This window comes from Limnohabitans sp. TS-CS-82, assembly GCF_002943475.1.
In genome coordinates, this window is the sequence record NZ_PTQX01000024.1 from 1 (window position 1) to 55,639 (window position 55,639).

57 protein-coding genes, 3 tRNA genes and 1 pseudogene (1 of these 61 cut by a window edge) are annotated in these 55,639 nt (G+C 54.1%); 27 read left to right on the top strand and 34 right to left on the bottom strand.

Going from position 1 to position 55,639, the window contains the following annotated elements; translation table 11 throughout:
* The coding region (locus tag C5F52_RS28560) for an IS3 family transposase (protein WP_146100193.1) at window positions 1-215 on the top strand (215 nt) is incomplete at its 5' end.
* 219 nt (window positions 216-434) lie between these two features.
* On the opposite strand, the gene C5F52_RS28565 is transcribed toward C5F52_RS28560, so the two are convergent.
* The 3 genes from C5F52_RS28565 to C5F52_RS28575 are packed head-to-tail and all read right to left on the bottom strand — an operon-like array spanning window position 435 to window position 5,795.
* Window positions 435-647 (bottom strand): hypothetical protein, encoded by a 213-nt coding sequence (locus tag C5F52_RS28565; RefSeq protein WP_146100194.1) that lies wholly within the window; start codon window positions 645-647, stop codon window positions 435-437.
* A 19-nt stretch (window positions 648-666) separates the two neighbouring features.
* Window positions 667-3,651, bottom strand: a complete 2,985-nt coding sequence (locus tag C5F52_RS28570; RefSeq protein WP_104801761.1) for a DEAD/DEAH box helicase family protein — start codon at window positions 3,649-3,651, stop codon at window positions 667-669.
* Window positions 3,648-5,795 (bottom strand): site-specific DNA-methyltransferase, encoded by a 2,148-nt coding sequence (locus C5F52_RS28575; RefSeq protein ID WP_201747110.1) that lies wholly within the window; start codon window positions 5,793-5,795, stop codon window positions 3,648-3,650. The genes C5F52_RS28570 and C5F52_RS28575 overlap by 4 nt, the downstream gene beginning before the upstream one ends.
* A gap of 86 nt (window positions 5,796-5,881) precedes the next feature.
* On the opposite strand from C5F52_RS28575, the gene C5F52_RS28580 reads away from it, so the two are divergent.
* Window positions 5,882-6,277: a transcriptional regulator gene (locus C5F52_RS28580; protein WP_104801763.1), complete on the top strand. Its 396-nt coding sequence runs from the start codon at window positions 5,882-5,884 to the stop codon at window positions 6,275-6,277.
* Window positions 6,278-6,553: 276 nt separating this feature from the next.
* Here C5F52_RS28580 and C5F52_RS28585 read toward each other — a convergent pair.
* Window positions 6,554-6,630, bottom strand: a tRNA-Arg gene (locus C5F52_RS28585).
* Window positions 6,631-6,958: 328 nt separating this feature from the next.
* On the opposite strand from C5F52_RS28585, the gene C5F52_RS28590 reads away from it, so the two are divergent.
* A complete protein-coding gene (locus C5F52_RS28590) occupies window positions 6,959-7,999 on the top strand; it encodes a DMT family transporter (RefSeq protein WP_104801764.1) in 1,041 nt (346 codons plus the stop codon).
* 116 nt (window positions 8,000-8,115) lie between these two features.
* On the opposite strand, the gene C5F52_RS29815 is transcribed toward C5F52_RS28590, so the two are convergent.
* Window positions 8,116-8,400, bottom strand: coding sequence for a hypothetical protein (locus C5F52_RS29815; RefSeq protein WP_146100195.1), 285 nt, complete (start codon window positions 8,398-8,400; stop codon window positions 8,116-8,118).
* Between the two features lie 497 nt (window positions 8,401-8,897).
* On the opposite strand from C5F52_RS29815, the gene C5F52_RS28600 reads away from it, so the two are divergent.
* The 6 genes and pseudogenes from C5F52_RS28600 to C5F52_RS28625 all read left to right on the top strand — a co-directional run bounded on the left by C5F52_RS28600 (window position 8,898) and on the right by C5F52_RS28625 (window position 13,645).
* Window positions 8,898-10,316 (top strand): TolC family protein, encoded by a 1,419-nt coding sequence (locus C5F52_RS28600; protein WP_104801766.1) that lies wholly within the window; start codon window positions 8,898-8,900, stop codon window positions 10,314-10,316.
* Window positions 10,317-10,328: 12 nt separating this feature from the next.
* Window positions 10,329-11,741, top strand: coding sequence for a multicopper oxidase family protein (locus tag C5F52_RS28605; RefSeq protein WP_104801767.1), 1,413 nt, complete (start codon window positions 10,329-10,331; stop codon window positions 11,739-11,741).
* 27 nt (window positions 11,742-11,768) lie between these two features.
* Window positions 11,769-12,257: a plastocyanin/azurin family copper-binding protein gene (locus tag C5F52_RS28610; protein ID WP_104801768.1), complete on the top strand. Its 489-nt coding sequence runs from the start codon at window positions 11,769-11,771 to the stop codon at window positions 12,255-12,257.
* 28 nt (window positions 12,258-12,285) lie between these two features.
* Window positions 12,286-12,762 carry a DUF411 domain-containing protein gene (locus tag C5F52_RS28615; RefSeq protein ID WP_104801769.1) on the top strand — a complete coding sequence of 159 codons (477 nt, stop codon included), beginning with the start codon at window positions 12,286-12,288 and terminating at the stop codon, window positions 12,760-12,762.
* A gap of 7 nt (window positions 12,763-12,769) precedes the next feature.
* The gene (locus tag C5F52_RS28620) at window positions 12,770-13,069 is read left to right on the top strand and encodes a copper-binding protein (RefSeq protein ID WP_104801770.1); all 300 of its coding nucleotides are present in this window, start codon (window positions 12,770-12,772) and stop codon (window positions 13,067-13,069) included.
* An 86-nt stretch (window positions 13,070-13,155) separates the two neighbouring features.
* A pseudogene (locus tag C5F52_RS28625) lies at window positions 13,156-13,645 on the top strand (hypothetical protein).
* Window positions 13,646-13,814: 169 nt separating this feature from the next.
* Here the strand turns inward: C5F52_RS28625 and C5F52_RS28630 are convergent.
* A tRNA-Ile gene (locus tag C5F52_RS28630) sits at window positions 13,815-13,891 on the bottom strand.
* A 118-nt stretch (window positions 13,892-14,009) separates the two neighbouring features.
* Between C5F52_RS28630 and C5F52_RS28635 the strand changes: the two genes are divergently transcribed.
* From C5F52_RS28635 to C5F52_RS28645, 3 genes are all read left to right on the top strand, one after another.
* Complete coding sequence (locus C5F52_RS28635; RefSeq protein ID WP_104801771.1) at window positions 14,010-15,803, top strand: kelch motif-containing protein; 1,794 nt, start codon at window positions 14,010-14,012, stop codon at window positions 15,801-15,803.
* Between the two features lie 62 nt (window positions 15,804-15,865).
* Window positions 15,866-16,438, top strand: coding sequence for a hypothetical protein (locus C5F52_RS28640; RefSeq protein ID WP_104801772.1), 573 nt, complete (start codon window positions 15,866-15,868; stop codon window positions 16,436-16,438).
* Between the two features lie 43 nt (window positions 16,439-16,481).
* Window positions 16,482-17,423, top strand: a complete 942-nt coding sequence (locus C5F52_RS28645) for a DMT family transporter (RefSeq protein WP_201747111.1) — start codon at window positions 16,482-16,484, stop codon at window positions 17,421-17,423.
* A 19-nt stretch (window positions 17,424-17,442) separates the two neighbouring features.
* Here C5F52_RS28645 and hrcA read toward each other — a convergent pair whose 3' ends face one another.
* The gene (gene hrcA / locus C5F52_RS28650; protein ID WP_104801819.1) at window positions 17,443-18,444 is read right to left on the bottom strand and encodes a heat-inducible transcriptional repressor HrcA; all 1,002 of its coding nucleotides are present in this window, start codon (window positions 18,442-18,444) and stop codon (window positions 17,443-17,445) included.
* Window positions 18,445-18,483: 39 nt separating this feature from the next.
* On the opposite strand from hrcA, the gene C5F52_RS28655 reads away from it, so the two are divergent.
* From C5F52_RS28655 to rapZ, 3 genes are read left to right on the top strand one after another with little or no spacing between them, the layout of a single operon-like run.
* Window positions 18,484-19,377, top strand: coding sequence for an NAD kinase (locus C5F52_RS28655; RefSeq protein ID WP_104801774.1), 894 nt, complete (start codon window positions 18,484-18,486; stop codon window positions 19,375-19,377).
* Entirely contained in the window at window positions 19,374-21,047 is a 1,674-nt protein-coding gene (gene recN / locus C5F52_RS28660; protein WP_104801775.1) for a DNA repair protein RecN, read from the top strand. Before C5F52_RS28655 ends, recN begins: the two co-directional genes overlap by 4 nt.
* Entirely contained in the window at window positions 21,044-21,922 is an 879-nt protein-coding gene (gene rapZ, locus C5F52_RS28665; RefSeq protein ID WP_104801776.1) for an RNase adapter RapZ, read from the top strand. Before recN ends, rapZ begins: the two co-directional genes overlap by 4 nt.
* Here rapZ and mutY read toward each other — a convergent pair.
* Window positions 21,919-22,965 carry an A/G-specific adenine glycosylase gene (mutY, locus tag C5F52_RS28670; RefSeq protein WP_236658041.1) on the bottom strand — a complete coding sequence of 349 codons (1,047 nt, stop codon included), beginning with the start codon at window positions 22,963-22,965 and terminating at the stop codon, window positions 21,919-21,921. The genes rapZ and mutY overlap by 4 nt on opposite strands.
* Complete coding sequence (gene mutM / locus C5F52_RS28675; RefSeq protein ID WP_104801778.1) at window positions 22,962-23,777, bottom strand: bifunctional DNA-formamidopyrimidine glycosylase/DNA-(apurinic or apyrimidinic site) lyase; 816 nt, start codon at window positions 23,775-23,777, stop codon at window positions 22,962-22,964. The genes mutY and mutM overlap by 4 nt, the downstream gene beginning before the upstream one ends.
* A gap of 40 nt (window positions 23,778-23,817) precedes the next feature.
* On the opposite strand from mutM, the gene C5F52_RS28680 reads away from it, so the two are divergent.
* From C5F52_RS28680 to C5F52_RS28715, 8 genes are all read left to right on the top strand, one after another.
* Window positions 23,818-25,461, top strand: coding sequence for a tetratricopeptide repeat protein (locus C5F52_RS28680; RefSeq protein WP_236658042.1), 1,644 nt, complete (start codon window positions 23,818-23,820; stop codon window positions 25,459-25,461).
* 45 nt (window positions 25,462-25,506) lie between these two features.
* A complete protein-coding gene (locus tag C5F52_RS28685; RefSeq protein WP_161499783.1) occupies window positions 25,507-25,974 on the top strand; it encodes a lipoprotein insertase outer membrane protein LolB in 468 nt (155 codons plus the stop codon).
* A gap of 3 nt (window positions 25,975-25,977) precedes the next feature.
* Entirely contained in the window at window positions 25,978-26,823 is an 846-nt protein-coding gene (gene ispE / locus C5F52_RS28690; protein WP_104801780.1) for a 4-(cytidine 5'-diphospho)-2-C-methyl-D-erythritol kinase, read from the top strand.
* Between the two features lie 32 nt (window positions 26,824-26,855).
* Window positions 26,856-26,932, top strand: a tRNA-Gln gene (locus C5F52_RS28695).
* A 105-nt stretch (window positions 26,933-27,037) separates the two neighbouring features.
* Window positions 27,038-28,015 carry a ribose-phosphate pyrophosphokinase gene (locus tag C5F52_RS28700; protein WP_104801821.1) on the top strand — a complete coding sequence of 326 codons (978 nt, stop codon included), beginning with the start codon at window positions 27,038-27,040 and terminating at the stop codon, window positions 28,013-28,015.
* Window positions 28,016-28,122: 107 nt separating this feature from the next.
* Window positions 28,123-28,743: a 50S ribosomal protein L25/general stress protein Ctc gene (locus tag C5F52_RS28705; protein WP_104801781.1), complete on the top strand. Its 621-nt coding sequence runs from the start codon at window positions 28,123-28,125 to the stop codon at window positions 28,741-28,743.
* 81 nt (window positions 28,744-28,824) lie between these two features.
* Window positions 28,825-29,499 carry an aminoacyl-tRNA hydrolase gene (gene pth, locus C5F52_RS28710; RefSeq protein WP_104801782.1) on the top strand — a complete coding sequence of 225 codons (675 nt, stop codon included), beginning with the start codon at window positions 28,825-28,827 and terminating at the stop codon, window positions 29,497-29,499.
* A gap of 34 nt (window positions 29,500-29,533) precedes the next feature.
* Window positions 29,534-29,959 (top strand): hypothetical protein, encoded by a 426-nt coding sequence (locus tag C5F52_RS28715; protein WP_146100197.1) that lies wholly within the window; start codon window positions 29,534-29,536, stop codon window positions 29,957-29,959.
* 30 nt (window positions 29,960-29,989) lie between these two features.
* Here the strand turns inward: C5F52_RS28715 and C5F52_RS28720 are convergent, their stop codons facing one another.
* The 4 genes from C5F52_RS28720 to rsmD form a co-directional block, all read right to left on the bottom strand.
* Entirely contained in the window at window positions 29,990-30,244 is a 255-nt protein-coding gene (locus tag C5F52_RS28720; protein WP_104801784.1) for a YfhL family 4Fe-4S dicluster ferredoxin, read from the bottom strand.
* 73 nt (window positions 30,245-30,317) lie between these two features.
* Entirely contained in the window at window positions 30,318-31,040 is a 723-nt protein-coding gene (locus tag C5F52_RS28725; RefSeq protein WP_104801785.1) for a histidine phosphatase family protein, read from the bottom strand.
* Window positions 31,037-31,534, bottom strand: coding sequence for a pantetheine-phosphate adenylyltransferase (gene coaD / locus C5F52_RS28730; protein WP_104801786.1), 498 nt, complete (start codon window positions 31,532-31,534; stop codon window positions 31,037-31,039). The genes C5F52_RS28725 and coaD overlap by 4 nt, the downstream gene beginning before the upstream one ends.
* Window positions 31,535-31,569: 35 nt before the next feature.
* Window positions 31,570-32,193 (bottom strand): 16S rRNA (guanine(966)-N(2))-methyltransferase RsmD, encoded by a 624-nt coding sequence (gene rsmD / locus C5F52_RS28735; protein ID WP_104801787.1) that lies wholly within the window; start codon window positions 32,191-32,193, stop codon window positions 31,570-31,572.
* Between the two features lie 30 nt (window positions 32,194-32,223).
* Here rsmD and ftsY point away from each other — a divergent pair, with 30 nt between their 5' ends.
* The gene (gene ftsY / locus C5F52_RS28740) at window positions 32,224-33,318 is read left to right on the top strand and encodes a signal recognition particle-docking protein FtsY (RefSeq protein WP_104801788.1); all 1,095 of its coding nucleotides are present in this window, start codon (window positions 32,224-32,226) and stop codon (window positions 33,316-33,318) included.
* A gap of 36 nt (window positions 33,319-33,354) precedes the next feature.
* On the opposite strand, the gene C5F52_RS29820 is transcribed toward ftsY, so the two are convergent.
* Window positions 33,355-33,570 carry a hypothetical protein gene (locus C5F52_RS29820; protein WP_146100198.1) on the bottom strand — a complete coding sequence of 72 codons (216 nt, stop codon included), beginning with the start codon at window positions 33,568-33,570 and terminating at the stop codon, window positions 33,355-33,357.
* A 162-nt stretch (window positions 33,571-33,732) separates the two neighbouring features.
* On the opposite strand from C5F52_RS29820, the gene rpoH reads away from it, so the two are divergent.
* Window positions 33,733-34,656 (top strand): RNA polymerase sigma factor RpoH, encoded by a 924-nt coding sequence (gene rpoH, locus C5F52_RS28745; RefSeq protein WP_104801789.1) that lies wholly within the window; start codon window positions 33,733-33,735, stop codon window positions 34,654-34,656.
* Window positions 34,657-34,760: 104 nt separating this feature from the next.
* Here the strand turns inward: rpoH and C5F52_RS28750 are convergent, their stop codons facing one another.
* Genes C5F52_RS28750 through C5F52_RS28790 form a run of 9 tightly spaced genes read right to left on the bottom strand, consistent with a single transcriptional unit; the run spans window position 34,761 to window position 45,782 of the window.
* Complete coding sequence (locus C5F52_RS28750) at window positions 34,761-35,942, bottom strand: acyl-CoA dehydrogenase (protein ID WP_104801790.1); 1,182 nt, start codon at window positions 35,940-35,942, stop codon at window positions 34,761-34,763.
* A gap of 40 nt (window positions 35,943-35,982) precedes the next feature.
* A complete protein-coding gene (locus C5F52_RS28755) occupies window positions 35,983-36,978 on the bottom strand; it encodes a tripartite tricarboxylate transporter substrate binding protein (RefSeq protein ID WP_104801791.1) in 996 nt (331 codons plus the stop codon).
* Window positions 36,979-37,001: 23 nt separating this feature from the next.
* Window positions 37,002-38,006, bottom strand: a complete 1,005-nt coding sequence (locus C5F52_RS28760; protein ID WP_369954703.1) for a Bug family tripartite tricarboxylate transporter substrate binding protein — start codon at window positions 38,004-38,006, stop codon at window positions 37,002-37,004.
* 18 nt (window positions 38,007-38,024) lie between these two features.
* Window positions 38,025-39,260 (bottom strand): CaiB/BaiF CoA-transferase family protein, encoded by a 1,236-nt coding sequence (locus tag C5F52_RS28765; RefSeq protein ID WP_104801793.1) that lies wholly within the window; start codon window positions 39,258-39,260, stop codon window positions 38,025-38,027.
* Complete coding sequence (locus tag C5F52_RS28770; protein WP_104801794.1) at window positions 39,257-40,057, bottom strand: oxepin-CoA hydrolase, alternative type; 801 nt, start codon at window positions 40,055-40,057, stop codon at window positions 39,257-39,259. Before C5F52_RS28770 ends, C5F52_RS28765 begins: the two co-directional genes overlap by 4 nt.
* 12 nt (window positions 40,058-40,069) lie before the next feature.
* Window positions 40,070-41,206: an acyl-CoA dehydrogenase family protein gene (locus C5F52_RS28775; RefSeq protein WP_104801795.1), complete on the bottom strand. Its 1,137-nt coding sequence runs from the start codon at window positions 41,204-41,206 to the stop codon at window positions 40,070-40,072.
* Window positions 41,207-41,236: 30 nt separating this feature from the next.
* Window positions 41,237-42,424 (bottom strand): acyl-CoA dehydrogenase family protein, encoded by a 1,188-nt coding sequence (locus C5F52_RS28780; protein ID WP_104801796.1) that lies wholly within the window; start codon window positions 42,422-42,424, stop codon window positions 41,237-41,239.
* A 13-nt stretch (window positions 42,425-42,437) separates the two neighbouring features.
* The gene (locus C5F52_RS28785; RefSeq protein WP_104801797.1) at window positions 42,438-43,625 is read right to left on the bottom strand and encodes an acetyl-CoA C-acyltransferase; all 1,188 of its coding nucleotides are present in this window, start codon (window positions 43,623-43,625) and stop codon (window positions 42,438-42,440) included.
* Window positions 43,626-43,649: 24 nt separating this feature from the next.
* Complete coding sequence (locus C5F52_RS28790) at window positions 43,650-45,782, bottom strand: 3-hydroxyacyl-CoA dehydrogenase NAD-binding domain-containing protein (RefSeq protein WP_104801798.1); 2,133 nt, start codon at window positions 45,780-45,782, stop codon at window positions 43,650-43,652.
* A gap of 88 nt (window positions 45,783-45,870) precedes the next feature.
* Between C5F52_RS28790 and C5F52_RS28795 the strand changes: the two genes are divergently transcribed.
* Window positions 45,871-46,770 (top strand): LysR family transcriptional regulator, encoded by a 900-nt coding sequence (locus C5F52_RS28795; protein ID WP_104801799.1) that lies wholly within the window; start codon window positions 45,871-45,873, stop codon window positions 46,768-46,770.
* A 10-nt stretch (window positions 46,771-46,780) separates the two neighbouring features.
* On the opposite strand, the gene C5F52_RS28800 is transcribed toward C5F52_RS28795, so the two are convergent.
* Genes C5F52_RS28800 through C5F52_RS28820 form a run of 5 tightly spaced genes read right to left on the bottom strand, consistent with a single transcriptional unit; the run spans window position 46,781 to window position 50,856 of the window.
* The gene (locus tag C5F52_RS28800) at window positions 46,781-47,377 is read right to left on the bottom strand and encodes an SCO family protein (protein ID WP_104801800.1); all 597 of its coding nucleotides are present in this window, start codon (window positions 47,375-47,377) and stop codon (window positions 46,781-46,783) included.
* On the bottom strand, window positions 47,377-48,264 hold the full coding sequence (gene cyoE, locus C5F52_RS28805) for a heme o synthase (protein ID WP_104801801.1): 888 nt from the start codon (window positions 48,262-48,264) through the stop codon (window positions 47,377-47,379). Before cyoE ends, C5F52_RS28800 begins: the two co-directional genes overlap by 1 nt.
* A 19-nt stretch (window positions 48,265-48,283) precedes the next feature.
* Window positions 48,284-49,408 (bottom strand): heme A synthase, encoded by a 1,125-nt coding sequence (locus C5F52_RS28810; protein WP_104801802.1) that lies wholly within the window; start codon window positions 49,406-49,408, stop codon window positions 48,284-48,286.
* 13 nt (window positions 49,409-49,421) lie between these two features.
* The gene (locus C5F52_RS28815; protein WP_236658044.1) at window positions 49,422-50,114 is read right to left on the bottom strand and encodes a hypothetical protein; all 693 of its coding nucleotides are present in this window, start codon (window positions 50,112-50,114) and stop codon (window positions 49,422-49,424) included.
* On the bottom strand, window positions 50,092-50,856 hold the full coding sequence (locus tag C5F52_RS28820) for an SURF1 family protein (protein WP_104801803.1): 765 nt from the start codon (window positions 50,854-50,856) through the stop codon (window positions 50,092-50,094). Before C5F52_RS28820 ends, C5F52_RS28815 begins: the two co-directional genes overlap by 23 nt.
* Between C5F52_RS28820 and C5F52_RS28825 the strand changes: the two genes are divergently transcribed.
* On the top strand, window positions 50,855-51,076 hold the full coding sequence (locus C5F52_RS28825; protein ID WP_104801804.1) for a twin transmembrane helix small protein: 222 nt from the start codon (window positions 50,855-50,857) through the stop codon (window positions 51,074-51,076). The genes C5F52_RS28820 and C5F52_RS28825 overlap by 2 nt on opposite strands.
* Before the next feature lie 59 nt (window positions 51,077-51,135).
* Here the strand turns inward: C5F52_RS28825 and C5F52_RS28830 are convergent, their stop codons facing one another.
* The 6 genes in view from C5F52_RS28830 to coxB are tightly spaced (at most 25 nt apart) and all read right to left on the bottom strand, a layout consistent with a single transcriptional unit that may run on beyond the window.
* A complete protein-coding gene (locus C5F52_RS28830; RefSeq protein ID WP_104801805.1) occupies window positions 51,136-52,017 on the bottom strand; it encodes a cytochrome c oxidase subunit 3 in 882 nt (293 codons plus the stop codon).
* 13 nt (window positions 52,018-52,030) lie between these two features.
* On the bottom strand, window positions 52,031-52,225 hold the full coding sequence (locus C5F52_RS28835) for a DUF2970 domain-containing protein (RefSeq protein WP_104801806.1): 195 nt from the start codon (window positions 52,223-52,225) through the stop codon (window positions 52,031-52,033).
* A complete protein-coding gene (locus C5F52_RS28840) occupies window positions 52,222-52,827 on the bottom strand; it encodes a cytochrome c oxidase assembly protein (RefSeq protein ID WP_104801807.1) in 606 nt (201 codons plus the stop codon). The genes C5F52_RS28835 and C5F52_RS28840 overlap by 4 nt, the downstream gene beginning before the upstream one ends.
* Before the next feature lie 4 nt (window positions 52,828-52,831).
* Window positions 52,832-52,942, bottom strand: coding sequence for a cytochrome oxidase small assembly protein (locus tag C5F52_RS30320; protein ID WP_236658045.1), 111 nt, complete (start codon window positions 52,940-52,942; stop codon window positions 52,832-52,834).
* A gap of 2 nt (window positions 52,943-52,944) precedes the next feature.
* The gene (gene ctaD / locus C5F52_RS28845) at window positions 52,945-54,561 is read right to left on the bottom strand and encodes a cytochrome c oxidase subunit I (protein ID WP_104801808.1); all 1,617 of its coding nucleotides are present in this window, start codon (window positions 54,559-54,561) and stop codon (window positions 52,945-52,947) included.
* 25 nt (window positions 54,562-54,586) lie between these two features.
* On the bottom strand, window positions 54,587-55,639 hold the 3' portion of the coding sequence (coxB, locus tag C5F52_RS28850; protein WP_104801809.1) for a cytochrome c oxidase subunit II. Its footprint extends 114 nt past the window's final position; the window shows 1,053 of its 1,167 coding nt (coding positions 115-1,167); the start codon falls outside the window, past its right edge; its stop codon occupies window positions 54,587-54,589.

The following is a 55,639-nucleotide window of genomic DNA, read 5'->3' on the forward strand; positions in this document are numbered from 1 at the left end:
GTATGAGCCGCAAGGGGAACTGCTTTGACAACGCGGTAATTGAAAGCTTCTTCGGCACCCTAAAAGCCGAGTATTTTCATCTTGCACCACCAAATAGCGTTGATGAACTTGAAGCTGGCGTGCATGATTACGTCCGCTACTACAACCATGAGCGCATCAAGCTCAGATTGAAAGGACTCAGCCCGGTGGAGTACCGGCTGAGAAGGACCGCTTAGTTGGCGGAAGCGCAACCGTCCAAGTCTTGGGGGTCAGTTCAAATGCGGGGCGATTCATCCAGAGCAAATGCTTCGCAACAACTGACACATGCTCTGTCGTTTGAAGTCTTCATTTCGTCGGGGATATAGACCGAAACAGATGAATAAGCCGTCCTTCTGTGAACATGCCCACAACTGGGGCATGCAACCAAGTCGTAACCACTAATCCGCGTCATCTGCTTATTTTGTAACTTTCGCAGCAACTAACTCTTGCACTTGCTTGGCAAGTGCTGACACTTCGTGGTTGTTTCCAGCTTGCGCTTCAAGCATCTTGGCGACAGTACCTAACGCCTCCAACAACTCCTCAGAATTAGTCTCTCCAGTTTTCATTTCTTTATCAGCAATTTGCTTCGCAAGTTTTGCCATTGTTGAAACTTGATTTGTTGTCGCCATGAAAATCTCCTGATAAAAATTAAATCAATCGCTCTTGAAGCGAAGCACTTGCGAGAGGACGCAATCTTGCGTAGTCCAACAATTCGGACAAATGCGCACCCTTACCTTGCCATTCGTACAACACGTTTTCGGCCAGCAGCACATAGTGCCAAGGCGGGCCACCGCGCTGTTTTTCGGTTAGGTTATTAATGCGTTCACACCAAGCAAGTGCAGCTTTAAGCTTACGTTGCACATTGGGGTGAATGGTTTGCTCTTGGCCCTTTGTTTCTACAAGATACACCGCATTTTCAGTACGCACTAAAAAGTCGGGCGAGTAAAAAGCAGGAAGTCCATCGTCTTTTACGTAACGCAGACGCGCAAAGGTATGACGGTTTTCGCTGATTTTGCAGAAAGCTTGTATGTGGCTATCAGCTTGTGCCCAGTAAATAAACGCTTTCTCTAAGCCCCCATTGCGCGAGGGCCAGCCTAGGCGTTCATAAATGCATTTGGACACTTCAACCGATGCGCTCTCGCGCACCATCAGTTTGGGCACCTCACTCAGTCGGCGTAAATAAACTTCGGTCTCACCTGTTGTATGCATTTCTTCTGACTCAAGTAGCCCCACCGCAAACACCTTAGTGATGTGGTCTACAACGGGTTGTAGCAGCAGCAAGCGCCAGTTTTCGTCTTCGAGAGGGTTGAACGTGCCTGCAAACAGTTGTGTCCAAACGTAATCGTCAATCCAGCCTGTTAGCTCAGCGGTATTCACTTGTAAATACGGTTTGGCTAAATGCGTGGCAATCTTGTTACCTTTGGGCAAAGGTTCGCTGAGCGCTTGGCTAATGCGACGTGTGAGACGCGACAAATAATCGTTGTAGCCTGATACGTTCATCACCGCACCATCTACGCGGTAGTCGCCAAAAAGTGTGGACGACTGCAAATCTTGAGATACGAAGGTGTCTCCTTTGCCCAGCATGCCTTTGAGCTGTTCAGCCGTCATAGCTGTAAACGATGGCAGTGTGGCAATGTCAATGGCCGTGTGGTCGCGTAGCTCGTCGGATTCTTGCAAGATAAACGGGATACCGAAATCAAACGTTTCAAAGTCTTCACGCAAATTGGCAGCTATCACGTCACCTGTGCTCGAACCATCGTCATCGTCGTCATCATTGCCTGTTGAACCAACCAAGCCTTCGCTAATCAATTCGTCATAGAACGATTGAAACGCAGGGTGTTCAACAATGGTGAGCACATCAAGCAAGCTGGCAGGTTCTTGGCCGTTGTTGATGTGCTCGCGGTTCTCTTGCTTGATTTCAGTGTACTCAGGGTCGCGCCACATCAAGCGCAAGCCTCGGCCAATGGTTTGCTCTAAAAGAATTTGAGCTTGGCTAGAGCGCAGCGGCACGATGACGCAAATGTTGTTGACGTCAAAACCCTCGCGCAGCATCAACACACTCACGATGACACGCGGTGTGGCGTGCTTGTCTACGCTAAACAAGCGTTCGCGCACGGGTGCCCAATCTTTTTCACCCAACTCGGCTTTTTTGCCTGAGTCAATCGTCATAACCTCGTCTGCGTTTAGCCCTTCTTGGTCTTGCAAGAACTCAGCAACCAACGGCGACACCGTGGTGTCTTCACACACGACCAGCATCTTGGGGTAGCGATGTGGGTCTATCTTTAAAAAGTCGGCTTCAAGTTTGCGTAGCTTGACCAAGCCAGCGCGCAACATTACGCGTTGGCCTTCGCTCAAACTTGGATTACCTGATTCATCGCGTTCGGCTTTGAACTCCAGCGGCAGTGCGCCAATTTCTTTGCGGCGGTCCAATACCAACGACTTGACCAAACCTGCGCGCATGGCGCTTTTTAAATCGAAGTCGGTGATGATGTGCGGGAAATAAACCTTGCGCTTGTTCTTGCCTGCGCCCACGTCGTTGTAAGGCGTGGCTGAAAAGTCTACTTGTACAAAACGGCGACCTTTGGTTTCGGCGATGCGCGTCAAGCTCTTTTGCCATTCCACCTCTGTGGTTTCGCCTTCGCGTTTGAACTCGTGGATGTGGTGAGCTTCATCGTTGAACACCATCAATTCGGGCAACTGCGCCAAGAAGTCAAGCACGTTGCCGCGCGCATAGCGGCGGTCTAACACTTCAAGACTGTTACCTGTGGCGCGACCAGGTGTTAAGGGTAATACGCCAGCCACCACCGCCTGCGGGTCGAGTGGTGCGCCCAGTGTTTCAACTTCTTCAATGTCTTCGACTAAATCACCCTCGGCCAACAAGTGCCAATTGGTGATAGCAATCATGCCGTTGCCTGTGGCCTTGAGTCCAATCTCAGTTTTGCTGCACACATTGCCGCGCACAAAGCCAAACACGATGTCGCGATGGGCTTCGGGAATGAACAAATCTGCAAATTGGGCCATATCGGAGGTAGCGAAATCACGCGAGCCTTGACTGCCTGCCACGACCTTTCCGCAAAACGCATCAAGCAAACGCTCGTAAACAATCAAGCCGGGAGCCACGACCATGAACTGGCGTGTAAAACGTGCATCGTCAACCCCCTCGGCAAGAGCTGCCGTTTTGTTGAGCAACTGCCAAATCATCAGCGCTTGCATGACCCATGTTTTGCCTGTGCCTGTGGCCATCTTCAAACAATACTTAGGGTGACCGTGCTTTGGTGCGGAGACCTCTTCCATACGCGTACCAGTTAGCAGCGAATTTGGCGCAGCTTCTTGATACAAGTTCAACAGCGACCATTTTTCAGAACTAGCACCCAACACCTCATGGGCCACGATAGCGTTCAAGATGGCTTGCTTTTGACCTGCATGAAAGTTCAGTCCTCGACCTTCACCACCACGGGCCATCACCATGTCTTCACCAAACCACCACGTTAATAAATCAGCGGTGGTAGGGGTGACCAACTCCAAAATATCAGCAGCGCCTGATTCAAGGCCTAAACATAATTGCTGCGTTTTGGCCGTTAGTCCTGTGGCGAGAGCCAGTTGGTCGTCTGCTTTTTTAGTGGTGGTGCTCATGCAGCCCCCACCGTCGTGACCACTTCTGCTTCAAAGCCAAACACGTCCACCACGCGCACACAAACTTTGCGTGTGGCTTTGGTCGGTGTGGTGACTTCTGCTTTGGTCACCACGCGCAACACGTCTGCATCGTTGGCTGTATTGCCACGGTAGTCTTGCCAAACGGAGCGGAAAACCTTGCCGTCGTAGTCGGGGTCTACGGCCCAATACTCAATCAATGCCAATGGCTCTTTGTTGGCCACTTGTTGCAAGGCTTGGCGGTTGGCATCGTCAAGGTTGATAGCTTCGGGTGAGAGCAACACATAGTTATCAAGCTGAATCGTAAGCAAGTCTTGTGTGTCTTCGGTTTTGACTTTGATGGGTTCGATGGTTAGGTATTGCAGCGAAGAGAAGCGCACTTGGCCGCGCAACTTGTCGATGCCGCCTTTCTTCTTTAAACGGTCCATCAAGTCTGGTGGTATGACCAACACCTCGAGGCGAGAGTCGTTCAACGCGGTGATAGTTTCGCCAATTGATGGCTCAAAATTCCAACCCAATACCACCACTCGGTCCCAACCACCCATTAGGTTGTCCCGCTGAGCTATTGCCTTTTTAAGGGTGGCCATGCCAGTGAGCTTGTTAGGCGAGTCTGCAAGCACCAATGTTTTACTGCCCCGACCTGAACCAGATGCAATGCCTGCAATTTGTCCTAAATTACGCTGGGGATTCGAATCGGCAGGCAAAGGTAATGCTCCGAATAGCGACAAAACGATTTGTGACAAATCACCGATGCGGAAATCACGTCCAAGAGTAGCCTTTGCAGCTTCAACTTGATAGTCGCCAATGGCTTGATATAAAAATGGTTTGGCTTCTTGGTCAATCAAACGCTTTCGCATAATCATGCATGAAGGTTTACCCAAATCAGTTGTAATCCAACGACGATTAAGTTTCTCAGCGACTGCGGCAGTTGTTCCAGAACCACCAAAAAAATCCAAGACTAAGTCATTCTCTTTTGATGAACTTTTGATTATTCGCTCAAGTAACTTTTCTGGCTTTTGAGTTGCATATCCCAGCAGCTCACTCCCGCTTTTTGTCATGAAAATGTCAGCCCATAGGTTTTGCACAGGTCGACCGGGATATTCATCAAGGTACTGCTTTAAGAATGGTGTCCCTTCTTTTGAGTAGTAGATTCTGTTTTCGATTTCTAATTGGTCAATAGTTGACTGCACATAGGTCCAGTGCCTTCCTGCTGGAGGCATCTTTTCAACCCCTCGAAAAGTTCTTACAGGCCCGGCCCCTTTTCCTGTAATCACATTTGGATAGAACTTGCGTCCATCCTTATCGCTCATAGTGAATCGCTCACGCACATATTCATCTGTATAAGGTGTGAATTGCTGTTCGTATTGATATTTTGCAGACTTCGAGTACAAAAACAGCGTGTCTGTAACTACACCAAATTTTTTACCATCGTTGTGTGCACCGAATCGTTGCCAAACGATTTCGTTCACATAGCTACCACGACCAAATACTTCGTCCATCACTAATTTGACATAGTGACTTACATGCCAATCCAAATGAACGTAAATTGAACCAGTATCAGCAAGCAGCTCTCGCATGAGGACTAGCCTTGGCGTAATCATGGCTAGATACGACGCTGTGCCATCACTCCAAGTGTCTGAGTAGGCAAATTGCTCAATCACAGTTGGTTTTTGTTCAATCTCAAGCCCCGGCAGAGTGACCTTTGTTCGATAGTCTGCCTTTGAGTCAAATGGTGGGTCGATATAAATCAAATCAACTTTGCCACGCAAGCTGGGTGTGTTCTCATCCCCAGCCAACAGTGCCGACATGGCCATCAAGTTATCGCCATAAATCAGTCGATTCGTCCAAGTTGTCGACTCAGGCGCTGCGCCAAGGAGTGACTGGGTGTTATCCACCAAGCTGGCTTGCCCGGGTGCAAACACTTCACGTTGACTGGCTTTGTTTTGACTGTTAATCCAGTCCTTGGCTTTTGTATCGCGAGCTGGCAAGACAACCTCACGCGTCTGCAAGCCGATGCGTTGACGACTCTCTATCCCCTCAAGGATTTTCTCGGCTTGCTTACGGCCATTTGCCACTATTTCGGGGAGTTGTTCTAAGAGTGATTTGGCCATGTAGGTCTTCAACAAGTTGTTGATAAAGTTTTCAACAGATTGTTGTAATGATACTCAACAGCTATTTGAGAAAAACATCAACAGGTTTGTAACTTGTTGAAATGAATGAAAAAATTGAATTCACCAAGCGTTTACGAGCCGCCATGACACGTGCTGGCTACGTTGCTAGCCCATCAGTGTTGGAGCATGAGTTCAATTTGCGCTGGCCCGGCAAATCCATCAGCAATCAAGCTGCGTGGGGTTGGTTGAACAATCGCTCAATTCCGATGCAGGACAAGATGCAAGTACTTGCGGAATGGCTCAAGGTTGAACCAGAAGTTCTGCGTTTTGGGGAGTCTGTGCGAAAAGCTGTTCAGTCACACAAACAGCTTTGGCAATCAGGTCTTGGTTTTCAGGAGCGGGAAACTTTGGAAGAGTTCCTTGCCCTTTCCGCACCAAATAGGAAAGTAGTCAGGGAAGTGATTGCCGCCTTCACAAAAGCAGAGCGCGCAGATTGAAACTGTCTGCGTGCTAGCACCCCATACCTAGAGGCTCAAGGGCACCCCCCTATGTTTCGCTGGGCAGGCCACCCCTCCCCCCCCACCCATAGGGAACCACATTGACAACAGCTCACCGTGCCTTGACACTGTGACAAGTCTGATGTGGAAATTGTTGGAGTTTGCAGGAGCTTGTGGGAATCGCGAAACGGCTACTGAACGGCAACCAAGCGAGGTAAGGAATGCCAAAAAGACGAAAGGGTTAGTAGACGCTAATCTACTAACCCTCTAATCATTTGGTGCGGCTGGCAGGAATCGAACCCACGACCCCTTGGTTCGTAGCCAAGTACTCTATCCAGCTGAGCTACAGCCGCTCTGGAAAACCGAAAGTATATCACAGATATTTGGTAGGGCGTGACAGACTTGAACTGTCGACCAAAGGATTATGAGTTTGATGGTCTGTCTTCTGGGTTTCCTAGACTACATAAGGGCTAGCAAAGGATTTGACTTTCTACCACTTCGAACTACTTTGACGAATTTATGCCGTTTTCGGGGGTGTTTCAAACAACTTTGTAGAAAGATGTAGTGCTTGGCATTGGAAATCCAAATGAAATCAAGGACAAAATTCTGGCTTGTGTTCAAAGCGAAAGATGAGCATAGCTCGTCTGCTCTACCAATTTTTATAGTGAAGGCCAGCCAAGAATGAACCGTGATGTTTTTTATGCACTGCTTGCAGCTGCTCTCTTTGGTGCGAGCACGCCGTTTGCAAAAGAGCTAATCGGTGATGATGCTCCGGTCATGTTGGCGGGTTTGCTTTACTTAGGCAGCGGGATAGGCCTTGTGCTAATTCGACTTATCCGCGACAAAGGTTGGACTGTCCCAAATCTTGCGACTTCCGAATGGTCTTGGTTCTCAGGTGCGATCTTATTTGGTGGTGTTCTGGGACCTGTCGCTTTGCTATTTGGCTTAGAACAAACGACTGGATCAACAGCCTCGCTACTACTCAACTTAGAGGCAGTGCTGACGGCACTAATTGCTTGGGTAGTTTTCCGTGAGAGTGCAGACAAGCGCATCGTGCTTGGCATGGTAGCTATCGTTCTCGGAGGAGGAGCATTGTCTTTTCAAACAATCGGCGAAATCGGCTTCAACTGGTCGGGGCCAATGCTGATTGCAGCAGCATGCCTTTGTTGGGCGATTGACAACAACCTTACCCGCAAAGTGTCGGCCTCAGATGCATTGTTCATTGCTGGAGTTAAGGGACTAATCGCAGGCTCGGTCAATTGCGCACTCGCATTGCTGATAGGCCTATCTTTGCCCACTGGCATCGCTACCATTTCGACCATGACACTTGGTCTGATTGGCTACGGTTTGAGTCTTGTGCTGTTTGTATTGGCGCTTCGTGGATTGGGAGCGGCTCGGACAGGCGCGTACTTCTCAACAGCTCCATTCATAGGGGCAACAATATCAGTTCTTTGGTTCGGTGAGCCAACAGGTGGCTTATTCTGGCTAGCAACTTTATTGATGGCAACTGGGGTCTGGATACACCTTACAGAACTCCATGAGCATGCGCATCATCACGAGGCGCTGGATCATGAGCACAAACATGCGCACGATGAACACCATCAGCACATTCACAGCTTTGCGTGGGATGGCCATGAACCACATGTTCACAGACATGTCCACGCGGAAGTGACGCACAAGCACCCCCATTACCCAGACATTCACCATCAGCACACACACTGAGGAATGCTTAGTCACTTAGTCACTTAGTCGGGCACTTCTTACATTTGAATCCTCCTAGGGGCTTTGTCTCAATATAGAAACCATGCTAATATTGAATCGTGAAAACCGTGAGATTTTTAGTGATGTGTCTGCTTGCTCTTGCAATTCCATTGCAAGGGATGGCTTCGGTCACTCAAATGTTTTGTCATGGTGGCGGTGCGGCTTCTTCGGTCGTTCAAACAGCGGCTGATCACTCGCATCATCAAGCCGCTGATCATCATCACGACCAGACCCAGCCTTCGGATCATCAAGTATCCAAAGCTGAGACTGCTAAGAGCTTGAATCACAAATGCAGCACTTGCGCCCAATGCTGCTTTGGCACAGCTTTGTTGCCAGCGCCGATCAACTTGGTTTTCAGCCAAGAAGTCAGCACCTTTGTCGCGACCAGCGCCGTGCTCTTGGGTGAGTTTTCTCCCCACAACTTAGAGCGACCTCCGCGTTCCTTCCTCGCCTGAGCAATTTAGCAACCTTGCGGTTGCGCGAATTGCAGCTCGTTCTCGTGATTGATCGACATCACGAGAGTCGATTGCTTCATGGTTAACGAGGAATCTATGTATCCCAAATCTCCAAAGCCGCCACAGCTGACTGCAGCTGTATTGCTTGCCTGCCTTCATTGGAGCAGTGCTTGGGCGCAGAATGACATCAAACTCGAAGTTCGGACTCCGGAGAAATCCGTTGAGTTGATCTACCAGTCTTCTTTTGAAAATTACCAGCGCTACTCTGCGTCCACTGTCCAATCTTGGAAGCAGAGCAATGACACTGTGAAAGACATTGGCGGGTGGCGTGCGTATGCCAAAGAGATCACGCAAGACACAGACGCTAAGCCGTCCACTCCGGCGCATATTCATGGAGGTCACCAATGAACCTCAAATTCAAATCAATGGTGCTAACGGCAGTCGCTCTTGGGTTGTCCGGCTGTGCCAGCTACAACTTAGATCAAGGTATAGACAGAGCCAATCGTGAAGCCAGTGGCTTTACCCAAAACGAGTTGAACCTTGCAAAAACCAAGGAAGAACGTGACAAGCGTCTTGCTGCTACGAATCAACTTTTAGCCAAGCCCGTTGGACAAAAAGAAACCGTCCAGTTGCTGCTGGCCAACAGCCCTGCGTTCCAAGCCTTGCTGGCTCAAAACTGGGCCGAAGCAGCAAGTGCGGCGCAGTCGGGGCGAATCTCCAACCCCACCTTCGCTTTTGAAAGCGTGGTGACGGGCAGTGAGACTGAGCTGAATCGCTTCTTCTCGTTTGGCTTGTTGGACCTGATCACCTTGCCTCAACGTTCGGCGATAGCTAACCATCGCGTTGAACAAGCTCAAATTCGCATTACAGCGGAGGTGGTGGATCAAGTCACCCGCGTGCGTCAAGCATGGGTGCGTGCGGTTGCGGCAGAGCAGTCGTACAAGTATGCAGGCCAAGTGTTAGCCAGCGCAGAAGCGAGTGCGGAGTTGGCCCGGCGGATGGAGTCTGTAGGTAACTTCAACAAACTCACGCGAGCAAGACACCAAGCGTTTTATGCAGATGCTGCCACCCAATTGGCAACAGCCAAACAAACGGCTGTGTCACGCCAAGAGGAGCTGGTGAGGCTCTTGGGTTTGGATGAGGTGCAAGCCAAACAGCTCGTGCTTCCTGAGAGATTGCCTAATCTTCCAAAACAACCCATGTCACCTGAGGACGTAGCCAAACAAGTCAGCCAAGAACGCTTGGATGTCCAGCAAGCGAAAGCGGCGTTCAACGCAGCGGCCAAAGCGCAGGGCTTGAACAGGGTGACGAGTTTGACGGACATCGAGCTGTCTGTGCGACGTGGCAGCGTATCAGACAGCAGCACATCGTCCTACAGCTCAAGACGTGGTTATGAGGTTGGCGTGAAGTTACCCATTTTTGATTGGGGCGATCTGCAACGCGATGCCATGAACGCTCAAACCTTGGCCGCAGCCAATCAACTGGAAGCCACGATTCGTTCTGCTGGGTCGTCCCTACGTGAGAACTATGCGGCTTACCGCACAGCCTATGACATCTCTAGGCATTACAAAGATGAAGTTATTCCGCTTCGTAAGGTGATTTCAGAAGAGAACGTGCTGCGCTACAACGGCATGATCATTGGCGTTTTTGAGTTGCTGGCTGATTCGCGTGACCAAATTGGCACCGTCATTTCGGCCATCGCCGCAGAGCAACAGTTTTGGTTGGCTGATGCCGCCTTGCAAGCGACATTGATTGGTCGCCCAACTGCTATCGGTGTAGCTGCCATCAGCAGCACATCAAGTAATACGGCTGCTGGCCATTGATCGGGGATCGACATGACATCAAGACGAGATTTTTTCAAAGCAGCAGGCATTGCGGGAGGCGCTGTCTCGGCAGCAGCTGTGGGTCGTTTCGCATTGGCTGGATTGCCAGAGCCTGTGATTCAGTCCAAGCCTGACACCATGCCGCCTTTGGTCCCCAACACCGGACGCCCCTACAACCCCGTGGTCACACTCAATGGCTGGACTCTGCCTTGGCGCATGAACCAAGGGGTCAAAGAGTTCCATTTGGTCGCCGAGCCTGTGGTGCGTGAGATGGCACCCGGCTTCAAAGCGCATCTTTGGGGCTACAACGGGCAAAGCCCCGGCCCAACCATCGAGGTGGTCGAAGGCGATCGCGTGCGTATTTTTGTGACCAACAAATTGCCAGAACACACCAGCGTGCATTGGCATGGTCAGCGTTTGCCCAATGGCATGGATGGTGTATCGGGCTTGACGCAACGGTCGATCAAACCGGGACAAACCTTTGTCTACGAGTTTGTGGCACGACGTCCGGGCAGTTTCATGTACCACCCACATGCCGATGAAATGACGCAGATGGCGATGGGCATGATGGGCCTGTGGATCACGCACCCTAAAGAAAAGCACCCCCTCATCGACGAGGTGAATCGCGACTTCTGTTTCTTGTTGAACGCCTTTGACATTGACCCGGGCAGTTACACGCCCAAAACAATGACGATGCTGGACTTCAACCTGTGGAGTTGGAACAGCCGCATCTTTCCGGGCATTGATTCGTTGAATGTCAGGCTCAATGACAAGGTGCGCATTCGCGTGGGTAACTTGACCATGACCAATCACCCGATTCACTTGCATGGCCACGAGTTCACGGTCACGGGAACGGACGGTGGCCCCATTCCAAAAACAGCTCGTTGGCCAGAAGTCACGACCGATGTGGCAGTGGGGCAAATGCGGCAGATTGAGTTTGTGGCTGATGAAGAAGGTGACTGGGCATTTCATTGCCACAAGAGCCATCACACCATGAATGCCATGGGTCATGCTGTGCCTACCATGATTGGTGTGGACCATCGAGGTATTGGTAAGAAGATCAACAGCTTGATTCCCGATTACATGGTGATGGGTGAGCGCGGGATGGCCGATATGTCTGAAATGGAAATGCCCATCCCTGAAAACACGATCCCGATGATGACGGGTGACGGGCCTTTCGGGTCTGTCGAAATGGGCGGCATGTTCAGTGTCCTGAAGGTCCGCAAAGACCAGAAACCGGGTGACTACGAAACCCTCGGTTGGTACAAACATCCGGCAGGAACGGTGGCTCAGCCCTACAGAGGTGCTGTGGCGAAACCCGCTCGCAGCAGTTCAGCAGGTGGGCAATCCATGCCAAGGTCTCAAAAGCCGCCCAGAGATTTTGAAGTGCAGATTCGCAAACCTACAGCACATGGTGAGCATTGACTCGACAACTCGAAACGGAGAATTCAAATGAAACGAACAAAAAGCCAAATCATGATCTTGTTAGCGGCACTTTTTCTATCTGGTACGGCTATAGCGGGCGGCGATCATCCCGCTGGTCACGGCCATGTAGAGCATGAGAGCGCGATCGGTAAGTCTGGTTCGTCAGGAAGCGTCAATCGGACGATCACTGTCAGCATGACTGACAACATGCGCTTTACTCCTTCCAATATTTCAGTCAAGCAGAGAGAAACCTTGCGGTTCATCATCAAAAACAATGGTCAAGTCAAGCACGAATTGAGTTTGGGCACTCAAAAGGAATTACTTGAACATTTGGAGTTGATGAAGAAGTTTCCCGACATGGAGCATGACGAACCAAACAAAGTCACCCTTGTCCCCGGGCAGCAGGGTGAAATTATTTGGCAGTTCACCAAAGCGGGCATCGTCAATTTCGCCTGCTTGATGCCCGGCCACTACGAAGCCGGAATGAAAGGCACGATCAAAGTTGGCAAAAAGTAATTTTTTACAGAGAAAAGGAGCACAAGCTATGACCTCCCAAATTACCCCGCTGAATCTCACGAGGCGCTCAGTATTGTTGAGTCTGGTTGCGCTGAACGGCTCTTCAATTGCCGTCGCAGCAAGCCCGATTACTGTCCAAATCTGGAAGGACCCTAACTGCGGTTGCTGCAAAGACTGGATTGCGCATATGGAAAAAAACAACTTCGCAACGAAAGTCATGGACCAAGGCAACAGCGCCGCGCGTGCTCGGTTGGGGATGCCTCAAAAGTTTGCTTCCTGCCACACCGCACTCATCGAAGGCTATGTGATTGAGGGGCATGTGCCAGCCATAGATATTCAGCGACTGCTGAAAGAAAAGCCACAGGCTTTGGGTCTAGCTGTTTCCGGGATGCCGATCGGATCACCCGGTATGGATGGCCCAGCCTATGGCGGTAAGCATGACGCCTACCAAGTCTTATTGATCCAAAAAGACGGGTCATCCAAAGTTTTTCACTCTTACGCATGAGGTTTACATGAACACACTCAAAAAGACGCTCGCTTTATTCACGCTTGCAATGGGTATGGCTCTGCCGTTGAGCGGATTTGCTCAATCCCTGACGGATGGAGAAGTCAAGAAGGTAGACCTTGAGGCAGGCAAAGTCACGATCAAGCATGGCGAGATCAAACACTTGGAAATGCCAAGCATGACCATGGTTTTCACAGCCAAAGACAAACGTTTGTTGACCAGCATCAAGCCGGGCGAAAAAATTAAGTTTATGGTTGTAAGCGAAGGCGGCAAGATGATCGTGACTGACATCCAGCCAGCCGATTAAAAACACGTTGTATCGGCGTGCAGTGCTGCTCCAGCAACCTACGGGTTTGCGCAAGTAGCTGTTTTCAAACCTGTAAGGGAAAAATCATGACAAACATTCGCAACTCACTCATTGGACTATATGTCGCGGCAGCTTCGATGGGTTCTTTTGCCCAAAACGCCGATGAACATAAAGATCACCATCCAGCGGGAACAACTGCGTCCGCTGCGACGACCAAAAAGACGCCTGTCAAATCCGTGAATGAAGACAAGATGGCCTCGATGGATAAGCAAATGAAAGCTATGCAGGCGATGCACAAAAAAATGGCATCTGCCAAAACTCCAGAGGAGCGCCAAGCACTGATGGGTGAGCACATGAAGATGATGCAAGACGGCATGGGCATGATGAAGCAAATGGGTGGTATGTCCAGCATGGGGGGGCATGCAAGGTGGCAAGGACATGAGCGGCAACATGGCTGATCGTCAGCAGATGATGGAAAAACGCATGGAGATGATGGAGTCCATGATGCAAATGATGATGGAAGTGAGCGAACAGGTGTTATCTGCACCAACGCAAAAAGTGCGTGTAGCGTTGTAAAAAGCAATTTCATGCAGCTCCGTACAACATAGCGAATGCTGGGAGAAGTCGCCAAAAGTTGCGACCGTGCTCTCCCCCTCCCCCAAAGATTTTGTAGAAGAGTTTCTACAAGAGCGCCTCAGAAACAAGAAAGCCCGGCATGAAAGCCGGGCTAAGTCCTTGATTTGATTGGTAGGGCGTCACGGACTTGAACCGTGGACCAAAGGATTATGAGTCCTCTGCTCTAACCAACTGAGCTAACGCCCCAACCGAAGCGGCAATTGTAGTTTGACCGGGCTGAGCGTTATTCAAGTATTCAGATCTCAAGTCGAAACATCTGTGACGGTGCTAATTCCAGCGCCCTGACTGTTTTTGACTCACGCCCATGACCTTCGAGATCCTCAGCTCTCTTAAGAGCCACATCATTCGCTGGCCACGCCATTTGCTGATGGCTGGCGGCCTTTGCTTGCTCGTCGCGTGTGGTGGCGGGGGCGGTGGCGGCTCGTCCAACACTGCTGCCACGACTTCAGCGCCAGGAGTCACATTCAGCCAAGTGAATGCCAATGCAACGGTCTATTCAGGCAACAAGATTCAATTAACCCCTAGCTATAACTATGGCTCAGGAGTGATCACATGGACCGACGGCAACGGTCAAGCACAAACACGCCAAGTGGTTAATCCAGGTACGCCAATTGACGACTACCCAACGGCTACGACCACTTACACACTCACAGTGAAGTACCAGGATCCAAGCTCCGTGCGTCCTAGCGAGCTAACCATCACAAAAAACGTAACCGTCACACTGACAGCCATTGACATCGTGACACCAACGCTCGCACTGGCTAGCAGTGCACCATCTGTGATTTCAGGCAATACGGTCACGATCACACCAACCGTGACTTACGACAGCAACAAGCTCAGTATTTCAAATTGCGTCATCACCAACAGCGTCACCACCATCACCACGGCCGCCTCTACCACCTGCCCAACGCTGACACCAACAATTACCGCCAACACAACCTTCACGATGCAGGTGCAGTATGTGGACATTCGCGAAACACCTCACCGCACATTCCCAACGCTGCAAACAACAACCATCGTCAGTATTTCCACAGACCCATTACCTTTGACAGCTGGTGGTGCACTGACGACGGGTCGAACAGAACAAATTGCAATTCTTCTACCGACAAACAAAGTGCTTGTCGCTGGTGGCACAAACAACGGCACGACGCCACTGAAAACGGCAGAGCTGTATGACCCCAGTACCAATACATGGACGACCACTGGCAGCATGGCGGTGGCTAGACGTGGTCACACAGCGACCTTGCTGTTAGATGGCAAGATATTGGTGGCCGGGGGCTTCGACGGTGCAGTTGAATCTGTCACAACCGAAATCTACGATCCAGCAACGGGCATTTGGACAGCATCTGGTCCTATGACGCGCGGTCGAAAGTACCACACAGCATCGCGCTTGAGCGATGGAAAAGTTTTGATCGCAGGCGGCATCGTTGCAACCAACGTAGGAGACGGACGAGTCGCTGAGATTTACGCCCCTCTCACGGGTACGTTCACATCCATGCCACTGACGCCATCCACAGCGTTGATGTCCACGCCTCGTAGCAAACACACGGCCAGCGTATTAAGCGATGGCGTCACTGTGGTGTTAACCGGTGGGTTTGACCCCGCCGTGCAAACAACCACCGAAGTATTCACTTACAACGCGACCACGCCCACCAGTTCAACATGGGCAACAGGGCCTACCTTGACGCAAGGTCGTCATGACCACGCTGCCAGCATATTGGCTGGGACCAAAAAAATACTTTTAACTGGTGGCTATACAAACACAACTGAAATTTGTGACTTCACGACCTTCACTGCACCAGTTCCTAGTTGTTCAGCGAGTACCTCTATGTCAACAACGCGAGCCCTGCACACCAGCACCAATCTGTCGAACGGAAAGGTGCTGATCATCGGAGGAACAGATGGCTCAGCCTTACTGAAATCGATTGAGCTATTCACACCACTAGGAGCCAGCTGGGAAAACTACGCCAAAGTTTTACGAACAGCACGTGCAGGCCACTCGAGCACGCTACTCAGCAACGGCAAAGTTTTGATCAGTGGTGCTGACAATCAGGTATCAGGTGTCACAACACCGACCACTGAATTGTGGGAACCTTGATCAAGTTTTTGCATCACAAACCGATTCCTGCCTTAACGAACTTCTTTTAAAAAGGTGCTTTCATGAAAAAACTCATCACGCTGGCTGCTCTCATCACATCAGCTTATGCAGCAATGGCACAACCGGCTAAGCCTACATACGCTTATTACGAAGGCGTGAACTTGAGCATGGGTCTCGCACAAAATGCAACCCAAGTGACGTCTTCATCGGGCGCAGTCACCAAGGGCAATACGGCCTTGGGCGTGGCCAAAGTAAATTACACATTCGCCTTGGCCTATCCTGGCAAATTAGGTGTATCAGCCACGTTTGATTTGAAAAATTCAAAAATTACAAATAGCGAATATTTGGCAACAAACACTCCAACAGAAATTACCATCGAACCGGGTTTGCTGCTGCTCTCCAATTCTTTGCTGTACGTCAAGTTAGGAACATATTCCAGCCGCTACGAAAGCACTGTGAGCGCACGCAACCTCAGCGGCAAGAGCTTTGGCATTGGCATTAAGCACTACGTCTATGGTCAAAACTTCATCCAAGCCGAGTGGACCGAACGTCAAGCCGATAGCAACAACGCCGGTTTCAACGGCGACAAGTTCAAGCAAAGCTCTGCCGCTGTGTTGGTTGGCTTCAACTTCTAAACCTGCTCAGGTTTAAGTCAGCGAGGGATTTATCATCCCTTGTATGAAACTCTCTCCCAGAGCCCTCGGGCTCACCGCTGCGGTGGTCACGGTGCTCATTTGGTCATCGTTCATCGTGGTGGCACGCGCATCTGCTGCGCACAACCTGCTTCCCCTTGATATTGCTTTTCTGCGCATCATCGGCGCGGGCTGCGTGTTGCTGCCTTGGGGTTGGTGGCTCATGCGTTCACAACGTCAATCGGGTGAACAAATTGGCTCGTTGATGGGCTTGTCGCCCCTGCCCTTGCGCATCACCGCCTTGGCTGGGCTTTTTGGCAGCATGCTTTACGCCATGCTGGCCTACTCGGGGTTTTTCTTTGCGCCCGCTGCGCACGCCTCCGTGCTGATGCCGGGCAGCTTGCCGTTGTGGACCTCGCTCTTGGCCATCGTGGTCTTACACGACCACATCACCCGTGCACGCGCCATGGGCCTCGCTTGTATTGTGTTGGGTGACCTGTTGGTGGGCGGTGCGAGCTTACTCAAAGCATTTGACGGCGGCGAGGTGTGGAAAGGCGACGTGATGTTCATGTGCGCTGCCTTTTGTTGGGCCTGCTACAGCGTGTTGGTGCGTCGCCATGCGCTAGAACCTGTACGCGCCACCATCGCCATCACCGCGTTTTCGTGTGTGAGCTTTGTGCCCATCTATGGCTTGGCCGCTTTTGCGGGCTGGGTGCCTACGCACTTGGGCACCGCGCCAGCCGCAGAAATGTTGTTTCAAGCGGTTTACCAGGGCGTGGGCTCGGTCGTGATTTCAGGCATCACCTTCAACGTGATGATTCGTCACTTCGGCCCTGTGCGCTCCACCATGATCACGGCCTTGGTGCCGGGCCTTTCAGCTTTGGGGGCTGTGGTGTTTTTGAACGAACCCATGAGCCTCAACCTGCTAGGCGGTTTGGCCTTGGTAACTTGCGGTATTTTGTTTGGCGTGCGCTTGCCAAAAACCTAAAGCCGATTGAGCGATCTGCTTACTTGTGGCTGAGTGCGTTGCTCACAAGCTTTGACGTGATGTCCACAATTTGAATCATGCGGTCATAGGCCATGCGCGTGGGGCCAATCACGCCTAGCGTGCCCACCACATGTCCGTCGATTTCGTAAGGGGCACTGACGACCGACAGTTCTTCCATCGGCACGATTTTGCTTTCGCCACCAATGTAAATGCGCACACCTTCGGCCTGCGCTGAACTGTCTAGCAAACGCACCAGCTGCGCTTTTTGCTCAAACAAATCAAAGGCGCGGCGCAGGTTGCCCATGTCGCTGGAGAAGTCACTCACCGACAGCAAGTTGCGCTCGCCGCTGATGATCACGTCGTCTTGCACTTGTGTCAGCGCCTCGGTGCTCACCTGCACAGCCGCTTGCATGAGTGTGGCAATTTCGCCGCGCAGCGACTCCACCTCAGCCAATAGCTTTTCACGCACTTGCTCAATGGCCATGCCTGCGAAATGGTGGTTAAGGTAGTTGGAAGCCTCCACCAGCTGCGAGGCGGTGTAGTCGGTTTCGGTGAACAGCACGCGGTTTTGCACATCGCCCTCGGGCGACACGATGATGACCAACAAACGGCGATCCGACAGACGTAAAAACTCAATATGGCGAAAGACCGAGCTGCGCTTGGGGGCAATCACGACACCTACAAAGTGCGACAAGTCCGACAGCAAATGCGCCGCATTGGCAATCACCTTTTGCGGCTGGTCAGGCGCTAGCGTGGGGGTCTGCATGTGTCCACGCTCAGCCGTCAGCATGGTGTCTACAAACAAACGGTAGCCCAAGGCTGTGGGAATGCGGCCTGCCGAGGTGTGCGGGCTGGCAATGAGGCCGAGCTCCTCTAGGTCAGACATCACATTTCGAATGGTGGCGGGCGACAGTTCGATGCCGGTGGCACGAGACAACGTGCGCGAGCCGACGGGTTGCCCGTCAGCGATGTAGCGCTCTACCAGCGCTTTGAGCAATAACTTGGCGCGATCGTCTAGCATGGTCATCCTGTTGTCGAATTTTAGTGATGTAATTTGCCCATGAAATCGAAGTTTCGTCAGATCGCATTGTTGGGCAAGTATCACCAGTCTGTGGGCATTGCCAACGCCTCCTCCCGAGAGACCTTAGAGGGCATTGCTCAGTTCTTGCACACGCTTGGCTGTGATGTCGTCATTGAACACGACACGGCAGCCGGCTCTGGCCTGAACGGCTACACCGTGATGAACATCGAAGAGATTGGCAAATCCTGTGATTTAGCCATTGTGCTCGGTGGCGACGGCACGATGCTGGGCTATGCCCGCCAACTCGCCCCACACAACGTACCCCTGATTGGCATCAACCAAGGTCGATTGGGTTTCATCACCGATATTCCGCTGAGCGAAGTCAAAACCGCGCTCACCGCCATGTTGGGCGGTGCTTACGAAGAAGACCGTCGCGCCCTGATGCGCGCCAAGGTCTGGCGCGATGGCCATTGCGTGTTCAACGCACTGGCTTTGAACGACGTGGTGGTCAACCGCGGTGCGACCAGTGGCATGCTGGAAGTGCGTGTGGCCATTGATGGCCGCTTTGTGGCGAACCAACGTGCCGACGGATTGATCATTGCAACGCCAACGGGGTCCACCGCTTACTCGCTCTCTGTGGGTGGGCCTTTGCTGCACACCTCTTTGCCTGCTTGGGTGCTAGCTCCGATTGCGCCACACACCTTGTCTAACCGACCCATCGTTTTAGCTGATACAGGTGAAGTAACGATTGACTTAGTAGCTGGCCGTGACGCCAGCGCCAACTTTGACATGCAGTCACTCGCATCGCTCTTGATTGGCGACCGCATCACGGTGAAGCGCTCGAACTACCACGCCACCTTTTTGCACCCACGCGGCTGGAGCTATTACGACACTCTTCGCCAAAAACTGCACTGGAACGAGGGCGTGGCATGAGTTTGCAGCACATCGTTTTGCGCGATTTTGTGATCGTGCGCGAACTGGATCTCGATTTGTCGAGCGGCTTTTCTGCGCTCACCGGCGAGACCGGTGCTGGCAAATCGATTTTGATAGACGCCCTGCAACTGGTGCTGGGCGCTCGCGCTGAAAGCAGCGTGGTGCGCGAAGGCGCAGCGCGTGCCGAAATTTGCGCCGAGTTTGACACCACGCCCGAAATATTGACGTGGCTAGACGACGAAGGCTTTGCCGATATCACCGCCGACGACCATTTGTTGCTCAAACGCACGATTGACGCGCAAGGCAAAAGCCGCGCATGGATCAACGGCAGCCCCGCCACCGCCACCCAGCTGCGCGCCTTGGGCGATAGGGTGCTCGACATCCACGGCCAACACGCTTGGCAAAGCCTGACCCGCCCTGACGCAGTGCGCGGCTTGCTCGACGCCTACGCCGGTGTGAACCTGCAAGGCCTGACACAAACGTGGACGCAATGGCGCCAAGCCACCCAAGCACTGCACGAAGCACGCACCGCGCAAGCCACGCTGCAAGAAGAGCGCGAACGCTTGTTGTGGCAAATTGCCGAGGTCGATAAGCTTGCCCCCGCCGAAGACGAGTGGGACGAGCTCAACAGGCAGCACACCCGTCTGTCCAACGCGCAAGCCTTGATGGATGCGGCACAAGCTGCTATCCAAGCCTTAGAGGACGATGACAGCGGTGCACTGCGCCTGTTGACCAAAGCCCAAGACACGCTGCAAGACCAAACCGATGTCGAGCCCGAATTCACCGCGTTGGTGGATGTGCTGGCCTCTAGCCTTGCGCAAGCCGGCGATGTGGCGCACTCACTTAACGCCTATTTGGGCCGTACCGAACTTGATCCCGCCCGCTTGCAAACACTGGACGACCGCATGTCGTTGTGGATGTCTTTGGCGCGTCGCTTCAAACGCACGCCGCAAGAGCTGCCTGCGTTGTACCAAGAGTGGAAAAACCGTTTGACGCAGCTAGACGTCGCGACAGACCTTGAAGCCCTTGAGGCCACAGAAGCCAAAGCCGCCGCCGCTTACCAAACCGAAGCCCGTAAAATTTCGCAAGCCCGCACACAAGCCGCGCCGAAACTTGCCACCGCCATCACCCAAGCCATGCAAGGTTTGGGCATGCAAGGCGGCCGCTTCGAGGTGCAGCTCGACAAAACCGAGCAGCCCACTGCCAGCGGCCTTGAGAGCATTACCTTCTTGGTGGCAGGCCACCCCGGCAGCACACCGCGCCCTGTGGGCAAAGTGGCTTCGGGTGGTGAGCTGTCGCGTATTGCCTTGGCCATTGCCGTGACCACCAGCGAACTAGGCACGGCGCAAACCCTGATCTTTGACGAGGTCGATTCAGGCGTCGGCGGTGCTGTGGCTGAAACCGTGGGCCGCTTGATGAAGCAACTGGGCATTGACCGCCAAGTGCTGGCCGTGACCCACTTGCCACAAGTCGCCGCGTGTGCGGACCACCACTTGGTGGTGTCTAAACAGAGCGATGCGCAAGGCACGTCGAGTCAAGTCACAGCGTTGAGTGCCGATGCAAGGGTGAACGAAATTGCACGCATGCTAGGTGGCGAAAAAGTGTCAGACACCACCCTCGCTCATGCGCGTGAAATGCTTCAAACCTCTGCAAAGACGAGCAAAAAATGAAACAAGAACTGGTGCTCATCACAGGCATGTCGGGCTCGGGCAAGTCTGTGGCACTGAACGCGCTAGAAGACGCTGGCTACTACTGCGTAGACAATTTACCGCCCGAGTTGTTGCTGCCATTTGTACAACTCGAAGAGCAACAAAGCATCAGCAAAGTCGCCATTGCGATGGACGTGCGCAGTGCGAACTCATTGCCACTGGTACCTGCTCAGCTCGCCCATTTGCGACTAATGGACGTCGACGTGCGCTTGTTGTTCTTGGATGCCACCACCGAAATTTTGGTGCACCGTTTTTCCGAAACACGCCGCCGTCACCCGCTGTCACGCCAAGATGGACAAGACGTGGTTCGTGACCAGCAACGTGACTTGGTCGAAGCGATTGAGTTGGAACGTGAACTGCTGTCTGAACTGCGCGAAGAATCACACATCATCGACACCAGCTTGTTGCGCAGCAGCAAGTTGCAGGGCTACATCAAGTCGCTCATCTCGGCGCCTGCCACGCAGCTGACTTTGATGTTTGAATCCTTCGCTTTCAAACGCGGCATTCCCGTGCATGCTGACTATGTGTTTGACGTGCGTATGTTGCCCAACCCGCACTACGAACCCGCCTTGCGCCCGCTCACTGGGCGCGACGCCCCCGTGGCTGATTGGTTGGCCGAACACGGTGCGGTTGAAAAAATGGCCAGCCAAATCACCGACTTCATGAACACCTGGCTGCCTGACCTCAACCAAGACCACCGCAGCTATGTAACGGTGGCCATTGGCTGCACCGGTGGGCAACACCGGTCTGTGTATTTGGTGGAGTTGCTGTCCAAGCGTTTTGCTAAAGAGTGGGTCACGCTCAAGCGCCACCGCGAACTGGACGTTACGCCTTAATTCGCCAGCAGCTTACGAATAGGCGCTGGCAGCCCCAGCGCTGGCCAGTCGGCTTGCAGCACCCACTGGCCCTCACCCATCGCAGCGCCCAACTTCACAGCACTTGGCAAATTCAGCTGCACGGGATGTAAATGCAAATCTTTGTGCGTCAGCACATGCTTGAACACCGGGCCTTCATGCAACTGCGTGCGGTACTTGGCAGGCAAGGCAGCCAGTAAAGCATCAAAACTTTCAAACACAGGCAAGCAGTACAAGCCCGCCCACACGCCTGTTTGCGGGCGCTGCATCAGCCACACATCGCCATCGCGCGTGACAGCCTGCAACAGCCACAACTGCTCTGACGTGCGTTTGAGTTTGCGTGTTTTCACCGGATAGGCTTCAGGCTGGCCTTCGGCCTTGGCCACACACGCATCGACCACTGGGCATTGCGCGCATTGCGGCTTTTTGGGCGTGCAGACAGTGGCACCCAAATCCATCACGCCTTGGGTGTAGCGCGGCATGGCGCTCTTCACATCACGCTGGGGCAACATAGTTTGCGCGATGGCCCACAGTTCTTTTTCTACTTTCGATGAAGCCAAATCGTCTTTAAAGCCTAAATACCGAGTGAGCACGCGTTTGACGTTGCCATCCAAGATGGCAATGGGTTCACCAAAGCACAGCGAGGCCACAGCCGCTGCGGTAGAACGACCAATGCCAGGCAAAGTTTGCAAAGTTTCAGAATCACGCGGAAACACGCCACCATGCAAAGCCACCACGTCTTGCGCGGCACGGTGCATGTTGCGAGCGCGGCTGTAGTAGCCCAAACCACTCCACAAACCCAGCACCTCGTCTTGGTGCGCAGCGGCCAAATCAGCCACCGTGGGGAAGCGCGTCATGAAACGCGCAAAGTACTCGCGCACCGTGACCACCTGCGTTTGCTGCAACATGATTTCCGACAGCCACACGGCATACGGGTCTTGTGTGTTTTGCCATGGCAGGTCATGACGGCCATGTTTTTTTTGCCACGCCACCAGGGTATCGCCAAAGCTGTTTTTCTTCGTCATGGTTTTTGACATACGGGGCAGTAATAGGTGGAGCGCTGGCCTTGTTGGATGCGGCGAATGCTGGTGCCGCACACACGGCAAGGCTCACCCACGCGGTCGTACACATGGGCTTCGAGTTGGAAGTAACCGTTCTTGCCATCAGCGGCAGAGAAATCGCGCAAGGTACTACCGCCTTTTTTCACCGCACGTGCCAACACGTCCATCACAGCCAAGCGCAGCTTTTCAGCACGCGGGCGACTGATGCGGTCAGCACGTGTGGTGGGGCGAATGCCCGCCAAGAACAACGCCTCAGACGCATAAATATTTCCCACACCCACCACCAGTTCACCGGCCAACAGCACTTGCTTGATGGCTGATTTGCGTTTACGCAGGCCTTGATGAAAAGCATCCAGCTCAAAGCCACCGTTCAATGGCTCCACGCCCAAGTGGCCCAGCAGCTTGACGGCCTCGGTGCTTTGCTCGCTGGGCGCAAACACCACCGCGCCAAAGCGACGTGGGTCGTTCAGGCGCAGCAGGCCCTGGGTGGTATCCAAATCAAAGTGGTCATGCACTTGAGCAGCGCTGCGGTCTGGGCCAAACAACAAACTGCCCGACATGCCCAAATGCCACAGCAGTAGCCCTTCATCCAAATCAACAAGCAAATACTTGCCACGACGGCGCACGCCCAACACGTGGCGGCCGATCAACGACTCGGGCTCACAGCCCAAAGGCCAACGCAAGGGCTTGCCCACACGCACCCCTGTCACGCTCGCGCCAGCAATGCGGTCAGCAAAGCTCAAACGGGTCACTTCGACTTCGGGTAATTCAGGCATAGGCGGGGAAGAAAATTTAGTCAGCGATTATGATGCGAGGATGAAATTCCCCTTGTCTGCTGCACGTCTTTGGGCCTTGCGCCTTGCGCTCTTAACGGCCGCGTCTTGCGCCGTTCCCGTCACAGGCCACGCCCAAGCAAGTGATGCCGACAAGACCGAAAACTCGGCCATGAGCGGCGAGTTGCTTTACGAAATTTTGTTGGGCGAGATGAACCTGCGCCAAGGCGAACCCGCCGCTGGTTTTTCACTCTTGCTCGATGCGGCTCGCAAATCCAACGATGTGCAGCTGTATGACCGCGCCGTTGAGATTGCGCTGCAAGCCCGTTCGGGTGATGGCGCGTTGATGGCGGCACGCTCTTGGTCTCAGGCATGGCCACAAGACCGCAAAGCCAACAACCAAGTGCTGCAAATTTTGTTAGCGCTGAACCAAGTGGCAGAGAGCTTGGAGCCGTTGAAAAAAGAAATCGCGCTCGCACCCGATGCCGAACGCGATGCCATCATCAACTTGATTCCCCGCCACTACGCCCGCGTCACCAACAAAAAACGTGCGGCAACTGTGGTGCAGCAAGCGCTGGAGCCTTATTTAAATAAAAACAACACCACAGGTGCTGTGGCGTGGACCAGTTTGGGACGCCTGCGTTTGGCAAGTGACGATGCAGCAGGCGCACTTGAAGCGGTGAAAAAAGGCCAAGCAGCCGACATCAAGGCCCAAGGCCCCACCCTGTTGGCTATGGAGCTGATGGGGAAAAAAGTAGCCGAAGCCGAACCGCTAGTGCAACAAGGCTTGCGCAAACAAGACGGCACCGAAATGGCCATGAGCCATGTGCGTGTGCTGATTGAGCTGGAGCGTTACACAGAAGCCACCGAACAACTGCAAGCCATCACACGCAAAGATTCAAAGCTAGCGGATGCATGGCTGGTGCTGGGCTCGTTGCAATTCGAGCAAGGCCAAGACAAAGAAGCCGAAGCCTCGCTGGCACGCTACGTCAGCCTTGCGACCCAAGCCCCAACAGACACCAGTACACGCGGTTTGAACCAAGCCCAAACACGTCGCGCTGCGCTGCTGGCTCGCCAAGGCAAGATGGGCGAAGCACGTGAATTGATTCATCAAATTCCTGCCAACAACGTAGACGAGCAACGCAGCCGCGTACTGGCCGAGGTGCAGCTCTTGCGCGAGCATCGCCAATGGCAAGCCGCCTTTGATTTGCTGGCCGCCCACAGTGGCGACAACACAGATCTGATCTACGAACAAGCGATGCTGGCCGAAAAGCTCAACAAACTCGATGAGATGGAAAAGCTGCTGCGCCAAGTCATCGCCAAAAACCCCAGCTATTACAACGCCTACAACGCCTTGGGCTTCTCGCTGGCAGATCGCCACATTCGCCTGCCCGAAGCCAAGCAACTCATCGTCAAAGCCCTGACCTTTGCACCGGACGACCCCTTCATCACCGATAGCCTAGGCTGGGTGGAGTTCCGTTTGGGCAATTTGGCCTCAGCCCTGAGCTACTTGCAAAAAGCCTACAAAGACCGTGCAGACGCTGAGATTGCAGCCCACTTGGGTGAAGTGTTGTGGCAGATGAAGCGCCAAGACGAAGCCATTCAAATTTGGCGTGAGGGCCTAAACACAGCGCCTAACAACGAGACCTTGCAAGAAACGCTGCAACGCCTCAAGCCTGCGCTGTAAATCATGCGCGCTTGGTGGCTTGCTTGTCTGATAGGGGTCTTGCTTGTGGGCTGTGCCACGCCTAGCCGCCCCTCAAAAGGGCTCAACGCTAGCTCGCCCACAAACCTACCAGCCCAACTGCCTGAATGGCAAGGCCGCATCAGCGTCCAAGTGCTGGGCGATGCACCGTCATCCATGAGCGCCAGCTTCTCGCTGCGCGGCGACGCCTACAACGGCGAGCTTGATTTGTATTCACCACTCGGCACCACACTTGGCGCTTTGCAATGGACGCCGCAACTGGTGCAATTCAGCGACGGCGGCAAACACCAATACTTCAACTCACTGGCCGAGCTGACCGAAAAAGCCACAGGAGCCGCCCTGCCAGTCGATGCCATTTTTGGCTGGCTACAAGGTCAACACGTGCAAGCGACCGGCTGGCAAGCTGATTTATCGGCCGTGTCGCAAGGCTCACTCATTGCACGTCGCACGGCGCCTTCGCCCGAAGTGACCTTACGCATCAAACTCGATCAGTAATTCATGCGCTCGCTACACAACGTCTTAGCCCCCGCCAAGCTCAACCTGTTTTTACACATCACGGGGCGACGCGACGACGGCTACCACTTGCTGCAATCGGTCTTCATGCTGATCGACTGGTGCGACACCTTGCACTTTGACGTGCGCGACGATGGCGTGATTGAGCGCGAAGATGTCACGGTGGCACTCCCTGCCGATGACTTGGTCGTGCGTGCTGCGCAATCTTTGCAGCGTGCTAGCGGCACATCTTTGGGCGCGCACATCGCCATTGAAAAACACATCCCCGCACAAGCGGGCATGGGCGGCGGATCGTCGGATGCTGCGACTACCTTGCTGACACTCAACCGTTTATGGGGATTGCACTGGCCACTCTCCAAGCTCATGCCGTTGGGCCTGGCTTTGGGTGCAGATGTGCCGTTTTTCTTGGGTGGACACAATGCATGGGTGGAGGGCATTGGCGAGAAAATGACGCCTATAGATTTACCCTCTGCCCGCTTTGCTGTGGTCAAACCCAATGCAGGTTTAGAGACTGCAAAAATTTTTCGCTCCCCGGAGCTGCAACGCGCTACAGAAACTGCTACAATGCCGGTCTTCGCTGTTAATCATTACGGTTTTGGTCGTAACGATTTGCAGCCAGTAGCTCAAGCCTTGTGCCCCGAAATGACCGAAGCCCTTCAGTGGTTGAGTTCTTTTGGATTAAGCCCTCGCATGACAGGCTCTGGCAGCGCAGTGTTTGCTCGGTTACATGACGGTGTGTTGATTGACTCAGCCCCGAACAACTGGCAAATGCGGATATGCAGCAATTTGGCAGTTCATCCACAAGCGGGATGGGCAGCCAGTGAAAGTTAACGGTTGGTCGCTGCAAAGCGATTGACCTGTGTAGGGGATTCGCCAAGTTGGTTAAGGCACTGGATTTTGATTCCAGCATTCCGAGGTTCGAGTCCTCGATCCCCTGCCAAATGTTTCAAAAGCACACAGTGCTTAATTTTTCAAAGCACATCAGTGCTTGGTTTGCAAGTGACTGCTTTTAGCGTCATTGGTCTTGAAGCGAAAGTCATACGTCATCATGTCGAACCACACCCCCGACTTCATGGTCTTTACTGGCAATGCCAACCCCACTTTGGCTGCCGAAATCGCAACTCACCTCGGTATCGAAGTTGGCGCAGCCCATGTGGGCCGCTTCTCAGACGGCGAAGTCACTGTTGAAATCAACCAAAACGTGCGTGCCCGCGATGTGTTCGTGGTGCAAAGCACTTGCGCACCCACCAACGAAAGCTTGATGGAATTGCTGATCATGGTCGACGCCTTAAAGCGCGCCTCAGCAGAGCGCATCAGCGCGGTCATCCCCTACTTCGGCTACGCCCGTCAAGACCGCCGCCCACGTTCAAGCCGTGTGCCAATCTCCGCCAAACTGGTGGCTGATTTGCTGCAGACCGCTGGTGTGGCTCGCGTGTTGACCATGGACTTGCACGCTGACCAAATTCAAGGTTTCTTCGACATTCCTGTCGACAACATCTACGCATCTCCCGTTTTGTTGGGCGACTTGCGCACAAAAAATTACGAAGACCTGATCGTCGTGTCACCCGATGTGGGTGGTGTGGTGCGCGCCCGTGCTTTGGCCAAGCAACTCGGTTGCGATTTGGCCATCATCGACAAGCGCCGCCCCAAAGCCAACGTGTCTGAAGTGATGAACGTCATTGGCGACATTGAAGGCCGTAACTGCGTGATCATGGACGACATGATCGACACCGCAGGCACTTTGGTGAAAGCCGCTGAAGTTTTGAAAACGCGTGGTGCTAAGAAGGTTTACGCCTACTGCACACACCCCATCTTCTCTGGCCCTGCGATTGAACGCATTGCCAAAGGCGATGCCCTCGACGAAGTTGTGGTGACCAACACCATTCCTTTGAGCGAAGCTGGTCGCGCCTGCAAAAAAATCCGCCAACTCACCGTGGCTCCGTTGATCGCCGAAACGATCCAACGCATTGCTAGCGGCGAGTCGGTCATGAGTTTGTTCTCCGACCAAGACCAGCTGTTCTAAACAGTCAGCGTCCAAGTCGTCGAACATCGACCCCGGGCTGCATTCATGCAGCCTATTTTTGAAACTGGAGCCACACTGGTCGCGGTGGGTTCTCACTGGAGTTAATTATGAATTTTGTCGCTTTTGAGCGCGCTAAGCAGGGAACGGGTGCGAGCCGCCGTCTGCGTATCACTGGTCGTACACCTGGCATCGTCTACGGTGGCGCGACTGAACCTTCATTGATCGAAATCGATCACAACGCCTTGTGGCACGCCTTGAAGAAAGAAGCGTTCCACGCTTCTGTCTTGCAAATGGAATTGAACGGCAAAACAACCGAAGTGTTGTTGCGCAACGTGCAATACCACCCCTTCAAACAGCTCGTTTTGCACATCGACTTCCAACGCATCGATGCCAACACAAAGATGAAGAAGAAAGTGCCTTTGCACTACTCTGGCGAAGAGAACTCACCAGCTTTCAAAGTTGACAAGTGCTTGATCAACCGCATCGCCACTGAATTGGAAATCTCTTGCATGCCAAAAGATCTGCCTGAGTTCATCGCTGTGGACTTGAGCAACTTGACCAAAGGTCACTCTTTGCACGCCAAAGACATCACCCTGCCCGCAGGCGTGACCGTTGTGGCTCCTGGCACTTCCAACCCCGTGTTGGTCGCCGTAGTGGCAACCAAGGCCGAAGAGCCAACACCTCAAGAAGCCGCAGCTGCTGCTGGCGACAACAAAAAGAAGAAGTAATTTTTCTTTTCTGCAATCCTTCATTGATTGCTTTGAACGGCTCACCTCGGTGGGCCGTTTTGCTTTTGGAATAATCATCACATGATCAAGCTCCTTGTTGGCCTGGGCAACCCCGGCACTGAATATGAAGCCACGCGTCACAACGCAGGCTTTTGGTGGATAGACACAGTGGCACGCGACCTCAAGGTCAGCCTTCAACCCGACCGCGCGTACCACGGCTTGGTGGCACGCACCTCGGTCAAGGGCGAGAACGTGTGGTTGCTGGAACCGCAAACCTTCATGAACCTCTCGGGCAAGTCGGTAGGGGCACTGGCGCGCTTCTTCAAAATTCAACCACAAGAAATTTTGGTGGTGCATGACGAGTTGGACATCACGCCTGGCGAAGCCAAACTCAAACTCGGCGGCAGCCATGCTGGCCACAATGGCCTGCGCGACATCCATGCACAGCTCGGCACAGACCAATACTGGCGACTGCGCATTGGCATTGGCCACCCCGGTGTGAAATCAGAGGTTGCGAACTGGGTGCTGAAGAAACCAGCGCCCGACCAACGCACCGCCATTGAAGACTGCATCACACGCACCAGCTTGGCCTTGCCGCATTTGCTTGCGGGCGATATGGTGAAAGCCACGCAAATGATTCACACCGCCAAGCCGCCCCGGCCCAAACCACCTCGGCCGACTACGCTGCCTGGCACTGAGAAGACAGGGGCTGCAGATGCTGACAAAACACAAGCCAAAGGGACTGAGAGCAACTAAGTGTTTTGCTGCCTTACTAGGTATGGCGGCACTCTTGAGCCATGCAACCTTGGCAGACACGGTGTACCGCTGCGGTGAAGCGTACAGCAGCTCTAGCCAGTGCACCAATGGGGCTGCAACTGAAGTTAAACCAAGCTCAGTGCTGCAAGCCGGGGGGCCAGACAAAGGCCACGCGGCGACACGTGACTTGCGTGACGCACAAGCCTTAGAGAAACAGCGCCTGCAGGCGGAACAACAAGCAGCTCAAGCAGCACCTATTCGACTCAGCACACCTAGCGCGCCGTCGACCAACCCATCATCTAGCAATGTCACCCAGACAGAGCCAATCTCCAAACAGGGCAAGCGCAAAGGTAAACAAGCCCGCAAACCAAACAACCCCTACTTCACAGCCGTAGATCCAACGGCAGCGCCCAAAAAGAAAAGCACCGCCAAAGCGGTGCCTGCTAGTTCTAACCCCTAAAACACAACGCGCTTCAAGGCGAGGGTTGAATCACTTGGCTGTCTGCTGCAACAAACGAAACTTCGCTAGCAGTGCATCACGACCCTCTACCCGCTCAGGGTTCACGGGAATGCAAGCCACTGGACACACCTGCACACACTGGGGCTCGTCGAAATGGCCCACGCACTCGGTGCATTTGTCGGGGTTAATTTCGTAAATCTCCGGCCCTAAGAAGATGGCTTCGTTCGGGCACTCGGGCTCACACACATCGCAGTTGATGCATTCGTCGGTGATCATCAAGGCCATAAAAAATCCGTCAAGGGGCTAAATAAAAGAGCAATTATCCCAGCTCACCTGCTGTTACCCAAGGGCGCCACACTTAGGCCACACCGTTGGCATGTGTTTGTGCAGCAAGTTGCTCACGCACTTCAAGCAAACGTTTTTGGCTATACACCGGTTGCTCAGGCAAATCCGCCAAATGCGCCGCATCGGCCCACAGCTGGATGTGCAGCCCACCATCGCGCCAAGCGACTTGATTGATGCCTGCGTTGGGAATGTCACATACGCGCGGGCCGCTGAGCGACAAAGCTTGCGCATGACGCCACACCATATCCAGCACGCCGCCATGCGTCACCACCACCACATACTCGCCCTCGTATTGCTGCGCTAAGTCTTGCAACGCGGCAATCACGCGGTCATGAAACGCGCGGGTCGTCTCCGCGCCCTCCACCGCCAAGTCAGCATCAAACGCCAACCAACGTTGCCAGGCATCAGGGTGTTGCGCTTGAATATCGGGACTGCGCATGCCTTCAAACATGCCGTAGCACTGCTCGCGCAGGCCTGCATTCAAGATGCAGGTGTGGCCCAGCACCTCGGCCACAGGCTGGGCAGTTTGTTGGGCACGCAGCAAATCGCTGCTGATGAGTCGGGTGGGTACACGGCCCTGCGTTTGCCATTCGGCCAAAGCTTGCACCATGCGGGTTTTCAACCGCTGGGCTTGTTCAAAGCCCATCTCATTGAGCGGCACATCCAGCTGCCCCTGAAACCGTAGCTCGCGATTCCAAGCGGTTTCGCCGTGGCGGATGAGAAGAAAGTCCGTCACTTCGCCGTGCGCTTGGCTAACAGCCGCTTGTACACACCTGCAGACACCAAGTCTTTGCCATCATCGCCGGCCCCCAGCAATGAGATTTCACGCACAAAGGTGCTGGAGATGAATTGGTATTTGGCGCTGGGCGTGAGGAACACGGTTTCCACCTCAGGCATCAGCTCTCGGTTCATGCCGGCGAGTTGAAACTCGTAATCAAAGTCAGTCACGGTACGCACACCGCGCACCATCACGGTGGCGTTGTGGCTACGCACAAAGTCGCGCGCCAAGCCGGTGAAGGGCACCACTTCGACTTGCGGGTGTGCGGCCATCGCCTCACGCGCCATGTCCATGCGCTCGTCCAAGGTGAACAAGGTTTTCTTGTGGTGGGCAGTGGCCACCGCCAAGATGACCTTGTCAAACATGGCCGCAGCGCGCAACACGATGTCTTCATGGCCCAAGCTGATGGGGTCAAAGGTGCCGGGGTAAATGGCAACAACTTGCTTGGACATGGGCGCTCCTAAGTGTTTCTAAATATCAAAACTGATTATGCAATTCGGCGCAACAAGTGCGCGTGCACCGCGCCGGCTTTGAGGTGGCGATACAGCGAGAGGCCCATAGGCTCGAGCTGCTCATCTGTCCAAGCCAGAGGCGCTTCGAGGTACACATAGCCATCAGCTTTCACGGCTTTGCCTGCAGCGAGTAGCGAGGGCTCAAACAAAGCGCCATCAAACGGTGGGTCAATAAAGATCAAATCCACACTTGATTCGCTGAGCTGCCTCAAGCAAGCCACCCCATCGGTGCGCAGCACGTGCACATTGGTCGCCTTGAGGCGGTTCACTTGGGTGCTGAGTTGCGCCACCAAAGCGGGGTCGAGTTCACACACCTGCACATGGGCCGCACCGCGTGAGGCGGCTTCAAAGCCCAAGGCGCCTGTGCCCGCAAACGGATCGACACAGCGCCAGCCCAAGAGCGATTGACCCAGCCAGTTGAACAGGGTTTCGCGCACACGGTCTGGTGTGGGGCGCAGGCCGGGCTTCAAGGCCACGGGCAATTTGGTGCGGCGCCATTCGCCGCCGATGATGCGGACCTCGCCTGCCCCTTTGTGCCGTTTTTCGGCGACGGGTTTGACAGGGGTGGCGTTGAAAGATTTTGGTGTGCGGGTTTTCATAGAATGGACTGATTCTAGAAACACCCACACATGTTTAGCTTCTTCAAGAAAAAAATCACTGGTCAGCCTGCTACTGAGACGGCAAACAACGGCAACGCCGCCGTTTCCCCTGCGAACACGTCCGCTCACGCCGCAGCGTCTGAAGCGACATCAAGCACGTCAGTAACAGCGACAGCGACTGTGATGCCTGCCGAGCGCCCCCGCGCCAGCTGGCTAGCTCGCTTAGGCTCAGGCCTGCGCCGCACAGGCCAAAGCATTAGCAACGTTTTCACAGGCACCAAGATTGATGACGAGCTCTATGAAGAACTCGAAACCGCCCTGCTCATGGCCGATGCTGGCGTGCAAGCCACCGAATATTTGCTGAAAGACTTGAAGCAACGCGTCAAAGACACTGGCACCACCGAGCCATCCGCCGTCAAAGCTTTGCTGGCCGCATCGATTGCCGAGCTGCTCAAACCTCTAGAAAAACCGCTCACCATCGGCGCACACAAACCCACCATCATCATGGTGGCGGGCGTCAATGGCGCAGGCAAAACCACCTCAATTGGCAAGCTCACCCGCCACTTGAGCGACAGCGGTGCCTCGGTGCTGCTGGCCGCGGCAGACACCTTCCGCGCAGCCGCCCGCGAGCAGCTCGCTGTTTGGGCCACCCGCAACACGGTAGAGATCGTCAGCCAAGAAGGCGGCGACCCTGCGTCTGTGAGCTTTGACGCCGTGACCGCAGGCCGCGCACGCGGCAAAGATGTGGTGCTGGTCGACACCGCAGGCCGTCTGCCCACGCAGCTACACCTGATGGAAGAGTTGAAGAAGATCAAACGCGTGGTGCAAAAGGCCGAGCCAACTGGACCACACGAAGTATTGCTGGTGATTGACGGCAATACCGGCCAAAACGCGCTCGCCCAAGTGAAGGCATTTGATGAAACGCTGGGTTTAACCGGCCTGATCGTCACCAAGCTCGACGGCACAGCCAAAGGTGGCGTGTTGGCTGCCATTGCGCTGTGGGGACAAAGCCGTGCTGCTGCGGGTGGCTCGGTCGTGCCTGTTTATTTCATTGGCGTTGGTGAAGCCGTGGAAGACCTCGAAACCTTCAGCGCACAAGAGTTTGCTGACGCCCTGTTGGGCTAGGTAAATAACTCTGGCCCATCCTCGGTCAATCGCGCTTCAACACCCCTTTAAGGCTCTCGCACCAGCGACCACAACGCTCAGAGCCTCCACCACGGGATAGCTGTCCATGCGGCCTTGCTTGCGTGTGAGCGGCGGTTGTATGTAATAGCCCAAGCCGCAACGCAGCTGGGTTTCAGATGAATCGGAATTGAGCACATGCGCGCAGCTCTTGCAGCACTGAACGGCAATTCGCTCCAAGGTCATGGGGGGCATAACAGGCTCCTTAAATACTGTGATTAAATTCAGTATATGTTAAAAAGCACAGTATCTCAACACCTTCTCAATTCGCGGGTAAACCCCTAAAATTCGCAAGGTTTAGCACTCGAACCACATGAGTGCTAATATACGTTTTAGTTATCCGAAAGGACTAATTCAATGACCGCAATCACCCAACAGTCACACGCCATCACCAACCCTTGGGGTTTGGTGCCGTCGCTGGGCAACCTTGATGCCTACATCACAGCTGCCAACCGCTTGCCCATGCTCACGCTTGAGCAAGAGCAAGAGTTTGCCCGTCAACTCAAAGACAACAACGACCTCGAAGCCGCTGGAAAGCTGGTGCTCTCGCACCTGCGTTTGGTGGTCTCGGTGTCACGCCAATACTTGGGTTACGGCCTGCCCCACGCAGACCTAATCCAAGAAGGCAACATCGGTTTGATGAAAGCCGTCAAACGCTTCGACCCTGACCAAGGCGTTCGTTTGGTGAGCTACGCCATGCACTGGATCAAGGCCGAGATTCATGAATACATCTTGAAAAACTGGCGCATGGTCAAAGTGGCCACCACCAAAGCACAGCGCAAATTGTTTTTCAACCTGCGCTCGATGAAGCAAGGCTTCAAGTCTGATGCGCTCGACAACACTCACCGCAACACGCTCAACCCACACGAGGTGAATGCGGTGGCGACCAAGCTCAATGTCAAGCCAGAAGAAGTGCTTGAGATGGAAATGCGCATGTCCGGCGGCGATGTGTTGCTCGACCCTAGCCCCAACGAAGACAGCGACGAAGCCTTTGGCCCCATCGCCTACTTGACCGACACCAACCACGAGCCCACCGCCATGATGGCGGCGCACCAGCGCGATGTATTGGCATCTGACGGCATCGCCGCTGCGCTGAACGTGCTCGATGAGCGCAGCCGCCGCATCGTGGAAGAGCGTTGGCTCAAAGTACAAGACAACGGCTCGGGTGGCATGACGCTGCACGACTTGGCCGCTGAATACGGTGTGAGCGCTGAGCGCATTCGCCAAATCGAAGTCGCTGCCATGAAGAAGATGAAAGCTGCTTTGGCTGAATACGCGTAAAGCGCCAAGGCCTTGATAGGGCCAGACAAGCTAAATCAAAAGGGCCGCCATGTTTTGCATGGCGGCCCTTTTGCTTGAACGTCAAGACTTCACGATAAGTGGTCTTAATTGCTGAATGCTGGGATGCCCGTGATGGCACGTCCCAAGATCAGCGCATGCACATCGTGTGTGCCCTCGTAGGTGTTGACCACCTCCAAGTTCACCAAGTGGCGAGCCACGCCAAACTCATCTGAAATTCCATTGCCGCCCATCATGTCGCGGGCCATGCGTGCAATGTCCAAAGCCTTGCCGCAGCTGTTGCGCTTGAGGATGGAGGTGATGTCTACCGAAGCCGTGCCCTCGTCTTTCATACGGCCCAAGCGCAAGCAGCCTTGCAAGCCCAATGAAATCTCAGTCATCATGTCGGCCAACTTCTTTTGAATCAGTTGGTTGGCAGCCAAGGGGCGGCCAAACTGTTGACGGTCCATCACGTATTGACGTGAACGGTGGAAGCAGTCTTCAGCCGCGCCCAATGCGCCCCACGCAATGCCATAACGCGCACTATTCAAACACGTGAACGGTCCCTTAAGCCCACGCACATCAGGGAAGGCGTTTTCTTCTGGCACAAACACCTCGTCCATCACGATTTCGCCTGTGATGGAAGCACGCAAACCCACCTTGCCGTGAATGGCTGGGGCACTCAGGCCCTTCCAGCCTTTTTCCAAAATAAAGCCACGAATCGCGCCTGAGTCATCCTTGGCCCAAACGACAAATACATCAGCAATGGGGCTGTTGGTGATCCACATCTTGGCGCCTGAAAGCGAGTAACCGCCCGCTACCTTTTTGGCACGCGTGATCATGCTGCCGGGGTCTGAACCATAGTTGGGCTCGGTCAAACCAAAGCAACCAATCCACTCGCCTGTGGCGAGCTTGGGCAAGTACTTTTGCTTTTGCGCTTCAGAGCCAAACTCGTTGATGGGCACCATCACCAAAGACGATTGCACGCTCATCATTGAGCGATAGCCCGAGTCCACGCGTTCGACCTCACGCGCCACGAGGCCATAGCACACGTAGTTCAAGCCTGCGCCACCGTATGCCTCAGGAATCGTGGCGCCCAAGAGGCCCAACTCACCCATTTCTCTAAAAATGGTGGCGTCCATTTTTTCGTGACGGAAAGCCTCTAAGACACGCGGGGCTAAACGCTCTTGGCAATAAGAAGCCGCAGCTTCTTTGACCTGACGTTCGTCGTCCGTCAATTGAGAATCAAGTTGGAAAGGGTCTTCCCAAGAAAAACTAGCAGCACTCATTGGATGGTTTCTTTGCTCAAAAAATTTCAGAAATGAATTATCAATCCAGCTTAGCGCCAGACATCTTCACCACACGCTCCCAGACTGGGAATTCGCTTTTATACACAGCAGCAAACTGCTCGGGCGTGTTGCCCACAGGGATGAAACCCATCTTGTTGATGCGATCTTGTGTTTCAGGCAACGCGACGATGGCACGCACTTCAGCAGACACACGTTGCATCACATCATTGGGGGTCTTGGCAGGGGCTGCCATGGCAATCCAACCGGTCACACGGAAGATGTCGTCTTTGAAGCCTTGTTCACGCATGGTGGGGACGTTTGGCAACACGCTCATGCGTTGCTCACCCGTCACAGCGATGGAGCGCAACTTGCCACCATCAATGTAGGGCTTGGCCGTTTGCGCGCTGGCAAAGGCAAAGTCGATCTGACCGCCCACCAAGTCTTGCAACATGGGCGCCTCGCCTTTGTAGGCCGCATGGGTCATGTCCGCTGACATGCTTTGGCTCAGGTAAGCACCCGCCAAGTGTGCGTATGAGCCCATACCCCAAGAGCCATAAGACAACTTGCTTGGGTTTTTCTGAATATGCGCCCTCAAATCACTGGCGCTGTTGATGCCAGAGTTGGGGTTCACCAACAACGTGACAGGGGCCAATGCCAGTTGCGAAACGAGTGAGAAATCACGACCTGGGTTGTAGGGCAGCTTTTCATACAAGAACTGATTGATGAGCACGGTGGTACCCAGAGTCACCAAAAAGGTATAGCCATCAGGTGTTGCCTTCGCTGCGGCATCCGTACCTGTGACACCACCAGCGCCTGCACGGTTGTCGATCAACACGGGCTGTCCCAAACGGTCAGCCAATTTTTCAGCCAATGTGCGCGCAATGATGTCAGTAGCACCACCTGGTGCATAAGGCACGATCAGCTTGATGGGTTTATTGGGATAAGCCTGTGCTTGTGCTTGCGTGCCAACACACAAAGCCATCAAGGCAACTGCAGCTGTGGCCACGACTTGGCGGCGTGATTTTTGATTCATCATTTTTGTCTCCTGTTATTTATTTATCAATCGTTTGAAACACTTCTATCTCGAATCACCCGCCCCCATTTGGCGTAGTCATTCTGAACACGTTGACCCATTTGAACGGGCCCCTCAAAGTTGGCAATGCAACCGGCATCGCGTAATCGGTCTTGCACTTCCTTCTCAGACAAGATGGCTTGTATCTCACTGGCCAATTTATCCACGACAGCTTTGGGTGTGCCTTTGACAACCAGCAAACCGCCCCATGACACCGCGTCATAGCCCTTGATGCCTTGCTCAGAAATGGTCTTCACATCGGGTACCACGCTCACGCGTTGGGGTGAACCAATGGCAATCGCTCGCAGCTTGCCCGACTTGATGTGTGGCAGCGCAGCCACCAAGTCTGAATACATCACGGGCACCACGCCACCAATCGTGTCGGTGATGGCGGGCACGCCGCCTTTGTAGGGCACGTGTTGCATTTCAAACCCTGCCAACTGTTGCAACAACTCCATACTCAGGTGGCCAAAACTGCCCACGCCTGAGCTTGTGTAGTTCATGGGCTTCGGTTGCGCTTTGGCGTGCGCGATGAGCTTGGCCAAGTCGGTCACGTCTGGCAAAAGTGTGGTGTTGACCACAATGACGATGGGTAAGTCATACACAGTGGCCACAGGCATGAAATCTTTGGTGGTGTCATAGCCTGCTGCTTTGTTGAAGTGAGGCGCCAGCATGGTGGGTGTGGCCAACATCATCAAGGTGTTGCCGTCTGGTGTGCTTTTGGCTACTTGTGCGGCTGCAATCGCACCCGATGCACCCGCACGGTTTTCTACCACCACCGTTTGTTTGAGGCGCTCCGCCAATCGTTGACCCACGATGCGAGAGGCGGTGTCTGTAGGTCCACCTGCTGGAAATGGCACCACCAGTTTGATGGTTTTATCAGGTGTACTGCCCTGCTGTGCTTGCACACCACTGGCAAACACGCCGAGCAAAGCAACCATCAAGACCCAGCGAAACATGCAACTCATCGAGTGTTTAGAAAACATAGGCATCTCCAAAAAATGGGTTCATCAGTTGTTTGGCAGCGTCAACACGCCTGCGGCCTGCAAGGCCTCAAGCTGGCTATCGCTCATCGCTAAAAGCTCTTGCAGCACAGCGCGCGTACCTTCACCCAATGTGGGTGGCGCGCTGCGTATCGGCAAGCGTTGGCCATCCAAACGGTAAGGTGGTGCAAACACGGGCGTGGTGCCCACCTCTGGATGCGGCATGTCTTGCACCATGCGGCCACGGCGTGAACGCTCGCTTGTCAGTGCCTCATGCAAGCCAGCCACTTTGCCGCAGGGAATACCAGCTGCCGTCAGGCGCTCTAACAACACTTCTCGCGGGAACGACTGAATCAAGGCTTTGAGCATGGGCCCCAACTCTTTGCGGTTTTTGGCCCGCTCGACGTTGGTGGCAAACAGCGGGTTCTCCACGATGTCTGGACGCAAGATGACTTGGCGACAAAACTTATCGAACTGCGCGTTGTTGCCCACAGCAATGATCAGCGGGCCATCTGCTGCTTCGTACATGCCATAGGGCACGATCGAGGGATGTGCGTTGCCATAGCGCTCAGGGTCGCGCCCGAGATGCAAGGCATCTAAGCCGTAATAGCCAGAGACAGACAAACCGCAGTCATACAAGGCCATCTCAATGAGTTGGCCTACACCACGACGTTCACGACGCAACAGTGCCGCCAAAATTGCTTGAGCCGAATACATGCCCGTCATCAAATCGACCACAGCCACGCCAAACTTCAAGGGTGGCATATGCGCATCGCCATTGAGGGCCATTAAGCCAGCCTCGGCTTGAATCACTAAGTCGTAGCCGGGTCGACGCGCTTCGGGGCCACTGGTGTCGTAACCGGCTACTGCGCAGTAAATCAAATCGGGCTTGATGGCTTTGAGCTGATCGTAACCAATGCCAAGTTTTTCAGCCCCGCCTGTTTTGAAGTTGTGAATCACCACATCGCACTGCGGCAGCAAGGCATGGATGATTTTCAAACCTTCGGGGGATTGAAGATCCACCGTGATGGACCGCTTGTTGCGGTTCATGCTGTTGTAGTAAGTCGTCTCGGTCTTGCCAATGCGAATACCCCAATCGCGCGTATCGTCGCCGCGACCTGGGTGCTCTACCTTGATCACCTCCGCACCAAAGTCACCCAAGACCATGCCACACATGGGGCCAGCAAACACACGCGAGAGATCCAGCACACGAATGCCCGCTAAAGGCAAATCGTGTTCTGGATGTGAAGTAGATGTGCTCATTCGCTGACCTGACGTAATGGGGTGTAGTTGGGTGATCGCTTATTCAGAAAGGCGTTGATACCTTCCAAAGCCTCATCGCCACCCATGGCCTCGACCATGGACTGCGCTTCGAGCTCAAGCTGATCTTCTAAAGAATTACGCATGGCGTGGCGGCACAAGTTTTTGATGCGGCTCATCGCCTTTTGTGGACCTTTTGAAATGTCAGTCGCCAAAGCCGTAGCCGCTGCCAGGGCCTGGCCAGACTCCACCAGTCGATTGACAGCACCCAAGGCGTGCATCTGCTCACCACTGAGGGGGGCACCGGTCAAACACAACTCGGTCAAGACTTGACGAGACACAAACTCAGCCAAGAAAGCGGTTGCACCACCATCAGGCGTGAGGCCCACCTTCACATAGGCCACGGTGAACTTCGCATCTTTGGCAACCACCAACATGTCGCATGCCATGGCCAACGAAAGCCCTGCTCCTGCGGCTGCACCTTCTACGGCTGCAACCACCGGCTTGGGGCAATCACGCACTGCACGAATCAAATCATGCAAGCCTTCAAGTCGCACACGACGCTCCTGCAGAGGCAACTCACGACGTTTGGCCAATTGACGCAAGTCCCCGCCAGAACAAAAGTGGCCGCCCTCGCCTGTGAGCACGATGGCCCCCACCGATGAGTCACTGGCTGCATCACGCAACGCATCGGTCACAGCGGTGTAGAACTCAAAGCTCAAGGCATTGCGAGCAGCCACGTTGTTATTGGATAAAACCAAAACAGCGCCTTCGCGACGGGTGACTAAAACTTGCGACATGGATTTCCTAACTCAGTGTGTTTGGCTCAAAGCGATGAAACGCGCCAAGTGATGGTCCTCGTCACCAAACTCATGGTCAATCATCACCAATCGCTTGGCATAGTGGGACAGGGGTAATTCCCAAGTCATGCCAATGCCGCCGTGCAACTGAATGCTTTCCTCTGCCACCAGCGTGCCAATGCGACCAATGCTGTACTTCGCAGCAGATAAAGCTTTCTCTCGCATCACGCGACCATCCTCATCAATGGCGGCCGCTGCATTGATAACGGCCGAACGCGCTTGCTCCACCTCCAGCAGCACATCGACCATGCGGTGCTGTAAAGCCTGAAAGCTACCAATGGGCGCTCCAAACTGTTTGCGTGTGCGCAGGTATTCCAAGGTTTGGTCTTTGGCCACATCCATAGCGCCCAAGGCTTCGGCGCACAAGGCGAGCAATGCATAGCCGCGCACACGTTCAAGCACTGCATAGCCTGCGCCCTCTGATCCCACCAATGCATCGGCAGGTACTTGAACATGATCAAACACCAACTCCGAAGCACGGCCGCCATCAATGCGGTTGAACGATCGGCGTGAGATGCCAGCCGTCTGACCCGACACGAGGAACAAGCTGATGCCTGCTTCACTGCCAGTCTCACCCGAGGTGCGCGCAGACACCAACAAGCAATCGGCCTTCTCCCCAAAACTCACCAAGCCCTTCACACCGTTGAGCACCCAATGCGTGCCCTCACGTTTGGCGGTGGTGGCCACATGGTTCAACTCATGGTGCGCGCCTGGTTCGTCATGCGCCAAAGCGGCAATGGCTGTGCCGTCCATCAAACTCTGCAGCTGTTCTTTTTGGGCATCACTGCCCGCCAGCATCAAGGCACGCCCCACCAACAAAGCGCCCAACAAGGGTTCGGGCACGATGCCTCGGCCCAAGCATTCAAACACCACACTGATGTCAAAGCCTGCGCCCGCAAAGCCGCCCACCTCTTCTGGAAATAACGCGCCGATGGTTCCCAACTCGGCCAGCTGTGCGTACAACTTGGGGCTGTGCCCTTCAGCGCCATAGGCAATCTGGGTGCGTACGTCTGCGCCGTATTTCTCTGACACAAAACGGTTCAGGCTGTCCATCAGCATGCGGCGATCTTCGGTATGTTCAAAATTCATTTTGTTATTCCTTTCACACGCAGCCAGCCATCAAAGGCCCAAGATCATTTTGGAAATGATGTTTTTCTGAATCTCATTCGAACCACCAAAGATCGACAACTTGCGGTTGTTGAAATAAGACGATGCAGCCTTCGCTGAAGCCTCATCACCCAAAGGTGATTCAGCATCGGACACGTCTTGCAAATAAGGTGCGGCATAAGGCCCCATGGCACGACGCGTCAACGACAAAATTTCTTGGCGAATCTCTGTACCTCGAATTTTTAGCATCGAGCTTTCAGCGCCTGGCGCCCCCCCACCCGCCACTGCCGCAATGACGCGCATGTTGGTGGTCTTCATGTTCTCGAGGTCAATCTCCACCTTGGCCATGCGTGCAGCAAACAAGGGGTCTTGCGACAAAGGCTTGCCATTGCAATGCACGCGGTCGGCCACCAGCTTCAACTTTTCTAAGCCCGCCACGGAGAAGCCCACACCTGCAATATTGGTGCGCTCGTAGGTGAGCAAATATTTGGCGTACGTCCAGCCTTTGTTTTCCTCACCCACCAAGTTAGCCACTGGCACTTTGACGTCGGTGAAAAACACTTCGTTCACTTCATGCGCGCCATCCAAGGTGATGATGGGGCGTATTTCGATACCGGGCGATGTCATGTCCACCAGCAAAAAGCTAATGCCCGATTGCGACTTGGCTTCGCGGTCTGTGCGCACGAGGCAAAAAATCATATTGGCGTATTGACCCAGCGTGGTCCATGTCTTTTGGCCATTGACGATGTAGTGATCGCCATCACGCACCGCGGATGTTTTGACCGACGCCAAATCAGAACCCGATCCTGGCTCAGAGTAGCCTTGGCACCACCAGTCCGAACCATCCAAGATGCGTGGCAGCCAATGTGCTTTTTGCGCTTCGCTACCGTATTTCATCAACACCGGCCCGAGCATGCTCACACCAAACGGCACGATGCGCGGTGCATGCGCCAAAGCGCATTCGTTTTCAAAAATGAATTTCTCAACAGCATGCCAACCTGGGCCGCCCCACTCTTCGGGCCAATGGTTGGCCAACCAACCACGCGCATGGAGCTTGGCGTGCCAGCCCTCCATCTCGGCCTTAGACAAATGTTGGCCCGCAGCCACTTTGGCAGACAACGCAGGCGACAGGTTCTGTGCCAAAAAGGCACGCACTTCTTCGCGGAACGCTTCTTCTTGAGGGGTAAAGTTCAAATTCATGTCAGTCCCTTGGTCAGAATATTTCGAACAAGCCAGCAGCGCCCATGCCACCCGCGATACACATGGTGACCACGCCCCACTTGGCTTTACGACGCTTGCCTTCTAACAGAATGTGCCCCGCCAAACGTGCGCCCGTCATGCCAAACGGATGACCTAAAGAAATCGCGCCGCCATTCACATTCAGCCGTTCATCTGGAATACCCAAGGTCTTTTGGCAGTAAATGGATTGCGAGGCAAAGGCTTCGTTGAGTTCCCACAAATCAATGTCGTCCACCGTCAAGCCATGACGTGCCAACAGCTTTGGCACGGCAAACACGGGGCCAATGCCCATCTCGTCAGGTTCACAGCCGGCCAGCGCCATGCCACGAAATGCGCCCAAGGGCTGCAAGCCCAATTGCGAAGCCAGCTTCGCATCCATCATCACGCAGGCAGATGCACCATCTGACAGTTGCGATGCATTGCCCGCTGTGATGAATTGCCCTTCACCACGCACGGGCGGCAACTTAGCCAACGACTCATAGCTGGTACCTGGACGGTTGCTCGTGTCGTGGTCGACCGTCACTTCTTGGTAAGACACTTCTTTGGTGTCTTTGTTGGTCACGGCCATGGTGGTGGTGACGGAAATGATTTCTTCCTTGTAACGACCGGCTGCCTGTGCCTCTGCTGTTTTGCGTTGGCTCTCGACTGAGAAATGGTCTTGGTCTTCGCGGCTGATGTTGTAGCGCTTGGCCACAATGTCTGCGGTCTCAATCATGGGCAAATACAAGTCAGGCTTGTGCTGCGTCATCCAAGGGTCAATGCCATCGTCCACCGAGGTTCCGGGGCCTCGGCGCAAACCTGAAATGCTTTCTAAGCCACCGGCCACCATCACGGGTGCACCGTCCACCACGATGCGCCCGGCTGCCGTGGCAATGGCTTGCAAACCCGATGCGCAGAAACGGCTCACGGTGGCACCTGCAATTTGCAAAGGCAAACCCGCACGCAGCACACTGGCGCGTGCCACGTTGCGGCCCGTGCGTCCCTCTGGATAACCGCAGCCCAGAATCACATCTTCAATCAACTGGGCCTCAACACCAGATCGTTGCACAGCGGCTTTCACTGCATGCGAAGCCAACTCTGCACCAGAGATGGCGTTGAACTCACCACGGTGCGACTTCGTCAGTGGTGTACGAGCCGTGGAAACAATGACCGCTTCACGCATACAAATCCTTCAAGTAATGTCTGATCAGCGGTTCAAGCTGTCAAAGTTTTTGCCGTCTTTCACCAACTGCACCAGCAATGGCGATGCTTGCCAAAACAAGGGGTCTTGCTTGGCAAACTCATGAATGTCTGCCAAGATTTTTTCTAAGCCCACCATGTCGGCGTACTTCATAGGGCCACCGCGATAACGCGGGAACCCGTAGCCATGCACAAACGTGACGTCTACATCCAAGGGACGCAGCGCAATGCCTTGGTGCACCACATTCGCGCCCTCGTTGACCATGGCCGCCATGTATTTGCGAACAATCAACTCTGGCGTCAACGCACGCGGTTGGATGTTGGCGCGCACACGCTCAGCATCAATGATGTGCAGCACCTCGGGGTCTGGCACACCTGTGCGTGAGCCTTCGGGGTAGAGGTAATAACCGCGCCCCGTTTTCTGACCAAACCAGCCTCGCTCGCAAATGCGATCGGCAATTTGCACATAACGTGCCTTCGGGTCGCGCGTGGCGGCACGTCGTTTGCGCGTGGCCCAGCCAATATCACCGCCTGCCAAATCTGACACTTGGAATGGCCCCATGGGGTAACCAAACTCGCGCATGGCTGCATCAATCTCATAGGGTGAGCAGCCGTCTTCCATCATGTGGTCTGCCGCAGCGCGGTACACCGCCAAGATGCGGTTACCAATGAAGCCATCGCACACACCCGCACGCACCGGTACTTTCTTGAGTTGCGTGGCCAAACTAAACGCCGTGGCCACCACGTCTGCGCTCACCTTTTCTGGCACCACGATTTCAAGCAACTTCATGATGTTGGCGGGTGAGAAAAAGTGCAGGCCAATCACATCTTGCGGGCGCGAAATACTGCCAGCGATTTCATTGATGTCCAAATACGAGGTGTTGGTCGCAATCACCGCATTGGGTTTGCACACGCGGTCAAGCTCTGCAAACACAGCCTTCTTGACCGACATTTCTTCAAACACCGCTTCAATCACCAAATCGGTTTGCGCCAAAGCGTCGTAGTGTGTGCTGGTGCTGAAACGCGCCATCACTTGCGATTTGGCTTGCTCGGTCATGCGACCCTTGGTGATCAAGCCGTTGTAGACCTTCTCGACGTTGTGTCGGCCTCTGGCCACAGCTTCGTCGTCGCGCTCAATCATGGTCACAGGCAAACCTGCATCCAACACCGACACCGCGATGCCCGCACCCATCGTGCCGCCACCAATCACCCCCACACTCGCCACTGGACGAGGGGCTACGCTTTTCACTTCTGGCACTTTCACCACTTCACGCTCTGCAAAGAAGGCATGAATCAAACCTGCACGCTGTGGGCTGTCAATGCATTGCAAAAACAATTGGCGCTCGTTGGTCAGTGCGTCGTCAAACGGCATTTGTAGGCCTGCACGCACCGCCTCAATCACCTTGAGTGGCGAGAACAAACCACGCGATTTCTTTTCGACATCTTTTTGGATTTTTGCGAGCACTTCCAACTGATGGTCGTATCCCACTTTGAACGCATCCAAATCGCGCGTGCGTCGAACAGGCGCACCGTCGGCCAGCAACGCGCGTGCAAAGCTCAGGCCCGCTTGCAGCACATCCGCACCTTCGCCCAACTGGTCAACCAGTTTGCAGTCCACAGCTTCTTGGGCTTTCATGTGTCGGCCACTGAGCATCAACTCCACTGCGGCTTCCACGCCCATCAAGCGAGGTGCGCGTTGCGTACCGCCTGAGCCTGGCAGCAAACCCAGTTGAACTTCAGGCAAACCCAGCTTGGCATCGGGCATAGCCAAACGGTAGTGAGCGGCCATGGCCACTTCTAAACCACCACCCAATGCGGGGCCGTGAATAACAGCCACCACAGGCTTGGTGCACGCTTCGATTCGATTACATACCTCGGGCAAGATGGGATGCATGGGCGGGCGACCAAACTCACGAATATCCGCCCCCGCAATGAATGCTCGGCCCGCGCCCAACAGCAGCAAGCCTTTGACACCGTCATCCGCTTCGGCCTCGTCCATCGCAGCCATCAAACCACGGCGCACATCCACGCTGATGGCATTGACGGGAGGGTGGTCAATCGTGACGACCAGCAAGTCGCCATCTTTGGCTGTGCGAACAACGGTCGTTTCAGAATGGGTAGTCAAACGGAGTCTCCTCATTGTTTTTGTCTTTGATACGCTAGTTTGGCAGATAATATTTCTTGACAATATCAAACTTTATTGACGCTATGTCAAAGAATATTTACTAATGACCGTCGATTTCGCCTCTCTCACGCTTTTGGTCGACATCATTGACGCGGGCAATCTCAGCAAGGCCGCCAGCAAGCTGAAGATGACCCGCGCCAATGTGAGCTACCACCTGCGCCAGCTTGAAAAAACCATGGGTGCCGAGCTGATACGACGCACCAGCCGACGCATGGAACCCACCGAACTGGGCTGGCGGCTGTGCGAACACGGGCGCGCCATTCGCAACGAAATGGCCAGCGCCCACGAAACCGTCACCAACTTGGGCCAAGGCCTGCAGGGTCGTGTGGGTATCAGCGTGCCCAGTGGCTATGGCCACATCGTGATGACGCCTTGGTTGGTTGAGTTCAAAAAGCTCTACCCCGGCGTGGTGCTAGATGTGGTGTTTGAGAACCGAATCGACAACTTGCGTGACGACGTAGACATTGCCATTCGCGTGCTGCCCCAACCCCCAGAAACCATGGTGGCCAAAGACATGGGCACGGTGCGTTACTTGGCCTGTGCGTCCAAGGCATTTGCCCAACAACACGGCATGCCCACCGAGCTGTCGCAACTGCGCACACAACCCATCATCACCGCTAACGTGGTGGGGCGCCAACTGTCGTTGCGTGCGTACCGAGGGGAAGAGCGCCAAGAGGTGATGCTGACGCCCACCCTGATTTCAGACCACTACCCGTTTTTGAAAGAAGTCATTCTGGGCGGCTTGGGCATTGGCTTGATGCCCGACTACATGGTGGCCGATGTGATTGCCAATGGCGAAGTAGTGACCAGCCTAGATGATCACCGCCTGAGCATCTTTGGCACAAACATGTATCTGCTTTACCTGCCATCGCGTCATCGCACCCGTGCGATCAAAACTTGCATCGACTTCTTGGTCAAGAAAGCCAACACGCACGAATCGTAGCAAGGGGAAATCAGGGTGTTGTTTTGAGCAAGGTCTGGATGTCTTGCGCCAACACTTGGGGGCCTACACCATAGCGGCTGTAAAGACGCAAGTTACCTTGCGTGTCATACACATAGCTACCCGCCGAGTGGTCCATGGTGTAACTGGTGGGCGTTTGCCCCTCCACCTTTTTGTAATAAATCTTGTAGTCCTTGGCGACCACCGCCAATTGCTCAGGCGTCGGAATGAACGCCACAAATGTGGGATCGAAGTTGGCCATGTAGGCCTTGAGCAACTCGGCGGTGTCGCGCACAGGGTCTACCGTCACAAACACACCTTGAAGTTTGTCGCCATCAGCCCCCATCAAGCGCTTGACTTCAGCCAGCTCCACCATCGAGGTTGGACACACATCGGGGCATTGCGTGTACCCAAAAAACAGCACCACCACTTTGCCTTTGAAATCAGAAAGGCTGCGACTTTGGCTGTTGTGGTCGGTCAGGGTGAAGCCCTTGGCGTAGCCGGCGCCCGTGATGTCAATGGCGTTGAACTTTGGCTTGTCAGGGCTGCACGCCGCCAAGGCAAGCACAGCCAAGGCAGCCAAGAAATATCGGCGTGTGTGTAAAAACATCAGAGGTAATGGTCAATCAAAAGCGCTGCAAACAACAGGCTGAGGTGAATCAAAGAAAAGCGAAAGGTCTTGCGTGCCAGCTCGTCCGAGTAATTGCGCCACAAGGCCCAACCATAGCCGCAGAACCCTAAACTCAAAATCACCGCGCTGACCAAATACAGCCAGCCACTCATGCGATACACAAAGGGCATCAAACACGCGGCAAACAACACAAAGGTGTAGAGCAAAATTTGCAAACGCGTGAACTCGTTGCCGTGCGTCACAGGCAACATAGGCAGCCCTGCTTTGCGATAGTCCTCCACGCGATACAAGGCCAAAGCCCAAAAATGCGGCGGCGTCCACAAGAAAATGATGAGAAACAAAATCAAAGCCTCGGGGCTCACCTCGCCAGCCATTGCTGCCCAGCCCAACACCGGCGGCATGGCCCCTGATGCACCACCAATCACAATGTTTTGCGGTGTCAACGGCTTCAAGATCACGGTGTAAACCACCGCATAGCCCACAAAGGTAGCGAACGTCAGCCACATGGTGAGTGGGTTCACCCACACATACAAAATCAGCGAACCTACCGCGCACATGAGCGTGGAAAAAAGCAAGGTTTCGCGGTCACTCAACTCGCCTTTGGCAGTGGGTCGCCAGGCCGTGCGTTTCATGCGTGAATCAATGCCTTTCTCCACCAAGCAATTGAACGCGGCTGCGGCTCCAGCCACAAACCAAATGCCCAAACATGCCCACAACGCCAATTGCATCTCGGGCCAAGACGGCACACCAGGCACAGCCAACACCATGCCGATCAGGGCACAAAACACAATGAGTTGAATCACACGCGGTTTGGTCAGCGCATTGAACTGGCGCAAACGAGACATCAGGGGGAAAGCGAGGCTCATAAACGGGGTCTCTTCACAATCAATTCAACACCGTGCTGCGCGAGGCACGCGCACCGGTCAAAATCCACATCAACACCACCACCAGCGCCGCAGCGCCACCGGTGTGCAACACAGCAGCAACCAAGGGCCAATCGAAGACGACGTTCGACAAGCCCGTGAGCAGTTGCAGCAACAAGCAAGCAAGCAACACATGCGCGGCGGTCTTCAGGGCCAACACTCGGCGCAAAGACAAGGCCAAGCCCGTCAGATAAACCAACACCACATAGGCAGCCAAACGATGCACATAGTGAATGGCCGTGAGCGACTCAAACACCAACGGCTGACCCGATGCGTCAAGACCTAAATGTCGCCACAAGGTAAAGCCCTGCTCAAAATTCATCAGTGGCCACCAACTGTTTTGACAGAGTGGAAACGTGTTGCATGCCAGCACCGCGTAGTTGGTGCTGACCCAACCGCCCAACAAAACCTGCACCGTCAACAACAACAAACCCAGCAGCGTGGCACCAAATAGCGCAGGACGCAACAAAATGGACTGAGTACGCGCACTGTCCAAACGTTGGCGTTGCACCTGTAGGGTGAGCAAAGCGAGTAGCACCAAGCCGCCCATCAAGTGCAAGGTGACGATGAGCGGAAACAGTTTCATGGTGACAGTCAAAGCGCCAAACGCGCCTTGCACTCCCACCCAAACCAAAGTGAACGTGGGCCACAGAACGCCAGAGGTTTCATCGCCACGCCTGCGGCGCACCCATGCGAAGGCAGCCAACGTCAAGATCAAACCACCCACAGCCATTGCCATGTACCGATGAATCATTTCAATCCAAGCTTTGGTGTGCGTCACAGGACCATCAGGCATTTGGCTCTGCTCTAGGGCAATCGCAGACTGAGCGCCGACCGGGCTGGCGTGGCCATAACAACCCGGCCAGTCGGGGCAGCCCAGACCTGAATCGGTCAAGCGCGTGAACGCACCAAACAACACCAAATCAAAGGTGATGAACAAAGTGATCAAAGTCAGCGCTTGCACGCGGCGTGCCGTGGACGCCTGCGGATTGCGCAGCCACACCCAACACAGCGGCACCATGGCGACCAAGGCGCCCATGATGAGCAAGTGCAACAAAGGCGTGAGGTTGTAGAGGCTCTCAGTCATAGCTCTGTCTGATTTAGCGTCCCGCCTCGTCCCACGAGGCGGCAGCGCGCAACAAGCGCTCAATGTCACGCTTGGTTTTCAAAGCTGCTTCAGGGCTGAGTTTCGCTGGAAAGCGCATCATCCATTGGCCGTGCGGGTCGACCAAATACAAATGGTCTTGCAAAGCTTGTCCTTGTGCGGGTTGCAGCCATTGCGCCAACGCCTCTTCGTTCACACGCAGCACCGTGGCTTCTTTCAGGCCTGGTGTGATGCTGCTGGGAATGTCTGCGTTGTCATGGATCAACCACACCCAATCGGTACGCGCACGGTCTTTACCAAGGCCCGCCAAAATTTGACGCTGCAAATACAGCTGCTGTTGGCAATCGGCTTGGCAATTGCCACCATTCACGCTGATCAAAAGCCATTGGCCTTTGAGCGATGGCAACTGCACACCATCGCCATTCAGTGCTCGCGCTGTCACATCAGGCAAGGCGCGTACGGGTTCAATCAAATCGCCAAAATTGCGACGCCCCTCGGGGCGCACCACGTAATACGTGAAATATGAAGCCACCACAGGTGCTGCACACACGAGCAACACCAAGATCATTCGTAAACGGCCCATGGCTGTGCGCTTGGCGTCGGTGTGCAAGGCATCGGCGGGTGAAGGCAAGTCATACACCGTCATGCCCAAGGGCTGCTGAGATTTAGAGCGAGGAACGTCTTGCATGTCGATAAGGTTGAATGAATTGGAACCAAATGTAGAGCATCAGCTGCAGTGCAGCGAGTGCAAACCATTGAAAGGCATAAGCTAAGTTTTTTTCAACACCCGCCGTGATCTCAGGCCACTCACGCAGCAGACCATCGGAAGCAGCGTCGGTTTGTAAAACCACAGCGGCGAGCGCACCACCGGTGTCAGAGGCATAAGCATCTAAATCCAGATTTTGCCGAATCTTAGATACCCCTGATGCTGTGCTTGTTGCTTGCGGCTCTTGACTCAATGCCATCAAGCGAGAAGGCGGCGGGGCTATACGGCCATTCACTTGCACCCAACCACCTGGTGTTTGAATCGCGGGCAGCAGCGTTCGGTCCAACTGATGACGTGGCACCCAGCCACGCTGCACCAGCACACGCGTCGAGGCATCCAGCTGCAAAGGGGTGAGGACCCAAAAACCAGCGCGACCGTCCATGGCCCGATTGTCCAAATAGAGGGTGTGCTCAGGCAGCCATTCACCTTGCAACACCACGCGTTGATGCAGCGATTTGAAGTACGAAGGCTGGCCCAACACAGCGGCCGTGTCCAGAACAGGCTCCGCCATTTGAGCCATGATGGCCGCATGGCGTTGCTCCTTTTCGGCAGCACGCGATAGCTGCCAAAACCCCAATCGCGCCGTCAACACCACACCGACCAACATAGCCAATGTCACCCAAGCAAAAGCACGGTGACGTGGAATAGAGATAATGGTGGCCATGAAATTCATTGTTGCACTCGCCTTCTTAGCCATCCTCGCCAGCTTGGGCTCCGCCTTGGTCTTCATGATGCGCAATGGGCGCAGCGGTGAGACCAAATCGGGGCAGATGGTGAAAGCCTTGGGGCTCAGAGTCGGTATTTCAATCGTCTTGTTTATTTGTGTGTTGATTGGCTGGCAGCTAGGTTACATACAACCCACCGGCATTGCTGCAGGCCAATAAATTTCAGCCAACAAAAACAAAGGCCGCGCATGCGGCCTTTGTCACGTCTGGGTGTTGTCTTACAGCCAGTACACCAATATGTATAAACCCAACCAGACCACGTCTACAAAGTGCCAGTACCAAGCGGCACCTTCAAAGCCGAAATGCTTGTCCGCTGTGAAGTGGCCTTTTTGCAAACGCAAGGTGATCACCAACAACATCAACATACCCAAGAACACGTGAAAACCGTGAAAACCTGTGAGCATGTAAAACGTTGAACCATACACACCCGAGGTGAGCTTGAGGTTCATGTCGCTGTAGGCATGGGCGTATTCATAGCCTTGCACAAACAAGAACACCACGCCCAACAACACCGTGAGCCACATGAACTTGATCGTGGTGTCGCGCTTGTTTTGAATCAACGCGTGGTGCGCGATCGTCAGCGTCACGCCCGATGTCAACAACAAGGCGGTGTTGATGGTGGGCAACCAGAACGGTGTCATCACTTGGAAGGGCTCAATGATGCCTGCAGGTGAAGCTGTCATGCCTGCCGCAGCTGTGGGCCACACGGCTTTGAAATCAGGCCATAGCAAGGCGTTGTCCAAGCTACCCAACATCGGCACAGAGTGCGAGCGAGCCCACCACAAAGCAGAAAAGAAAGCACCAAAGAACATCACTTCAGAGAAGATGAACCAGCTCATGCTCCAGCGGAATGACAAATCGATTTTGTGACCGTATTGACCGCCTTCGCTTTCGGAAATGGCATCGCCGAACCATTGGTACAACACACCCAGCCAAAATGCAAGGCCAAAGAACAGGCAGTACTTGCCCCACTCTGCCCCATTGATCCATTGGCCTGCGCCAAGGATCACAAAAAACAGTCCCAAAGCAGCCATCGCCGGATGGCGTGACTCACCAGGTACGTAGTAGTAAGGCGTTGAGCCGTGTGAGGTGCTACTCATATCCACTCCTTCATTATTTCGCAACGACCAGATTGACCAAAACGATCAAGCTGATGACAAACACAAAAACTGCAACCAAGCCCACACCCAGCACATGCAAGGGCGTGATCTTGTCGATATCTTCTTGGAACTCGCTACTTTTGCGAATTCCCAAAAATGACCATGCCACCGCCTTGACCGAACGCATGAGCGAGGTTTTGTTACTCATACGCCCACCTTGACTTGGCGCGGCTCATCCAAAGCAGCCGTAGGCGCTGCAGGGGTTTTGGAGCCGACTTCAAAAAAGGTGTACGACAAGGTGATGGTGGTCACATCTTTGGCTAACTTGGGATCAATCACAAACACCACGGGCCACTGCTTTTTCTCGCCAGGTGCCAAGGTGTATTGGTTGAAACAGAAACATTCCAATTTATTGAAATGCGCTGCCGCTTGGCGTGGCGCATAACTCGGAATGGCTTGGGCAGACATGACGCGGTCTTGCACGTTTTCAAACTCGTACATGACCGTCATCATCTCGCCGGGGTGCACTTGCAAAGAGCTTTGCGCAGGCTTGAACTTCCAAGGGCCACGTGCATTGGCATCGAACTCGACCGTGATGGTGCGGCTCGTGTCCACTTGCGTGTTTTTCGCTTTGGCACGTGCGTTGCCAGAGCCTGGAATTTCGCGCTCGCCCAAAGCCAAGATGTTGATGCCTGTGAATTCACAAATTGCTTTGTACATGGGCACCAAGGCATAACCGAACGCAAACATGCCAGCCGCCACGACGACGAGCTTTTTGAACATCAACAAGTTATGACGAGGTGAGGCCATGGCTTCAGCGGTTCAACAACATGACTTTGACAAAAAATCCGACAAAGAACACCACCGCCACAGAGACCAAAATCAGGCCCAAGCGGAGGTTGTTTTTGCGTTGATCTTGCGTCATGTTCAACCAATCACGCGAGTTGCTGTGGCATCCAGCTTGGGTGGGGTCTCAAAGGTGTGGAAAGGTGCAGGTGAAGGCACTTCCCATTCCAAACCTTCAGCCGCTTCCCAAGGCTTGGCAGCCGCTTTCTCGCCGTGACCGCGCATCGCTGGCAACACCACAAACAAGAAGAAGTACACCTGCGCAAAACCGAAGAAGAACGCACCGATCGATGCCACTGCATTGAAATCAGCAAACTGCATGGGGTAGTCAGCGTAACGACGAGGCATGCCAGCCAGCCCCAAGAAGTGCATCGGGAAGAACGTGACGTTGAACGAAATCAAGGTCCACCAGAAGTGAATTTGACCGCGCGTTTCGTTGTACATCACGCCGGTCCATTTGGGGCACCAGTAGTAGAAGCCAGCGAACATGGCAAACAACGAACCCGCCACCAGCACATAGTGGAAGTGAGCCACCACGTAGTAGGTGTCTTGCACCTGCGTATCAATCGGCGCCATCGACAGGATCAGGCCCGTGAAACCACCCATGGTGAACACAAAGATGAAGCCCACAGCAAACAACATGGGTGTTTCAAACGTCATGGAGCCGCGCCACATGGTGGCAATCCAGTTGAACACCTTCACGCCTGTGGGCACAGAGATCAACATCGTGGCGTACATGAAGAACAACTGGCCGGTCACAGGCATGCCTGTGGCATACATGTGGTGCGCCCAAACGATGAACGACAAAATCGCGATCGACGATGTGGCGTACACCATAGAGGCGTAACCAAACAACTTCTTGCGAGCAAATGCGGGCACGATGTGGCTGATGATGCCGAAGGCCGGCAAGATCATGATGTAGACCTCAGGGTGACCGAAGAACCAGAAGATGTGCTGGTACATGATGGGGTCACCGCCGCCAGCGGGGTTGAAGAAGGTCGTGCCAAAGTGGCGGTCAGTCAGCGTCATGGTGATCGCGCCAGCCAACACGGGCATGACAGCGATCAACAAGTAAGCCGTGATCAACCAAGTCCAGACAAACATAGGCATCTTCATCAAGGTCATGCCTGGCGCGCGCATGTTCAGTACGGTCACGATGATGTTGATGGAACCCATGATGGACGACGCACCCAACACGTGCATGGCAAAAATACCAGCGTCCATGGAGGGGCCCATTTGCAGGGTCAGCGGTGCATAAAGCGTCCAACCCGCAGCGGGTGCACCACCTGGCATAAAGAACGAGCCCGCCAACATGGCAGCCGCAGGAATCATCAACCAGAAGCTGAAGTTGTTCATGCGGGCAAAGGCCATGTCAGACGCGCCGATTTGCAACGGAATCATCCAGTTCGCAAAACCCACGAAGGCGGGCATGATGGCGCCGAACACCATGATGAGTCCATGCATGGTGGTGAGCTGGTTGAACAACTCGGGGTTGACCAACTGCAAGCCGGGCTGGAACAGCTCAGCGCGAATCAACAGCGCCAAGACGCCACCGATGATCAGCATGGTAAAAGCGAACAACAGGTACAAAGTACCAATGTCTTTGTGGTTGGTGGCGTACACCCAACGACGCCAGCCGTGAGGCGCGCCGTGGTGGTCATCGTGACCGTGGCCGTGGGAATCGAGTACTGCGCTCATGATGTGTTCCTTCTAAACGCTAGTTTTAACGGGCGGCCTTGACATCGGCAGGCTGAACCAGCTGGCCGGTCTTGTTGGACCAATTGTTTTTCGTGAAAGTAATCACAGCGGCAATGTCTGTGTCACTGAGTTGCTTCCAAGCAGGCATGGTCAGATTGTTTTGGCCGTTCAACAACACTTTGATCTGCTTGTTCTTGTCAGCATCCAACACCACGGCAGCGCCGTCGAGTGGTTTGATGGGGCCAGCGCCCTTGCCATTGGGTTGGTGGCAAGCGGCACAGTTAGCCGCATACACCTTCTCACCACGCTTAGACAAATCGGCCAAATTCCAAACCTTAGAAGGGTCGTCCATCTTGGCGGCCATCTTCTTTTGCTCTGTAGCCACCCAGGCACTGTAGTCAGCGGCACTGAGCACCTTCACATGAATCGGCATGTAGGCGTGCTCTTTGCCACACAACTCTTGGCATTGGCCGTAGTAGTCGCCCACCGCTTCTGCACGGAACCAGGTGTCACGCACAAAGCCGGGAATCGCATCTTGCTTGACGCCGAGGGACGGCACAGCAAACGCGTGAATCACGTCATTGGCGGTGGTGATGATGCGCACCTTCTTGTTGACGGGCACCACCAGTGGGTTGTCCACTTTCAACAGGTAGTTGTCAATGTCCACGCCCTTGGCGCCGTTGTTTGACATTTCGCGCTGCTCGTTGTCGAGCGTCGAAATGAAAGCAATGCCCTCGCCTTGGCCTTTGATGTAGTCGTAGCCCCACTTCCACTGGTAACCCGTGGCTTTGATGGTGAGGTCAGCATTGGATGTGTCCTTTTGAGCCACCACCGCTTTGGTGGCAGGTAAGGCCATCAAGATCACGATGATGAAAGGAATGACGGTCCATGCAATTTCGACCTTGACCGATTCGTGAAAGCTGGCCGACTTGTGCCCCACCGATTTGCGGTGCTTCCAGATGGAATAGAACATCACACCGAACACCGCCACAAAAATGACGGTACAGATGATGAGCATGAACCAATGTAACCAGCCTTGCTCAATGGCAATTTTGGTCGCGCCAGGTTGGAGGTTCAG

What these genes read in the sequence shown, in the direction of transcription:
- pth (WP_104801782.1), top strand. Translation starts at nt 28,825, where the DNA reads ATGATCAAGCTCCTTGTTGGCCTGGGCAACCCCGGCACTGAATATGAA.
- coaD (WP_104801786.1), bottom strand. Translation starts at nt 31,534, where the DNA reads ATGTCCAAGCAAGTTGTTGCCATTTACCCCGGCACCTTTGACCCCATC.
- rpoH (WP_104801789.1), top strand. Translation starts at nt 33,733, where the DNA reads ATGACCGCAATCACCCAACAGTCACACGCCATCACCAACCCTTGGGGT.
- rsmD (WP_104801787.1), bottom strand. Translation starts at nt 32,193, where the DNA reads ATGAAAACCCGCACACCAAAATCTTTCAACGCCACCCCTGTCAAACCC.
- C5F52_RS28770 (WP_104801794.1), bottom strand. Translation starts at nt 40,057, where the DNA reads ATGTCGCAAGTTTTAGTCACCCGTCGCGAAGGCGCTGTTTTGGTTTTA.
- C5F52_RS28820 (WP_104801803.1), bottom strand. Translation starts at nt 50,856, where the DNA reads ATGGCCACCATTATCTCTATTCCACGTCACCGTGCTTTTGCTTGGGTG.
- C5F52_RS28800 (WP_104801800.1), bottom strand. Translation starts at nt 47,377, where the DNA reads ATGTTTTTACACACACGCCGATATTTCTTGGCTGCCTTGGCTGTGCTT.
- C5F52_RS28705 (WP_104801781.1), top strand. Translation starts at nt 28,123, where the DNA reads ATGAATTTTGTCGCTTTTGAGCGCGCTAAGCAGGGAACGGGTGCGAGC.
- C5F52_RS28640 (WP_104801772.1), top strand. Translation starts at nt 15,866, where the DNA reads ATGAAAAAACTCATCACGCTGGCTGCTCTCATCACATCAGCTTATGCA.
- ispE (WP_104801780.1), top strand. Translation starts at nt 25,978, where the DNA reads ATGCGCTCGCTACACAACGTCTTAGCCCCCGCCAAGCTCAACCTGTTT.
- ctaD (WP_104801808.1), bottom strand. Translation starts at nt 54,561, where the DNA reads ATGAGCGCAGTACTCGATTCCCACGGCCACGGTCACGATGACCACCAC.
- C5F52_RS28580 (WP_104801763.1), top strand. Translation starts at nt 5,882, where the DNA reads ATGAATGAAAAAATTGAATTCACCAAGCGTTTACGAGCCGCCATGACA.
- C5F52_RS28830 (WP_104801805.1), bottom strand. Translation starts at nt 52,017, where the DNA reads ATGAGTAGCACCTCACACGGCTCAACGCCTTACTACTACGTACCTGGT.
- C5F52_RS28655 (WP_104801774.1), top strand. Translation starts at nt 18,484, where the DNA reads ATGAAATCGAAGTTTCGTCAGATCGCATTGTTGGGCAAGTATCACCAG.
- C5F52_RS28645 (WP_201747111.1), top strand. Translation starts at nt 16,482, where the DNA reads ATGAAACTCTCTCCCAGAGCCCTCGGGCTCACCGCTGCGGTGGTCACG.
- C5F52_RS28610 (WP_104801768.1), top strand. Translation starts at nt 11,769, where the DNA reads ATGAAACGAACAAAAAGCCAAATCATGATCTTGTTAGCGGCACTTTTT.
- ftsY (WP_104801788.1), top strand. Translation starts at nt 32,224, where the DNA reads ATGTTTAGCTTCTTCAAGAAAAAAATCACTGGTCAGCCTGCTACTGAG.
- mutM (WP_104801778.1), bottom strand. Translation starts at nt 23,777, where the DNA reads ATGCCTGAATTACCCGAAGTCGAAGTGACCCGTTTGAGCTTTGCTGAC.
- C5F52_RS30320 (WP_236658045.1), bottom strand. Translation starts at nt 52,942, where the DNA reads ATGACGCAAGATCAACGCAAAAACAACCTCCGCTTGGGCCTGATTTTG.
- cyoE (WP_104801801.1), bottom strand. Translation starts at nt 48,264, where the DNA reads ATGAGCCTCGCTTTCCCCCTGATGTCTCGTTTGCGCCAGTTCAATGCG.
- C5F52_RS28600 (WP_104801766.1), top strand. Translation starts at nt 8,898, where the DNA reads ATGAACCTCAAATTCAAATCAATGGTGCTAACGGCAGTCGCTCTTGGG.
- C5F52_RS28570 (WP_104801761.1), bottom strand. Translation starts at nt 3,651, where the DNA reads ATGAGCACCACCACTAAAAAAGCAGACGACCAACTGGCTCTCGCCACA.
- C5F52_RS28605 (WP_104801767.1), top strand. Translation starts at nt 10,329, where the DNA reads ATGACATCAAGACGAGATTTTTTCAAAGCAGCAGGCATTGCGGGAGGC.
- C5F52_RS28680 (WP_236658042.1), top strand. Translation starts at nt 23,818, where the DNA reads ATGAAATTCCCCTTGTCTGCTGCACGTCTTTGGGCCTTGCGCCTTGCG.
- C5F52_RS29820 (WP_146100198.1), bottom strand. Translation starts at nt 33,570, where the DNA reads ATGCCCCCCATGACCTTGGAGCGAATTGCCGTTCAGTGCTGCAAGAGC.
- rapZ (WP_104801776.1), top strand. Translation starts at nt 21,044, where the DNA reads ATGAAACAAGAACTGGTGCTCATCACAGGCATGTCGGGCTCGGGCAAG.
- C5F52_RS28565 (WP_146100194.1), bottom strand. Translation starts at nt 647, where the DNA reads ATGGCGACAACAAATCAAGTTTCAACAATGGCAAAACTTGCGAAGCAA.
- mutY (WP_236658041.1), bottom strand. Translation starts at nt 22,965, where the DNA reads ATGACGAAGAAAAACAGCTTTGGCGATACCCTGGTGGCGTGGCAAAAA.
- C5F52_RS28750 (WP_104801790.1), bottom strand. Translation starts at nt 35,942, where the DNA reads ATGAGTGCTGCTAGTTTTTCTTGGGAAGACCCTTTCCAACTTGATTCT.
- C5F52_RS28780 (WP_104801796.1), bottom strand. Translation starts at nt 42,424, where the DNA reads ATGAATTTGAACTTTACCCCTCAAGAAGAAGCGTTCCGCGAAGAAGTG.
- C5F52_RS28815 (WP_236658044.1), bottom strand. Translation starts at nt 50,114, where the DNA reads ATGCAAGACGTTCCTCGCTCTAAATCTCAGCAGCCCTTGGGCATGACG.
- C5F52_RS28835 (WP_104801806.1), bottom strand. Translation starts at nt 52,225, where the DNA reads ATGAGTAACAAAACCTCGCTCATGCGTTCGGTCAAGGCGGTGGCATGG.
- C5F52_RS28615 (WP_104801769.1), top strand. Translation starts at nt 12,286, where the DNA reads ATGACCTCCCAAATTACCCCGCTGAATCTCACGAGGCGCTCAGTATTG.
- C5F52_RS28775 (WP_104801795.1), bottom strand. Translation starts at nt 41,206, where the DNA reads ATGAATTTTGAACATACCGAAGATCGCCGCATGCTGATGGACAGCCTG.
- C5F52_RS28620 (WP_104801770.1), top strand. Translation starts at nt 12,770, where the DNA reads ATGAACACACTCAAAAAGACGCTCGCTTTATTCACGCTTGCAATGGGT.
- hrcA (WP_104801819.1), bottom strand. Translation starts at nt 18,444, where the DNA reads ATGCTAGACGATCGCGCCAAGTTATTGCTCAAAGCGCTGGTAGAGCGC.
- C5F52_RS28810 (WP_104801802.1), bottom strand. Translation starts at nt 49,408, where the DNA reads ATGACTGAGAGCCTCTACAACCTCACGCCTTTGTTGCACTTGCTCATC.
- C5F52_RS28825 (WP_104801804.1), top strand. Translation starts at nt 50,855, where the DNA reads ATGAAATTCATTGTTGCACTCGCCTTCTTAGCCATCCTCGCCAGCTTG.
- recN (WP_104801775.1), top strand. Translation starts at nt 19,374, where the DNA reads ATGAGTTTGCAGCACATCGTTTTGCGCGATTTTGTGATCGTGCGCGAA.
- C5F52_RS28720 (WP_104801784.1), bottom strand. Translation starts at nt 30,244, where the DNA reads ATGGCCTTGATGATCACCGACGAATGCATCAACTGCGATGTGTGTGAG.
- C5F52_RS28840 (WP_104801807.1), bottom strand. Translation starts at nt 52,827, where the DNA reads ATGGCCTCACCTCGTCATAACTTGTTGATGTTCAAAAAGCTCGTCGTC.
- C5F52_RS28785 (WP_104801797.1), bottom strand. Translation starts at nt 43,625, where the DNA reads ATGCGTGAAGCGGTCATTGTTTCCACGGCTCGTACACCACTGACGAAG.
- C5F52_RS28795 (WP_104801799.1), top strand. Translation starts at nt 45,871, where the DNA reads ATGACCGTCGATTTCGCCTCTCTCACGCTTTTGGTCGACATCATTGAC.
- C5F52_RS28760 (WP_369954703.1), bottom strand. Translation starts at nt 38,006, where the DNA reads ATGCCTATGTTTTCTAAACACTCGATGAGTTGCATGTTTCGCTGGGTC.
- C5F52_RS28635 (WP_104801771.1), top strand. Translation starts at nt 14,010, where the DNA reads ATGACCTTCGAGATCCTCAGCTCTCTTAAGAGCCACATCATTCGCTGG.
- C5F52_RS28765 (WP_104801793.1), bottom strand. Translation starts at nt 39,260, where the DNA reads ATGAGCACATCTACTTCACATCCAGAACACGATTTGCCTTTAGCGGGC.
- C5F52_RS28590 (WP_104801764.1), top strand. Translation starts at nt 6,959, where the DNA reads ATGAACCGTGATGTTTTTTATGCACTGCTTGCAGCTGCTCTCTTTGGT.
- C5F52_RS28755 (WP_104801791.1), bottom strand. Translation starts at nt 36,978, where the DNA reads ATGATGAATCAAAAATCACGCCGCCAAGTCGTGGCCACAGCTGCAGTT.
- C5F52_RS28790 (WP_104801798.1), bottom strand. Translation starts at nt 45,782, where the DNA reads ATGAGGAGACTCCGTTTGACTACCCATTCTGAAACGACCGTTGTTCGC.